The sequence below is a fragment of the Streptomyces sp. NPDC088197 genome (assembly GCF_044741185.1).
GTDB lineage: Bacteria > Actinomycetota > Actinomycetes > Streptomycetales > Streptomycetaceae > Actinacidiphila.
In genome coordinates this window covers 1-56,574 of the sequence record NZ_JBIUSD010000022.1, presented here as the reverse complement: position 1 = coordinate 56,574, position 56,574 = coordinate 1, and the positions used below count along the sequence as shown (strand labels likewise).

Genomic DNA, 56,574 nt, shown 5'->3' with positions numbered 1-56,574 from the left:
GTACCGCCCAACCGCCGTCCCTGACCAAGGGAACGGCCGCTATCCGGCAGGTGTCGTGCGCCGCGGTGACGGCCAGCAGCCAGCGGCTCGCGTCGCCTGCCGAGCGCGACCTGCTCCCGTAGAGCACATCGGCGAGCTGCCGCCACTTCGGCGCCTCGTGGGTGTCCGCGTCGACCACGAAGTGCTCGTCCAGGACGCGGTGTTCACCCGGCAGGGCCGCGCCGGGCGCGGCCGACAGGACGGCCTGCCGCCCCGGCGTCCGTACGGCCAGCGAGAGCGCGGGCGCCGGTCGGTCGGCCACCGAGGCCGTGGGCATGTCCCTTTGCGTGACGGCGAGTTCGACGCCGAGGTCCATACCGAGTTCGACACTGACCAGACATCGGCCGCTCGGCGGTTGAGGTCCGTCCGCCCATGCCGCCGACCCGCTGTCCATCGCCATCCGGGCCGTCCTCCCCCCGCTCACCCGCTGGACCCGTCGGAACCGCTGGGTCCGCCGAGCCCCCGAGCCCTGAGCGCCTCCGGTACGGCTCTCACGAAGAGGCCGGGGACCGGGCCGTTCTGTGACTCGACAGGACATCAAACCGGCATTTCGCCCGCGTTACGATCAGCGAACAAGCGATGACGGATTCCCGTACCGGTCTGGCGCGTTGGGGATCGTCGCAGGCGCGCGCTCAGCGCTCCGCGCGGTCGAAGCGGCGGATGAAGCGGCGCTGCCACGGCGTCTCCACGGCGCGGTGGTGATAGTGCCGGCGGATGAAGGCGACGGCCTCGTCCGCCGGGACCCCGTCCAGAACGGCCATGCAGGCGAGGGCCGTTCCGGTCCGCCCGATGCCGCCGCCGCACGCGACCTCCACCCGCTCGTCCGCCGCCCGGGCCAGCGCCTCCTCGAAGGCCGCCCGCGCCTGCCGTCGATCGGCGGGCAGCCGGAAATCCGGCCAGCGCACCCACCGCGCCTCCCACCGCGTCAACGGCGGCTCGCCGCCCAGCAGATAGACGCCGAAGGACGGCGTCGGGCCCGCCGGAAGCGGTCGGCGCAGACCGCGCCCGCGCACCAGCGCACCGGACGGAAACCGTACGATCCCGTCGCCCGACGGGTCCCAGCTCTCGGTCATCCCGGCACCCTACCGAGACCCGCCGGTCGCGACCCGTGCGCGGAGCCCGCCGCCACACCGGGCGCGGCGAACGCGCGCGGACAGGCGATCATGGCCGGTCTGTCCAGCCGCTCGGTCGACGCCCTGCTGATAGCGGGCGACCGCGACCTCATCGACCACCTCCCGCTGCTGGCGGACGCGCTTCCCCGTCGTGCTCTGCGCCTGGGAGAACGCGGCCCCCGAGCTGTTCCCCGTCGTCACCATCGACTACGAGGGCGCCGGTCACCTCGCGGGACGGCACCCGCGCGGCCTCGGCCACGAGCGGGTCGCCGTCGTCGCCACCCCCGCGCACACCGTCCGGATCGCGGGCTTCCGCCGCGCCTTCGCCGCCGCCGGCCTCGCCGTACCCGACACCGCCGTCCTCCTCGCCCCGGAACCGACCCCCGAGGGCGGCTTCGCCGCCGCGCCCACGGCTCAGGAGTCGTCGCCGCCTCGGCCCCGGTGCTGACCGCCGTCGTCCGCGCCGTGCCCGCTCCCATGACCGTCGCCCGACCGGTCACCTCCGTGGTCGTCACCTCCGTGGTCGTCGGCTCCGGGGGAGCGGGTCGGGCTCGGGGTGCCCGCGCCGTGGTCGTCACCTCCGGGCGAACGCGTCGGGCTCGGGGTGCCCGCGCCGTGGTCGTCGGCCCCGGGCGAACGCGTCGGGCGGGGAGTCGCCGCGCCCCGGCCGCCGCCACGGTGACCGTCCAGGCTGACGGTGCCGGAGGTCCCGTTCACCCTCAACTCGCGTAGCACGCCGTCCTTTCCGAGCGCCCTGACCTCCCAGAAGTCCGCGCGGGAACGCTCGACGGAGACGACCGTCCCCGGATACAGCGTGAGCGCGGCGGTCACGGCTTCGGCCGCCGTGAGGCCGGTGCTGCTGGGAGTCGGGGCGCCGGTGCGCGGGACGCCCGTCGGGGCACCGGTCGACGGCGTACGGCGGTCGCCGCCGTGGTCGTCGCCCGCGTCGTGCGGGGACGTGGCGCTCGGGACTGCCGTCGCACGGCCGCCGTGGTCGTCACCCGCGGCGATGGCGGTGTAGCCGCCACCGGCGAGCAGGGCCGCCGCGGCGACGGCGGCGACGGTGATGTTGCGCTTCATGAGGAGCCTCCCCGGCCGGGCTGTACCCGGCCTGTGTCGTTGCTGTGTCCGTGCCAACACGATGGCCGGAGCAAGCTGAAGGCAGCCTGAAGCGACCTGAAGATCGCTTCAGGTTCGATTTGGGAGGGTGGGCCCATGCGCTTGCTGATCGTGGAGGACGAGAAGAGACTCGCCGTCTCCCTGGCCAAGGGACTGACGGCCGAGGGCTTCGCCGTGGACGTCGTCCACGACGGGCTCTCGGGACTGCACCTGGCCGGAGACCGCGCCTACGACCTCGTCGTCCTCGACATCATGCTGCCCGGCATGAACGGCTACCGCGTGTGCGCCGCGCTGCGCGCCGCGGGCAACGACGTACCGATCCTGATGCTCACGGCCAAGGACGGCGAGTACGACGAGGCCGAGGGCCTGGACACCGGCGCGGACGACTATCTGACCAAGCCGTTCTCCTACGTCGTGCTCGTCGCACGGGTGAAGGCACTGCTGCGCCGCCGGGCCTCTCCCGGTGCCTCGCCGGTCCTGCGGGTCGGCGGCCTCGCCGTCGACACCTCCGCCCGGCGCGTGCTCCGCGGCGAGGACGAAGTGGCGCTCACCGCCAAGGAGTTCGCGGTCCTCGAACAACTCGCCGTCCGGGCGGGCCAGGTGGTCGGCAAGCCGGAGATCCTGGAGCACGTCTGGGACTTCGCCTACGACGGCGACCCCAACATCATCGAGGTCTACATCAGCGCGCTGCGCCGCAAGCTGGGCGCGGCCACCATCCAGACGGTACGCGGCGCGGGTTACCGCCTGGTCACGTCATGAGGCGCCGCCCGCTCGGCTCCGTGCAGGCCAAGACGGTGCTGGGCGCGACCGCCGTCGTGACCGTGGCGATGGTGGCCGCCGGGATCGCGGTCCTCCTCTCGCTCGGCGCCAACCTCACCGAGCAGGCCCAGAGCCAGGCCAACGACACCGCACGCCGCGTCGCCGTGACCGTCGCGACCCGCAAGGCGGACGCCGCGCTCTACTCAGGGCTCGCCCTCCCCGACGACGCGCCCGTCCAAGTGACCACCACCGACGGGCGGTTGCTCGCCGTGAGCAGGACCCTGGAGAAGATCAGCGGCACGGGCGTGCCGGACGTCAGGCCGCGTGGGTCTGCGCCCGAGCCGACACCCACCGTCAGTCCGACCTCGGCACCGACGCCGCCACCGACCGTGTCGCCGAGCGGGACCGCCGACGACCACGGCGGCGCAGGCGGCGGCCGTGGCCGGGGCAAGGGCGGGCGCGACGGCGACGCGCAGGAGACGACCCCCAGCGGCCGGGGGAGCGACGACCACGCCACGCCCACCGGCACCGCCGACCCCGTCGTCGGCGAGATCAGCGGCACCGTCCAAGAGGGCGCGGGACACGCCACGTTGGACGGCCGCGGCGCCGCCTACCGCTTCGCGACGGTCAAGGCCACCGACCTCGCGGGGCAGACGGTCCTGGTCCACGCGGGCGCCTCACTCGCGGCGCGCGAGAGCGCCGTGCGCACCACCACCGTGGTCATGCTGGCGGGACTGCCCGTCCTGCTGGCGGTCGTCGGCGGCGTGACCTGGCTGGTCACCCGCCGCGCACTGGCCCCGGTCGCGGGCATCCGCCGCGAGATGGCCGCCATCACGGCCTCGGAGGACCTCTCCCGGCGCGTGCCGGAGCCCGCGGCGCACGACGAGGTGGCCCGGCTGGCCCGGACCACCAACGAAACGCTCACCGCCCTCGAAGCGTCCGTCGAACGGCAGCGCCGCTTCGTCGCCGACGCCTCGCACGAACTGCGCAGCCCGATCGCCTCCCTGCGCACGCAGCTCGAAGTGGGCTCCGCGCACCCGCAGTTGCTCGACGTCCCCGGCGCCGTCAAGGACACCGTGCGACTCCAGCAACTCGCGGCCGACCTGCTGCTGCTCGCCCGCCTCGACGCGGGGGAGACCCCGACGCAACGGCCGGTCGATCTGGCCGCGTTGGTGCGCGAGGAGGCCGAGGGGCGGGCCGCCGACCGTACGCCGGTCGCCGTCGACATCGGTCAGGACGCCGCCTTGAGAGCGGAAGTCAACGGGTCACGGGGCCAGTTGGCCCGGCTCGTGCGCAATCTGCTCGACAACGCCCAACGGCACGCCCGCACCGAGGTCACCGTGTCCGTACGCCGCGGGGACGGCCGGATCGTGCTCGCGGTCGCAGACGACGGCGCAGGCGTACCGGAGGCCGAGCGCGAGCGGATATTCGAGCGGTTCGTACGGCTCGACGAGGCCCGCAGCCGGGACGACGGCGGGGCCGGACTCGGCCTGGCCATCGCCCGCGACGTGGCGCACCGGCACGGCGGCACGCTCACCGTCGGCGCAGCGCCGAGCGGCGGCGCCCGCTTCGAACTCCGGCTGCCGAAAGCCGATGTGTGACCCCGTCAGTTCCGGGTCAGTTCCACGGCATGCGCGAGCGGTGATCCCAGTACGCGGCCGGTGTCTGCGCCAACTCGGTGACGAGACGGCCGAGTTGCGCGTCGTCGAGACGGACGTCGGTCGCGCGCAGATTCGAGGCCAGTTGGTCCTCGGTCGCCGCTCCCGACAGCACCACGTCGACCCACGGCTGACGCAGCGCGGCGGCCAGCGCCAGAGCGTCGTAGGAGGCTCCCGTCGCCTCGGCGACCGGAGCCAGCACCGCGTCCAGTCGCGGGTCGCGTTCGGCGAGACGCCCGTTGGCGAGACCTTCCTTGATGATGACGGTACGACCCGCCTCGTGCGCCTCCGCCAAGGCGGGGCCCGCCGACGGCTCCAGGACATTCCAGGTGGACTGGACGCTGCCGAACACCGGACGCCCGTCGACGCCGACATCGAGAGCGGCGCGGATCGCGTCACCCTGCCGGGGCCCGCTGGTCGAGATGCCCACGGCCACCCCCTGATCGGCGAGCGCGACCAGCCGCCGGTGCAGGACGGGATCGGTGAGAGCCGGGCTGTCCGGTGTCACCGAATGCACCTGGTAGAGGTCGAGCCGGTCGCCGAACAGGCCGCGCGTCTCGGCGAGTTGACGGTCGTAGACCCCGACGCTGTGGTCCTTGACCTCATGGGTCTCCGCGTCGACCCGCCAGTCCGCCGTATAGGTGTAACCCCACTTGCTGCCGACCATGACCTCCGGCCGGTCACCGCCCGCGTCCAGCCACTCGGCCAGGAACTCCTCGGCCCGGCCGTACGAGCGCGCCGCGTCGAAGTAGCGCACGCCGTGCGCGTACGCGAAGTCCAGCACCTCGTGCGTACGGCGTCGCATCGCCGCCACGTCCCGGCCCGGCGGCAGATCCCGCTCCCGGCCGAGATTGATGTATCCGGGCCGCCCGAGAGCGGCCAGGCCGAGGCCGATTCGGTGGGGTACGTCGGCGAGCGACGGCGGCGGCTGCGTGACCATGCGACGGCTCCTGACCGTGGGGCGACTGCGACTGCGACTGCGACTGCGACTGCGACTGCGACGACGAGGACGGCTGCGGCCGTGCGGCGCGGGCGTATGCCCGCGACATCCCGCCCACCCGCATGATCACCGTACGTCGCCCGCCGCCGCGCCCGTCACCCGCCGCACCGACCGGGCCCGTACGGGCCCGCACCGTCCTTGACCGGCCCGGACCGTACCGTCCCGGCGTACCGCCCTACGGCTTCGCCCCGTCCGACCAGCGGTAACACAGCTCCGGGCGGCCGACCTGCCCGTACTGCGGGCTGCGGACCGCGAGCCCGGTGTCGACCAGGTGCTCCAGATAGCGGCGGGCCGTGATGCGCGAGACCCCCGCCGCCTGGGCCGCCGAAGCCGCCGACAAGCCGCCGTCCGCCGCCGCCCGCAAGGCCGAGGTCACCGCTTCGAGGGTCGGACCGCTCAGCCCCTTCGGCAGCACGGTGGCCTGCGGACTGCGCAGCGCCCCCAGCACCCGGTCCACCTCGTCCTGCCCGGACGCCTCACCGCCCGCCGCGTCACTGCGGTAGCGCGCCCAGCGCTCCAGCCGGTCCCGCAGCGAGGGGAAGGTGAACGGCTTGAGCAGATACTGCACGACCCCGAGCGAGACGGCCTGCCGTACGACCGCGAGATCCCGCGCCGAGGTCACCGCCACCACATCGGCGCTCTGCCCCGCGCTGCGCATCCGTCGTACCAGGTCGAGACCGTGGCCGTCCGGCAGATGGAGGTCGAGCAGCACCAGGTCCACAGGCTGCCGGTCCAGCAGGCGCAGGGCGGCGCCGCCGGTGTGGACGACGGCCGCCACCGCGAAGCCGGGCAGCCGCTCGACGTACATCCGGTGCGCGTCGGCCGCCACGGGATCGTCCTCGACGACCAGGACCCTGATCACGCGCGTGCCTCCTGCCCCAGCGGCAGCCGTACGGTGAACTCCGCGCCGCCGCCCTCGGCGCGGTCGAGGCCGACCGTGCCGCCCGCGCGGCGCGCGGCCTGCTCGACCAGGGCGAGGCCGAGACCGTGGCCCTCGCTCTTGGTGGTCCAGCCGCGCCGGAACACCTCGCGGATGGTGGCGGGGTCGACGCCGCGCCCGGAGTCGGTGACCTTCAGCAGCAGCTCGTCGTCCTCGACCTTGGCCCGTACGGTGACCGACGGCCGGCCGCCGCCGCGGGCGGCGCCCTCGACGGCCGCGTCGATCGCGTTGTCTATCAGGTTTCCCAGCACGGTGACCAGGTCGCGGGCGGTGAGCGCGGGCGGCAGGACCCCGTCGTCGATCCGGCTGTCCTCGGTGACGGTCAACTCAACCCCGCGCTCGTGGCTCTCGGCGGCCTTGCCGAGCAGCAGCGCCGCGAGCACCGGTTCGCCGACCGCCGCCACCACCCGGTCGGTGAGCGCCTGGGCGAGTTCCAGCTCGGAGGTGGCGAAGTCCACCGCCTCCTGCGCGCGGCCCAGTTCGATCAGCGACACGACGGTGTGCAGCCGGTTGGACGACTCGTGGGCCTGGGAGCGCAGCGCCTCGGCGAAGCCGCGCACCGAGTCCAACTCCCCGGTCAGCGCCTGGAGATCGGTGTGGTCGCGCAGGGTGACCACGGTGCCGCGGCGCTCGCCGCCGCGTACCGGCGAGGTGTTCACGACCACGACCCGCTCGGACGTCAGGTGCACCTCGTCGACCCGCGACTCGGCGGCCAGCAACGCGCCGGTCAGCGACACCGGCAGGCCGAGCGTGTCCACGTACCGGCCGACGACCTCCTGCTCGCCGAGGCTCAGCAGCTCGCGCGCCGCGTCGTTGCACAGCGCGACCCTGCGGTCGGCGTCGAGCAGGATCAGGCCCTCGCGCAGCGCGTGCAGCGTCGCCTGGTGATAGTCGTACATCCGGCTCAGCTCCGTCGCGGCCATCCCGTGGGTGTGCGTGCGCAGCCGTCGGTTGGCCACATACGTGCCGAGGCCGCCGACGACGAGCGCGGCCAGCGCCACCGCGACCAGGGCGGTGAGCTGCTTGCGGACCTGCTGGCTGATGGTGTCGACCTTGATGCCGACGCTCACCAGCGCGACGATCCGGTCGCCGGAGCGGACCGGCGTCACGACGCGTACCGAGGCGCCGAGCGAACCGGTGTACGTCTCGGTGAACGTCTGCCCGCGCAGGGCGGGGCCGATGTGGCCGAGGAAGTGCTTTCCGATCAGCGACCTGTCGGGATGGGTCCAGCGGATGCCGTGGGTGTCCATGATCGTCACGAAGTCCACGCCCGCGTCCGCGGTGACGCGGTCGGCGTACGGCTGGAGGGCCGCGGTGGGATCGGCGGAGCGCGCCGCCCGCACCACGGTGTCGGAGTCCGCGACGGCGGTGGCCGCGGCGGAGACCCGGTCACGGGCCGCGTCCTCGGCCCGGCTGCCCGCGTTGACGTACGCCAGCACGGCGCAGCCGCCGACCACCAGGGCCACGATCACCACCTGCACGGCGAAGAGCTGACCGGCCAGGCTGCGCGGCCGGGTCCGAGTGCGGCGGAAGCCGCTCAGTCCGGGCACGGTGAACCGGCCGGCCGGGCTCGCCGCGCCGGACTGGTGCGTCGGTCCGGCCGCCGTGCTCGACGTGGGGGGTATGGCGGGCATGCACAACAGTCTGCACGCCAACCCGCGAACTCAATGAACGCAAACGTGACCTGGCTCACGCCCCGAGCGCATAGTCACCGGGACCTGTCCGATCGCGGGCGCTCGGGACGGCGCCCGCGGACCGAGGGAGACGAAGGTGTCAGCCCAGGCCCCCAGCGACGTCACGAGCCGTCGAGACCATACCCACTACCTCTACACCGCCGTCATCCTGGCGACGATCGCGGGCGCCGTGCTGGGCCTCCTCGCGCCCGGTGTGGCCGTCGAGCTGAAGCCGATCGGCACCGGCTTCGTCAATCTCATCAAGATGATGATCTCGCCCATCATCTTCTGCACACTCGTGCTCGGCATCGGATCCGTCCGCAACGCCGCCAAGGTCGGCAAGGTCGGCGGCCTCGCGCTCGGCTACTTCGTCACCATGTCGTTCGCCGCGCTTGCCATCGGCCTGCTGGTCGGCAACATCCTGCACCCCGGCAGCGGGCTGCATCTGACCGAGGCGCTGAAGAACGCGGGCCAGGCCCAGGCCACCGACGCCCCCACCGAAGGCGTGGACTTCGTCCTCGGCATCATCCCGACCACCCTGGTCTCCGCCTTCACGCAAGGCCAGGTGCTGCAAACGCTGCTGGTGGCGCTGCTCGTCGGCTTCGCCCTCCAGGCCATGGGACCGGTCGGGGCGCCCGTGCTGCGCGGCGTCGGGCACATCCAGAAACTGGTCTTCCGCGTCCTGTCGATGATCATGTGGGCGGCCCCCGTCGGCGCGTTCGGCGCGATCGCCGCCGTCGTTGGCTCCGCGGGCGTGGACGCGCTCAAGGCGCTGGCCACGATCATGATCGGCTTCTACGTGACCTGTCTGATCTTCGTCGTGGCCGTCCTCGGCGCGGTGCTGTGGCTGTTCGCCAAGGTCAACCTCTTCCACCTGCTGCGCTACCTCGCCAGGGAGTTCCTGCTGATCGTCTCCACGTCGTCGTCGGAGTCGGCGCTGCCGCGGCTGATCGCCAAGATGGAACACCTCGGGGTGAGCCGGCCCGTCGTCGGCATCACGGTCCCGACCGGCTACTCCTTCAACCTCGACGGCACGATGATCTATCTGACGATGGCGTCGCTGTTCATCGCCGACGCGATGGACCAGCCGCTCTCCCTCGGCCAGCAGATCTCGCTGCTGCTGTTCATGATGATCGCCTCCAAGGGCGCCGCCGGTGTCTCGGGCTCCGGCATGGCCGTGCTCGCCAGCGGACTCCAGTCGCACCGTCCCGCGCTGGTCGACGGCATCGGTCTGATCGTCGGCATCGACCGCTTCATGAGCGAGGCCCGCGCCGTGACCAACTTCGCGGGCAACGCCGTCGCCACCGTCCTGATCGGCACCTGGACGAAGGAGTTCGACCGCGACCGCGCGCGGCGGGTCTTCGCGGGAGAGCTGCCCTTCGACGAGTCGACCCTGTCCGACGAGGACGACGCCTCCGCGCCGTCGGCCACGCCCGGCCAGCCCGCTCCCGGCCGGCCCGCGCCTGATCAGTCCGCGCCCGATCGGTCCGCGCCCGAGGGAGCTCTGGTCAAGAAGGAGACCGCCGCCCTCTGACCTCCCGCGCCCTCCCGAACGGCCCCGTCGGAACTCCCCCTTCCGGCGGGGCCCGCGTGTGTGCCCGGCACCGCGATGGAGACGCTGATCCAGTCCAAGCCCGACGTCATCGTGGTGCTGCCCTTCGACGGCGCCCAACTCACGGCCACCGGACGCAAGGCCATGCAGGCCGGTATCCCGGTGGTCAACCTCGACCGGCAGTTCTCCGACGAACAGGCGTTCCGGGTCCTGATCAAAGGCGACAACTACGGTATGGGCGTGGCCGCGGGTCACTTCATCGGCAGCCGCCTCAAGGCGGACGGGAAGACCAACGCGACGATCGCCGAGATCGCCGGGATCGACAATTTGCCGCTGACCCAGGACCGCAGCCGCGGCTTCAAGGAGGCCCTGGCCACGTACGGCATGAGCGTCAAGCACCGCGTCTCGGCGCAGTTCACCATCGACTCGGGCCACCAGGTCACCTCCGACCTGCTCCAGGCGGCGCCGAAGCTGGACGCGGTGTGGAACCACGACGACGACCAGGGCGTCGGCGTGCTCGCCGCGGTCAAGCAGGCCGGGCGGGACGAGTTCTTCATGGTCGGCGGGGCGGGCTCGCGCAAGGTCATGGAGCAGATCCGCGACGACAACACGGTGCTCAAGGCCACCGTCACCTACAGCCCGACGATGGCGGGCTCGGCTGTCTCGCTCGCCCGGCTGCTGGCCAACAACCGCGGCATGGCCGACCTGACGGAGCTGGGCGTGCCCAAGGAACTGCGGCTCGCCTCGGAGACCATCACCCAGTCCAACGTGGCGGACTACCTGCCGCTGGGCTTCTGACCCCGGCGGCTCCCCTTCCTTTCACCGCGCGCTTGCGCGCGCCGAACCCCGATGAGCAGGGAGACCACATGACCACTCAGCGGCTACGCGTCGGCATGGTCGGGCACGCCTTCATGGGCGCCGCGCACTCACAGGCCTGGCGTACCGTCGACCATGTCTTCGACCTGCCCGCCCGCGTCCATATGGCGGCGCTGTGCGGTCGCGACCCCAAGCGGGCCGCGACCGCCGCCGAGCGGCTCGGCTGGGCCGAAAGCACCGCCGACTGGCGGGAGTTGATCGCCCGCGACGACATCGACCTGATCGACATCTGCACACCGGGCGACAGCCACGCCGAGATCGCCGTCGCCGCGCTCGCGGCGGGCAAGCACGTCCTGTGCGAGAAGCCGCTCGCCAACTCGGTGGCCGAGGCCCGCGCGATGTGCCGGGCCGCCGACCGGGCGCGGGAGTCGGGCGTCCGCGCCATGTGCGGCTTCACCTACCGGCGGGTCCCGGCGCTCGCGCTGCTGCGCCGCCTCGTCGCCGACGGCCGACTCGGCCGGATCCGGCACGTACGCGCCGCGTATCTCCAGGACTGGATCGTGGACCCGCGGTTCCCGCTGGTGTGGCGGCTGCGGCGCGAGCACGCCGGATCGGGCGCGCTGGGCGACATCGGCTCGCACATCGTCGACCTCGCCCTGCACCTGACGGGCGACCGGCTGTCGGGCGTCGCCGCGCTCAGCGAGACCTTCGTGCCGACACGACCGCTGCCCGGCGCCGTGCCCGCCGCGCGGGGCGAGGTGACCGTGGACGACGCCACGGTGTTCCTCGGCCGCTTCCACGGCGGCGCGCTGGCCACCTTCGAGGCGACCCGTTTCGCCACCGGCCGCAAGAACGCCCTGCGGATCGAGATCAACGGCTCCCTCGGCTCCGCCGCCTTCGACCTGGAACGCCTCAACGAACTGGAGTTCCTCGACGCCGCCCAGCCACCGGCGGAACAGGGCTTCCGCCGCATCCTGGTCACCGAACCCGACCACCCCTACCTGTCGGCCTGGTGGCCGCCGGGCCACGGACTCGGCTACGAGCACGCCTTCACCCACCAGGCCCGCGACCTGGTCACCGCCATCGCGGAGGGGCGCGACCCCGAGCCGTCCTTCGCGGACGCCCTGGAGGTCCAGCTCGTCCTGGACGCGGTCCAGCGCAGCGCCGAGCACGACGCCGCCTGGACCCCGCTCCCTGCCCGTACCGCCGAGAACACCGACCCCGGACCGGGACCGAAGCCCACCGACCGGGGGCAGTGACCGAAGGAACGACCCCTCGCGGCTACGCGGGCGCGGCGGCGCTCAGCCCGCCGCGCCGAAGCGGTCCGCGCCCTCCACCGTCAGGCTGTCGGGAGCGTCGGCCCCCGCCCGGCCGTCCGCGTCGAGCCGCACGGCCAGCGGCTGTTCGCCGACCCGCAGACCGCTCATGGTCAGCGGGCCGAGACGGCCCGCCGCCAGCGGGGACATCCGCAGCGACCCGCCGGGCACATCGGCCTCGAGCCCGAGCGCGGCCTGGACGAGCAGGACGGCGGAGGCCGCCGACCACGCCTGCGGACGGCAGGCCGCCGGATACGGGGCGGGCGCGCTGTCCAGCTCGGAGCCGTGCCCGGCGAAGAGCTCCGGCAGCCGTCCGTCGAAACCGGCGGACGCGGCGATCAGGCCCTCGGCCAGCTTGGCGGCCTCGCGGGGGAATCCGGCGCGGACCAGGCCGTGCACCGCGATGGCGGTGTCGTGCGGCCAGACCGAGCCGATGTGGTAGCCGAACGGGTTGAAACCGGTGGAGTCCGTGCTCAGCGTGCGCAGCCCGAAACCGCAGTCCAGCTCGGGTCCCGCGATCCGGGCGGCCAGCAGGGCGCTCTCCCGCGGGTCCAGCAGCCCGGTGCCCAGCAGGTGGCCGAAGCCGGAGGTCACGGCGTCCACCGGACGCTTGTCGGCGTCGAGGGCGACGGCCGGGTAGCGGCCCTGCTCGTCCTCGACCCAGAAGCTCTCCCGGAAGCGGCTGCGCAGCCGGTCCGCCCACTGCTCCCAGCGCTCGGCGCCCGGCCGGTCGAAGGCCCGCAGCAGCTCCGCGCCCGCCATCGCCGCCTCGTAGCCGTACGCCTGGACCTCGCACAGCGCGATCGGCGCCTTGGCGAGACGGCCGTCGCGCCAGCGGATCGAGTCGCCGGAGTCCTTCCAGCCCTGGTTGGCGAGCCCGTGGCCGGTGGTGTCGATGTACTCCAGCAGCCCGTCGCCGTCCGCGTCGCCATACGTGGCCAGCCACTCCAGGGCGGCCTCGGCGTGCGGCAGCAGCTCGCGCACCTGCTGCGGGTCGAGACCCCAGCGCCACGCGTCGTGCAGCAGGATCACCCACAGCGGGGTGGCGTCCACGGTGCCGAAGTACACCGGCGGGAGCTTCGCGCCCTCGGCCAGGTGCAGGGTCTCGCGGCGCACCTCGTGCAGGATCTTGCCGGGCTGCTCCTCGGTACGGGGATCGGTGACGGTGCCCTGGCGGCGGGCCAGCGTGCGCAGCGTCCCCGCGGCCAGGTCCGTGCCCAGCGGCAGCAGCATCCGCGCCGCCCACAGCGAGTCCCGGCCGAACAGCGTCAGGAACCACGGCGACCCGGCGGCCAGGAAACGGTCCTCGGGGTGCAGCGGGTCCGACAGGAGCAGCCGCTCCAGGTCGCCCACCGACCGGGCCAGCAGCCGGTCCAGACGGCCGTCGGCGCTGCGCAGCTCGGTGGGCGACCACGGTACGGCGTCCCGCGCGACGGCCGGGAACTGGTCCGGCTCCGCGTCGCTGACACCGCACTCGACCGTCGCCCGCCAGGTGCCGCCCGACGGCAGCTCCACGGTGTAACGCAGCTCACCGCTGTCGGCGTCGACCAGCGGCTCGCGCGGTCCTGAACCGTTGCCGGAGTCCTGTTCCGGCATCGGCGGGCGGCCGGACGCCGGACCCGACACCGTACCGGCACCGGCACCGGCACCGGGAGCGGTCACGGCCACCGACACCGGCCGCAGCCGTACGGTCAGCTCGTCGTCGCCCCAGGTCAGCCCGGTGTCCTCGGCCCTCGCGGGGAGCGCGGCGACCGTGCGCCCGGACTTGACGTCGGTCATCCGCGCCAGGTCCGTGGCCGCGGCGACCACCACGTCGAGACGGATCCGCCGCAGCCCCGCGTTGACGATCTCCAGCTCCTCGCGGAGCGTGCCCGGCGCCACCGAGCGGACCCGGCGCAGCGTGACCGCGGGGTCGGCGGTGTGTTCCCCGACCCCGCGCAGGATCGCGCGGAAGGCGGTCCTGTCGGCGGGGCCGAGGGTGTGGCCGACCGGGATCAGGGGGACGCCCTCGACCCGGACCGCCAGGCTCGACAGCACCCGGCGGTCGCCGTGGAAGAAGCCGTCCGCACCGGCGGAGATGTCCCCGCCTGGTCGGGACAGCACCAGGCTGGGCGCGTAGAGCGTGGTGCAGGCGTCGTGCAGGAAGGGCTGCAAGCCCTCGGTGACGACGTCCGTGGGAGACGGGTTCGCGGTGCTGTGCCCTTGGACGGCCGTGTTCACAGGGTGGTGCCTCTCGTCGGTGGACCGAGATGGTGCCTCAGAATTTGGATCGATCAAAATTCACTCTAACCCTTGCCAACCAGCAGTGAAAGGGAGTTTTATCGATCCATCGAAGATGCAGCGCCGCATTTCGAGTGGTGCGGCGCATGGACAACGGAGGCCGTGGTGCCGCGTACGACCAGCTCAGGCGGGCGCAACAACAAGCCGGTGACACTGGCTCTGGTCGCCCAGCGCGCCGGCGTGTCCGTACAGACCGTGTCCAACGCGCTGAACTCGCCCGACCTGCTCGCGCCCCGCACGCTGGAGCGGGTCCGTGAGGCGATCAGCGAGCTGGACTACCGGCCGCATCAGGCCGCCCGCTCGCTGCGCACCCGGTCCAGCCGGCTGATCGGCTACGCCATCCAGCCGACGTTCGCGGGGGAGTCCACCCCCGTGCTCGACGACTTCCTGCACGCGCTGTCGGACTCCGCGGACAAGGCGGGGTACCGTGTGCTGCTGTTCGCGGCGCGGTCCGGCGCGGACGACGAGGTCGACCGCTACGACGCGCTGCTGCGCGACCACTCGGTCGACGCGTTCGTGCTGAGCAACACCCACCGCGGCGACCGGCGCCCGGCCTGGCTGCAGAAACGTGGCGTACCCTTCGTGGCGTTCGGCCGGTCCTGGTCGGCCCGTGACACCGGCGACTGGGTCGACGTGGACGGCGCGTACGGTACGTCGGCGGCCGTCGACCAGCTCGTGGCCGCCGGACACACCCGGATCGCCTTCCTCGGCTGGCCGCGTGGCTCGGGCGTCGGCGACGACCGGGCCGCGGGCTGGCGAGAGGCGATGCGGCGCCACGACCTGCCGGTGCGTGACCTGCGGGTCTCCTCGGTGGGTGACGTGAACGCGGCGCGGGACGCGGTGGCGCGGGTCCTGCCCCGCGTGACCGCGGTCGTCACGGCCAGCGACACCCTGGCACTGGGCTGCTACCGGGCGCTGCGGGACAGCGGCCGGACCCCCGGCCGGGACGTGGCGGTGGTCGGCTTCGACGACTCCCCGGCGGCCGGTCTGCTCAGTCCTGGCCTCAGCAGCGTCCGTCAGCCGCTGGAGGAGGTCGGCCGGGTCTGCACCCGGCTGCTCATGGCGCGCATCGGCGACCCGCAGGCCGATCCCGAGCATGTGCTGCTGACGCCGGAGCTGATCGTCCGGGAGAGCTCCGCGGCGGGACCGTCCGCCGCGACGTCGCCCGACGACCGGCAGTCGGCCCCCTAGTTCCCGACGGACCGCCTGGTCCGAAGGGTTGAAGGACCGTGGGGTGACATGGACCGCGCCCCACGGTCCTGACCTGGCAGACCGGACACGTCTGTCACGCCATAAAGCTACAAAGCGATAAAGCGGCACGGCCACGCTGGCCCACCGCATCGGGCGCCCTCATCGCCCGGCTCGCGGAGTTCCGTAGGTTCCGGATGATCCGGACAGTCCTGGAGAGAAACGATGACAGTACGCAGAGCCGCGACCGCCACCGCCGTGTGCGGGGTGTTCTTGGTCGCCGGGTGTTCGTCCAACTTCGGCAGCGACAGCAGCGGCAAGCAGGACTCGGGCGGCAAGCAGAGCCTCACGGTGATGATCGGCTCCTCGGGCGACAACGAGACCAACGCCGTGAAGCAGGCCGCGACCGCGTGGGCGAAGAAGACCGGCAACACCGTCTCGGTGATCGCCGCCCAGAACCTCGACCAGCAGCTCGGCCAGGCCCTGGCGGGCGGCAAGCCGCCGGACGTCTTCTACGTCGGCTCCAGCGTCTTCGCCAACTACGCCAAGGGCAACTCGCTGTACGCCTACGGTGACCAGCTCTCCGACAAGGACGACTTCAACAGCGCGCTACGCGCGTCCTTCACCTACGACAACAAGTTCGTCTGCGCGCCCAAGGACAGCTCCACGCTGGCGCTCGCGGTCAACACGGCCATGTGGAAGGACGCCGGGCTCACCGACGCGGACTACCCCAAGACGTGGGACGACCTGGAGAAGGTCGCCAAGAAGCTCACGACGAAGAAGACCACCGGTCTGGTCGTGAACGCCTCGTACAACCAGCTCGGCCCCTTCATGAAGCAGGCCGGCGGCTGGGTCACCAACGCCGACCAGAGCAAGGTCACCGCGGACAGCCCCGCGAACGTCGAGGCGCTGACGTATGTGAAGAAGCTGCTCAACGAGGGCGTGATGAAGTTCCCCAAGCAGGTCGACACGGGCTGGGGCGGTGAGGCACTGGGCACCCAGAAGGCCGCGATGACCATCGAGGGCAACTGGCTGACCGGCGCGATGACCGCGGACTACCCGAAGGTCGGCTACAAGGTCGTCCCGCTGCCCGAGGGTCCCAAGGGCAAGGGCACGCTGTCCTTCAGCAACTGCTGGGGCGTGGCCAACAAGAGCGCTCACCACGACGCGGCCGTCGATCTGGTGAAGGCGTTCACCACCGTCGACCAGCAGTTGTCCTTCGCCGACGCCATCGGTGTGCTGCCCTCGCGCGACAGCGCGCTGGCGACGTTCAAGGAGAAGCACCCGGCGAGCGTGGCGTTCGCCGACGGCACCGCCTTCGCGCAGGGTCCGGTGACCGTCCCCGGCTTCACCAAGGTCCTGGCCCAGTTCGACACCGACCTGTCCGGGCTGGCCACCGGCGATCCCAAGAAGATCCTGTCCAGCCTCCAGACCAACGGCGACCAGGTACTCAAGAGCGACAACTGACCGTACCGGCCGGGCAGCACCGCGGGGGCAGGAGCAGGAGGAGAAAGAGATGAGCCAGCACGGCAGCGGCGCCGTCGCCGCACCGGCGGGGCCGGGAGCCCCGCCGGGAGGCACGGGCACACGGGGCGCCCGCGGCGGCGGGACGGCGGGCGCCGGTACGCGCCGCGGTCCCCGCTTCGGCGGCGGGCGCCGCGACCGGGCGATCAAGGGGCATCAGGGCCTGTGGGGCTGGCTGTTCGTCAGCCCGATGGTGGTCGTGCTCGGCCTCTTCCTGCTCCTGCCCATCGGCATGGCGCTGTGGGTCAGCCTGCTGCACTGGAACGGGCAGTCGAACCCCTTCAGCGGCGCCGCCGACTTCGTCGGGGTGCGCAACTACTCCGATCTGCTGACCCGGCCGGGTCAGGACCGACAGCTCTTCATGACGTCGATCCGCAACAATCTGTACTACGTCCTGCTGGTCGTCCCCGTCCAGACGGCCCTGGCCCTGGCTCTGGCCGTGGCGGTCAACAGCCGCCGAGTCAAAGGCAAGAGCCTGTTCCGCACGGTCTTCTACTTCCCGTCCGTGACCAGCTCGATCGCCATATCCACGGTGTTCCTGTTCCTCTTCCAGGGCAGCGGCGCGGTCAACGCGCTGCTGAAGTGGGTGGGCATCACCGGACCGAAGTGGTTCACCGACGCGCACGGCCTGGTGTGGACCGTGCTCGGCGGCCTCGGCATCGTCGACCCGGACAAGCCCGTGCCCGCGCTCGCCGCGCACGGCTTCCTCGGACTGTCCTGGTGGGACTGGCTGGCCGGACCCTCCATCGCGATGTGCACCATCATCATCCTCGCGATCTGGACCAGCTCGGGCACGTACATGCTGATCTTCCTCGCCGCGCTCCAGGACGTACCCGCGGAGCTGGAGGAGGCCGCGCTGCTCGACGGCGCAAACCGCTGGCAGTCGTTCCGCAACGTGACGCTGCCCGCGCTGCGCCCGGTGCTCTTCCTGGTCGTCACCCTCGGACTGATCGGCACCTGGCAGGTCTTCGACGCGGTGTACGTCATGAGCCAGGGCGCACCCGCCAACACGACCCTCACCCCCGCCTACCTGTCGTACACCGCGGGATTCCAGGACGCCGACTACGGGCGCGCGGCGGCCATCGCCTTCCTGCTGCTGGCGATCATCCTGGTGATGACGCTGGTGCAGCGCGTCCTGCTGCGCGACCGCGACGCGGTCACACGATTCAGCCGACTGCGGGCGCGGCTGGTGCGAGGGAGGACGTCATGAGCGCCGGGACGATGGAACGACGCTCATCCGGCCGGTCGGCGAAAGGCCGTCCCGGCGGCCGGTCGTCCGGCAGCCGGGTGCTGCGGATCGTGGTGTACGGGCTGCTGATCGGCATGGGACTGCTGTACGCCCTGCCGTTCTTCGTCCAGATCGCGACCTCGCTCAAGACGGACCCGGACGCGGCGGCCCATCCCCTGTCGCTGCTGCCGAACCCGTTCTCGCTGGACTCCTACCGGCGCCTGTTCGGCCTCGGCGGCACCGGCGACGCGGTGCCGTTCACCCGCTGGCTGGCCAATTCGATCGTGGTCACGGTCTTCATCACCGCCGGACGCGTCTTCTTCGACTCGCTCGCCGGATACGCCCTGGCCCGGCTGGACTTCCGGGGCCGCAACCTGCTGTTCAACGGGCTGCTGACGATCATGTCGGTGCCCGGCGTGGTCCTGCTCATCCCGAAGTTCCTGGTGCTCAACCAGCTCGGGATGTTCGACAGCTACGCCGGAATGATCGTGCCGCTGCTGGTCGACGCGGCCGGGGTGTTCATCATGCGGCAGTTCTTCGTGTCGGTGCCCAAGGAAGTGGAGGAAGCGGCGCGGATCGACGGCGCGGGCGTCTTCCGCACCTTCTGGTCGGTCGTCCTGCCGATGGCCAAGCCCGCGCTGATCACGCTGACCATCCTGTCGTTCCAGGGCTCCTGGAACGAGTTCACCCACTTCCTCGTCGCCACCCAGTCCCCGCAGTACGAGACCCTCACCACGGGCCTGGCCCACCTGGTCTCCGGCGGCCTCAGCGCGGGTACGCAGTATCCGCTGAAGCTCACCGCGGCCCTGCTGTCGACGATCCCGGTCGCGCTGCTGTTCTTCGTCTTCCAACGGCACTTCGTCCGCAGCGCGAACTCGGGCGCGGTCAAGGAGTAGCTTCCCGACCCGCACTCCGCACTCCGCACCCCGCCCACGGCCTTCGGGCCCCTCAGTCCCCCCGGCGGGCGCCCACCTGACAGGGCGCCCGCCGGGTGTGGTGTGCCGGCGTCCGCGTCGGGCCGCCGAGGGTGCCGCGGCGCGGCGGGGACGCTTCGGCCGGCGCCGAAACGATCCGGTCGTAGCGTCGGGGCCATGAGGCATCAGACGCATGAGTTCGACCGCTGGGCGGACGTGCGGGCGGCGCTCGCCGATCCGGCGCTCGTACCGGAACCGCCGGCCGGGGACGTCGGGTCCGCCGGGGCGAGCGTGGCGTGGCTGCGGTCCGCCGCCGCCCGCTTCAGCTCCGGGCGGACGCACCGCCGACGGCGCGCTCTGGTCGAGGCGGAACTCGCGCGGCTGGAACCCGTGACGCTACGGGACGCGGCAGCCGCCGAGGGCTCGGAAGGTTCGGAGGACTCGAAAGGTTCGGAAAGCGAGACCCGAGTGCGGGTGGTGCGTGTCCTGGCCGAAGCCCTGGGGATGCCGGAGCCCGGCGCGGTGGCGGAGGAGTCATCGCGACACGCGCTCGCCCTGGCAGAAGGGCTGCTCCGGCGCCCGCTCACCCCCTTCGCCCGCCTGCACCACCAGGCCGCCCCGCTGCTGCTGCCCAACGCCTGGGACTACGCCAGCGCCGCCGCCCTGGCGGCGGGCGGCTTTCCCGCCATCGGCACCACCAGCCTGGGCGTGGCCGCGGCCCTCGGCCTGCCGGACGGCGCCGCCGCCACCGCGGACGCGACCGTGGCCCTGGCCCGCCGACTCGGCCGCGGCTCCTTCCTGTTCACCGTCGACGCCGAAGGCGGCTTCAGCGACGACGTGGTCGAAGTCGTCGCACTGGCCGAGCGGTTGTACGCGGCGGGCGCGGCCGGGATCAATCTCGAGGACGGCCGCGCCGACGGCACGCTCGCCCCCGTCGCCCTGCACGCCGCGAAGATCGCCGCCGTCAAATCCGCCGTACCGGCGCTGTTCGTGAACGCACGCACCGACACCCACTGGCTCGGCCGCGAGCAGGACACGGCCCCGTCCCGCCTCGCGGTCTACGAACAGGCCGGTGCGGACGGGGTGTTCGTCCCCGGACTGTCGGACCCGGACGAGATCACCGCCCTGACGTCGTCCCTCGTCGTACCGCTGAACATCCTGTACGCGCCGAGCGGACCGCCCCTCGCCGAACTGGCCGCGATGGGCGTACGCAGGGTCAGCCTCGGCTCCCTCCTCTACCGAGGAGCCCTGGCCTCGGCGGTCTCCACCGCGACGGCCATTCGGGACGGGCGGCCGACGGATCTCACCGCCCCCTCGTACGCCGAGGTCCAGGGGCTAAGTGACCCGGGCGAGTAGCGCGTAGAGGTTGACCTGCTCGGCCGGTACGAGGGCGTCGCCGGGGCCGGGGCGCCAGTTGGCAGGATTGACGACACCGGGGGAGACGACGTCGAGTCCGCCGACGAGCGCTTCGATCTCGGCGCGCGAGCGGGCGCCGCCGTCCGTGACGTCCTCGCGGTACAGCCGGACGAGGGCGTCCATGACCTCCGGCGCCCAGTCGCGCGTGATGTGCGTGAGGGTGAGATGCGAGCCCGCCGCCAACGGCCCGGTGAAGGCTTCGACCAGCCCGCGCGCCTGGGCGTCGTCCGCGAAGAAGTGCAGCAGCGCGTTCATGCCGAGCGCCACGGGCCGAGTGAGATCGAGGACGCCGGCGATCTCCGGACGCTCGTACAGCGCCGCGCCGTCGGTGACATCGGCTTCCACGTACACGGCCCGGCCCCGCGGTGTGCTGGTCAGCAGCTCGGCCGCGTACGCGCGGACGGCCGGGTCGTTGTCGACGTACACGACACGGCAGGCCGGGTCGACGGCCTGCGCGCTCTCGTGCAGATTCGGGTATTCGGGCGTACGGGTCGGGATGCCCGACCCCAGATCGAGGAACTGCGTGATCCCGCGGGAGCCGACCAGATACCGCACCGACCGGTCGATGAACCGCCGGTTCACGCGCGCGCTGGTGATCAGATGCGGATTGACCTCCAGCATTCGCCGCGCGGCGGCGCGGTCGGCGGCGGTGTGCAGGGTGCCGCCGAGGTAGAAGTCGAGCATGCGTCCCGCGTGCGGCCTCGCGCTGTCGGCGTCCATGGACGGCGATTCTCCCGGAGTCCTCAACTCGCGCCGCCGGGCGCCCAGCCCTGGCGGCGCAGCACCGCTGACACGTCCGGGGCTTCGTAGTGCTCCCCCTTGAGCACCTTGCCGTCGGCCCGGCGCGAGACCAGTCCGTCGGGGCCCAGCTTGGTCATGTTGGACCGGTGGATCTCGGCGATGACCGCGTCGAGGTCGATCCCGTGCACCAGGGCCGTGCCGTACGCGATGTAGACGACGTCGGCCAGTTCGTGCGCCAGACGGTCCAGCGGACCGGTCACCGAGACCTCGGCGACCTCCGTCGCCTCCTCGGCGAGCAACTCCCCGCGATGCGCGGCGAGAGCGGGCGACACCTCCGTCGGCGTATCGCGGACGTCGAGTCCGAAGGCGCGGTGGAACGCGCGGACCAGGTCGGCGGGTGAGGAAGCGCTCATGCGCCGACTCTAGCCAACCGCGTTGCCGCCACGGGCTGTTGGGTATTCGCCACCGCCACCGCCACCGCCACCGCCGGCCGCCCGTCCGGGGCCGGTCCTCGCGCCCCGGAGCGCGCGGACGGTCCGCCGGTCGGCGCCCGCGACGCGCTACGTGACCTCGCCCGACTGTCCGGTGGCGTGCGCGCGCCGATGGGCCGCGACGCGTTCGCGGGTCGCGCATCGGCGGGAGCAGTAGCGGCGTTCGGGACCGCTGCCCTGCGCGAGGAAGACGTTCCGGCAACTGGGGGAGGAGCAGATCCCACCGGGCGGGCGCTGGCGGTCCCAGACGAGAACGGTCAGGGCCATGCACGACGACGCGAGGAGCCATTCGTCCCAGGGGGCTTCGTCGTCGTGGTCGAGGTGCGGATGCCACGGCGTGCCGCCGCCGTGCGAGGACAGGCGCAGCGGTCCCGTGTGGTCCTTGAGCAGGCGGTTGAGGACGGCCGCGGCGGCGTCGGCGTCCTCGGCGGCGAAGGCGGGTCGCAGCAGGGCGGCGGCCGCGCGCATGGCCGCGACGTCGCCGGTGGTCAGGTCGATCGGCTCCGCCTCGCCGTACGCGCGGAGCGTGTCGGCGACCCCGGCCGGGTCGGGGCGCTCGTCGGCGAGGACGTTGAGCAGGGCGGCCGTCCGCCGCGCGGTGGCCAGCACCGAGTGCCGGGTGGACCAGTCGTCGCTGTGGGAGGACATCTGTCGAATGTAACGCATCTTGCCGATATTTGAGTTACCTGCGTAACGTCCTGGAGATGAGTTACCGTTACACGCTCCGCCGCTATCTCACCGGAGCGGTCGCCGCCCGTACCGGCGACGAGATGTCGGGACCGGCCCTGATGCTGGCGGGCTTCGCCCTCGCCGGTTCGACCACCACCGCGTCCTCGCTGCTCGCGGGCATCACGGTCTCCGCCGCGGTCGGCGGGCCGCTGCTCGGCGCATTCCTCGACCGAGCCGTACGACCGGGGCGCCTGCTCGCCTGGGCCCTCGCCTTCTACGCGACCGGGCTCGGCGTGATCCTCGCGGGGCTCGCCCGCCTGCCGTTCCCCGTCACCATCGTGATCGCCGTGGCGACCGGACTGCTGGGACCTGCCCTGTCCGGCGGATGGACGGCCCAACTCCCGCGCGTGGCAACGGGCGACCGCCTGCACCGCGCGAACGCCCTCGACGCGATGACCTTCAGCGCCGCGAGCCTGGCCGGTCCGGCTCTCGCGGGCGGTGTGGCGGTGGCGCTCGGCGCCTCGACAGCCGTGGTCGTCTCCCTCACGCTCATCGCCCTGGCGCTGCCCGCCGCGTGGACGCTGCCCGGCCGCCCGGGTCCGGCACGTGGTGTCCGGGCCACGTCGGTGCTCCACGACCTCGCCGCCGCAACCCGGGTCATCCTCGGCCGACCCGCGCTGGCCCGGGCGACCCTCACCTCGGTGATCTCCTGCGTCGCCCAAGGCATGGTGACCGCCTGCCTCCCGCTCCTGGGCGAGCGGGGCCTGGGCGGCGCCGGCCGCGGCGCTCTCCTGCTCTCCTGCGCGGCGGTCTCCGCCCTGCTGGCCACCACCGCGCTCGCCCGCTTTCCCCGTGCGGCGGCCCCCGACGCGATCATCTGGGCCGGGGCCCTCGTCCAGTCCGCCGCCTGGGCCCTGGCCGTAGGGGGCCACCCGGCCGCGCTCGTCGCGGCCTTCCTCCTGGCGGGAATCGGCGAAGGCCCCCAACTCGCCGCCCTGTTCGCCGTCCGCCACCGCGAGGCCCCCGCGCACCTGCGAGGCCAGATCTTCACCACGGGCGCCAGTCTGAAGATCACCGCTTTCGCCCTGGGGGCGGCCACCGCCGGACCCCTGGCGAGCCGGTCCCTCTCCTGCTCGCTGGCCCTCGCCGCGATCACGGCGCTGCTGGCCGCCCTGGCATTCTCCGTCATCCCCGCGTCGGGCCGCGCGTCCGGTGGCCTGCGCGTATCGCCCTGAGCCACGTCTATCAATGACGCGTGACATGTGACATGCTACTGAAATGCGGAGTGCGGACGTCGTCATCGTGGGGGCCGGGATCATCGGGGCCGCCGTGGCCAGGAAGTTGGCCATGGGCGGATTCCGGGTGACCGTCCTGGACCGCGGCGCGTCCGCCGGAGGGACGTCGTCCAGCGGGGAGGGCAACATCCTGGTCTCTGACAAGGGCCCCGGCGCCGAACTCGACCTCGCGGTGCTGTCCGGCCGCCTGTGGACCGAATTCGCCGCCGAACTGGGGGAGGAGTTGGGGCCCGGCTTCCCCGACCTCGAGTTCGAGGCGAAGGGCGGCCTGGTGGTCGCGACGATGGGGGAGGGGGCGGACGCGCTCCTGGCATTCGCGTCCACCCAGCGGAAGGCGGGCGTGGACGCCCGTGCGGTGACGGCGGCGGAGGCCGCCGAGTTGGAACCCGACCTGACGCCGCGCGTCGAAGCGGCCGTCTTCTATCCCGGCGACGCCCAGGTCCAACCGGCCGTCGCGACGGAGGCGCTGCTCGCCTCTGCTCGTCGGCACGGCGCACGGGTACGACAGGGCGTCACCGTTCTCGGCGGCGTCGTGGACCGCGGACGGCTCGTCGGTGTGGAGACCACGGCCGGGCGCTTCGCCGCCGAGCACACGGTCGTGGCCGCCGGACCCTGGTCCGCCGAGGTCGCGGCCGGACTCGGCGTCCGCCTCCCGGTGCTGCCCCGACGCGGGACCGTCCTGGTCACCGCGCGCATGCCGCACCGCGTCCGGCACAAGGTGTACGACGCGGATTATGTCGGAGCCGTCGAGTCGGGGGACGCGGCCCTCCAGACGTCCAGCGTCGTCGAGTCGACGGCGGCCGGGACCGTACTCATCGGCTCCTCGCGCGAGCGCCGGGGATTCGACGAGCGGATCGAGGCCGCGGTGGTCGGCGAACTCGCCGCCAAAGCCATGCTGCTCTTCCCCTTTCTGGCCGACGTTCCGGTCATGCGCGCGTACGGCGGCTTCCGGCCGTTCGTACCCGACCACCTCCCGGTCATCGGGCCCGACCCCCGGCTGCCCGGACTGTGGCACGCGACCGGACACGAGGGCGCGGGCATCGGGCTCGCGCCCGGCACAGCGGAACTGATCGGCGCGCTGATGACCGGCGCGGAGCCCGAGATCCCGGCCGCCCCGTACGCCGTGACCCGACCGTCGCTGGGACTGAAGGAGGAGACCACCGGATGAAGATCTCCGTGACGCTGGACGGCGAACGGCTGTCCGCCCCGCAGGGACAGACCATCGCGGGACTGCTGATGACGCGGGGCCGGGTCTCCTGGCGCACCACCGCCGGCACCGGTCGGCCCCGCGGCCTGTTCTGCGGCATCGGCGTCTGCTTCGACTGCCTGGTGACGGTGAACGGCCTCGGTGACGTGCGGGCCTGCCAACGGCTGGTGGCCGACGGCGACATCGTCGAGACGGGGGCGAGCGATGTCGAGCGTTGACGTGCTGGTGATCGGAGCGGGACCGGCAGGGCTCGCCGCGGCTCGGGCGGCCCGGCTCAGCGGGGCGCGGGTCGTCCTGCTCGACGCGTCGGCCGTCCTGGGCGGCCAGTTCTGGCGACACGCGGCGACCGGGATTTCCGCGCCGGAAGGCCATGCGCCGACCGGGAATTCCGACGAAGACAGCCACGCGGCGGCCGGGACTTCCGCCCCGGACAGCCACGCGCCGCAGCACAAGTGGTCCCGGTTCACCGCGCTGCGCGCCGCGCTGACGCGGGACGCCGACTGCGAGATCGTCACCGGCGCCCAGGTCTGGGCGGTGGACCGCCGCGACGCGGGGCCGCCGGTCGTCCACACGCTGGTCGGCCCGGCCGACGGCGCTGACCGGCGCCGCCGGGTCTTCGAACCCCGCGCCCTGGTGATCGCCACCGGAGCGCACGAGCGCACGCTGCCGTTCCCGGGCTGGGACCTGCCGGGCGTCTACACGGCGGGCGCCGCGCAGGCGATGGCCAAGGGCGACGGCGTCGCCGTGGGCAGGCGGGTCCTGGTCGCGGGCACCGGTCCGTTCCTGCTTCCCGTGGCCACCGGCCTCCTCCACGTGGGCGCGAGCGTGGTCGGCGTCGTCGAGGCGAGCAGTTGGCGGCGGATCGCCCGCGGCTGGCTGCCCCGCCCGTACGAGATGCGCCCGAAGGACGTGCTGTCCAAGTCCGCCGAACTCGGCGGATACGTCGGCGCGTTGGCCGTACGGCGCGTCCCGTACCGCACCGGCGCGGCCGTCGTGGCCGCGCACGGCGACGACCGGGTGACAGCCGTCACCGTCGCCCGGATCACCGACGACTGGACACCGCGCGAGGGCACCGAGCGGCGTATCGAGGTCGACGCGGTGTGCGTCGGCCACGGGTTCGTCCCGCGCACCGAGATCGCCATCTCGGCGGGCTGCGCGCTCACCGCCGACGGAAGCGTGCGCGTGGACGACGAACAGCGCACCTCCGTACCCGGTGTCTACGCGGCCGGTGAGATCACCGGTATCGGCGGCGCGGACCTGGCCCTCGCCGAGGGCGAGGCGGCGGGACGAGCCGCGGCCGGTCGGGCTGCCGCCGGTCGGCCCGCTGCGGGCCGGGCCGGTGGCACCGCTGAGGTGACCCGCCACCGCGCCTTCGCCGACCGCATGCACCGCGCACACGGCATCCGGCCCGGCTGGCGGTCATGGGTCGACGACAGCACCGTCGTGTGCCGCTGCGAGGACGTGACCGCGGAGCGGTTGCGCGCCGCGGCCACCGCCACCGGGAGCTGCGGGCTGCGTTCCCTCAAGCTCAGCTCCCGCGCGGGTCTTGGCATGTGCCAGGGCCGCACCTGCGGCCGGAACGTCGAGGACCTCCTGCCGACCGCGCCGCTGGACCAGGGACGTATGGCCCAGCGCCCGATCGTCGTACCGGTCCGGCTCGGCGACATCGCCACGGTCCAGCCGGCGGCGGCCCCATCGACCACCACCCCCCTTCCCGCCGACCCCCTCAGAACACCCCACCGATGAAAGGCAGACCATGACCAGTGAGCACTTCGACCTCGGCGGCGTCATCGTCGCGACGGCGCTGCCCTACAAGCCGGACAGCTCCGCCCCCGCAGGGCTCGCCGTCGACTACGAGCGATACGCGGAGCACTGCGACTGGCTGATCAGCAACGGCTGCCGCGGCGTCGGGCCGAACGGCTCGCTCGGCGAGTACTCGTCGCTCACCGACGAGGAGCGCCGCCGCGTGGTGCAGGTGGCCGTCGAGGCCGTCGGCGGGCGCGGACTGGTACTGGCCGGTGTGCACGGCGCGGGCTGGCACCAGGCCGAGCACTGGGCCGAACTGGCCAAGGCAGACGGCGCGGACGCCGTACTCGCCCTGCCGCCCACCCTCTACCGGGCCAGCGACGAGCAGGTGGTCGAGCACTACCGGCACATCGCCGGGGTCGGCCTGCCGACGATGATCTACAACAACCCGGTCGACACCAAGGTCGACCTCCTGCCGCCCCTGATCGCGGAACTCGCCGAGATCGACGGGGTGGTCGCGGTCAAGGAGTTCAGCGGCGACGTCCGGCGGGCCTTCGAGATCAGCGAACTCTGCGACATCGACATCATCGCGGGCGCCGACGACGTCCTCCTGGAGCTGATGCTCGACGGCGCCGTCGGCTGGTTCGCGGGCTTCCCCAACACCTTCCCCGCCGAGTCCGTCGCGATCTACGAGCACATGGTCGCCGGGCGGTACGACCAGGCCCGGGAGCTCTACAAGCAACTGGTCACCGTCTTCCGCTGGGATTCGCGGACGGAATTCGTGCAGGCCATCAAGGTGGGAATGGACATGGTCGGCCGATACGGCGGCCCGTGCCGCCCGCCGCGCGGACCGCTCACCCCTGACCACGAGAAGCAGGTGCGCGCCGCGATGGACCGCGCGATCTCCGGCATCGAAGCGCTGTCCGCGGAAGCGGCCTGACATGCGGGCGCGACGACGACTGCGCCCGGCAGCCGGCCCGTGTCCAGCAGCTCTCGCGCCGTCCGAGGAGGCGGCATGGATCTGACCGAGACCTCCCCGGCCGAGCGCGCGGCGCTGCTCAACGCGATCGCGGACGCGCTGTCGTCCGCGGCCGACGAGCTGATCCCGCTCGCCATGGCGGAGACCGGACTGGCCGAGGCACGCCTGACCGGAGAGCTGAAGCGCACGGTCGTACAACTGCGGATGTTCGCCGACGTGTGCGCCGAGGGGGAGTTCCTCGACGTGCGGCTCGACGCGGCCGACCCGGACTTCGTCCTGGGCCCCCGTCCCGACCTGCGGCGGTTCAATCTGCCGGTGGGTCCGGTGCTGGTGTTCGCCGCGAGCAACTTCCCCTTCGCGTTCTCCGTCGCCGGAGGCGACACGGCTTCCGCGCTGGCGGCCGGCTGTCCGGTGATCCTGAAGGCGCACCCCGGCCACCCGCGGCTGTCGGCGCTGACCGCCGAGAAGGTGCGGGCCGCGGTGGCCACGGCCGGCCTGCCCGCGGAGACCTTCGACGTGGTCCACGACCAGGACGCCGCCGTGCGGCTGCTACGCGACGACGACCGGATCGCCGCGGCGGCGTTCACCGGCTCCTACAAGGTCGGCCGACTGCTCGCCGCGATCGCCGCCGGACGTGAGCGCCCGATCCCCTTCTACGGCGAACTGGGCAGCGTGAACCCGGTCGTCGTGACACCGGGCGCGCTGGCCGAGCGGGCCGACACCCTCGCGACCGGCTTCGTGGCCAGCGTGTCCGGCTCGGCGGGACAGCTCTGCACCAAACCCGGCTTCCTCTTCCTTCCGGACGGCCACGGCCTCGCCGACACGCTCGGCTCGGCGGCGGGCGCGGTGCCCGGCCACCCGCTGCTGCACGAGGGCATGGCCGCCGCCTACACCGCGCGCCGCGCCGCCGTGCTCGCGACCCCGGGCGTGTCCGTACTGGCCGAGGGATCGGTGGAGGTCGAGGCATCCGGCCGGAGCCTGGCCGCACCGACCCTGGTCGAGGTCGGACTCGGCGATCTGCTGAAGCACCGCGCCACACTGCTCGACGAGGCGTTCGGCCCCCTGTCGGTCGTCGTGCGCTACGACCCCGACCGCCTCGACCTCCTGGTGGCGGCGGTCGGGGAGCTGTTCCCCGGCGCGCTCACCGCCACGGTGCACCGCGCCGCGGGGGAGAGCGACGCGTGGCTGCGCGGCCTTGTCGCGGTGCTGAGGGAACGAGTGGGCCGCCTGCTGTTCGACGGCTGGCCGACCGGCGTCGCGGTGACCCCCGCGATGCAGCACGGGGGGCCATTTCCCGCCACCACCGCCCCGGCGACGACGTCCGTCGGCACGGCCGCGATCCAGCGCTTCCTGCGCCCCGTGGTCTTCCAGGACTGCCCGCCGGAGCTGCTGCCTGCGCCGTTGCGCGACGACAACCCCTGGCGGGTTCCCCAGCGGCGCGCGGCAGCGGGTGCGTCGCAGAACTGGGGACACCGCTCCGCCTGACAGCGGCTGGCGGCGGTCACCGGGCGGCACCGGAATCCGGACACGGCGATCGCCGCCATGGCGCCGGGCAAGCAGATCCGGCGCACCGCCCAGGTGGCACTCGACGGGACCCGTCCGTTCCACGACCGGGACACCTACCGCCGGTTCGCCGAGGACGCGGCAGCGGCCGGATTGGACGGACTCACCGTGCGCGGGCCACGCCCCGACGGCCGGGGCGTTCCGGCCGCCGCATTCGACACGGTCGTCCCGACACACGCCGCGTGCGGGACCTGACCGATCGGTAAGATGTGCCATTGCACTGACAGGGAATGGCTGTTGACTGGTGATGGGGACGATCATGGCGATTGAGGACAGCACATCTCTGGGGCTGCTCACCCCCTCGACCAGCCTGCGCGAGCGGGTCGAGGAGGCGATCGCCGCGGCCATCGTCTCCGGTCAGATGCCCGCGGGCGAGGTGTTCTCCGCGCCGACCCTCGCCGCCCGCTTCGGCGTCTCGGCCACCCCGGTCCGCGAGGCCATGCTCAACCTCGCCAAGCGCGGCATGGTCGAGATCCTGCGCAACAAGGGCTTCCGCGTCACCGCCGTGAGCGAGGACGATCTGCGCGCGATCGTCGACGTCCGCCAACTGCTCGAAGCCCCGGCGGTCCGCCGCCTGTCGGGCCGGCTCACCCCCACCGACCTGGCCCATCTGCGCGGCCTCGCCGAGGAGATCGTGCGCGGCGCCCGTGACGGCGACCTCGCCCGCTACCTCCAGGCCGACACGACCTTCCACCTCACCCTGCTCAAGCTCGTCGGCAACACGCGCCTGCACGACATCGTCGCCGACCTCCGCGCCCAGACCCGCCTCACCGGCCTCGCCGACCTGGTCGCCACCGAAGAACTCCAGGCATCCGCCCGCGAGCACCTGGAGATGCTCGACCTCCTCGAAGCGGGCTCCGCCGACGCGTGCGAAGACCTCATGGTCCGCCACATCGGCCACGTCCTCGGCTGGTGGTCCGGCCACACCGAAGCCTGACCCCTTCCCCCTAGCCGAGCAGGGCGGCGAGGGTCGCCGACAGCGAAGCCGCGCTCAGGGGCTCGTCGCGGGTGAGGGCGTGGAGGAGAGCGCCGTCGAGGTACGTGACGGCCGCTCGCGCGGCTCGCGGGGTGGCGTACGCGGTGAGGATGTCGGTGAGGCCGTCGGCCCAGACACGGGCGGCGGGGCGGAGTTCGGGGCGGTAGGCGGCGGCGAGGTAGAGCTGCATCTCGGTCAGGGCGCGGGGACGGTCGGCGAGATACGCGGCGGTCAGCTCGGCCAGCGCGGCCGGAACGTCGGCGCTGTCGTGGAGAGCCGTCTCCCAGGCGCGCAGTTCCTGCGCCGAGAGATCGGCGGCGTAGCGGAGCGCGGCGGCGGTGAGGTCGTCCAGGCTCGCGAAGTAGTACGTGGTCGCGCCGAGCGGCACCCCGGCGCGCGCGGCGACGAGGCGGTGCGTGACGGCGCCCACCCCGGACTCGGCGATGACCTGGCACGCGGCCTCGGTGATCCGCCGCCGACGCCCCTCGGGATCGCGCCGCCCGGTCAATGCGCACCGCTGAGGTTCAGCACCGCTACCCCGGCGACCACCAGGGCCACCCCGAGGACCTTCACCGCCGTGACCGGCTCGCCCAGGAAGAGCGCCCCGATGATGACGATCAGCGTCGTCCCCAGCCCCGACCACACGGCGTACCCCACACTGACCTGCAATCCCTTCTGCACGGCCACCGCCAGGGCGACGAACGCGCCCGCGTACGCGACCAGGCACACCACCGTCGGCCACAGCCGGGTGAACCCCTCGGTGCTCTTGAGCAGGCTGGTGCCCAGCACCTCCGCCACGATGGCCAGACCGAGCAATACGTACGGCACGCCGGACGCCTCCCGAGTAGTACGGATGTACAAGTACAAACGTACTACTCGGTGGTCTCACGTCGTGGCCCGGGCGCCGGCGAGAAGACGCGCGAACGGCGGGACAGAGGTAGGCGAGCGCCCTCCTGGGGGCCGCTCACGGCGAGGACCGCTCCGGGTCCGGACGGGCGGTGACGGGAGGTCAGGGCCGGGGGGCGCGGTCCAGGCGTACGCGGAGGGTCGCGGCGAAGTCCTCGGCGCGCGCCAACTGGACGCGCAGATCGTGGATCTTCTGGACGGCGGCCTGCTCGTAGGCCCTGACGCGCTCCAGCAGCGCGTCGCGCTCGGCGCCCGGAGCGAGGTCCGCCGCGTCGAGCCGGTCCGTGGCGTCGAGGAGGTCGCGCATCTCCTCCAGGGTGAAGCCGAGCGGCTTCATCCGGCGGATGACCATGAGGCGGGCGACGTCGGTCTCGGTGTAGAGCCGGAAACCGCCCTGGGACCGGGCGGAGGGGGTGACCAGTCCGGCCTCCTCGTAGTGCCGGATCGTCCGCAGGGACAGCTCGGTTCGTTCGGCGACCTCGCCGATCTGCATGTGTGTGCTGCCCACGACCGTCTTCTCGGCCCCTTCTCGTCGCGGGACGCCGCCCCGGTGGTGAACCGCCGCGTCCCGTGCGGCCCTGAACCCATCTCTACCCTAACGTTAGGGTAGAGTCGCTGCTGTTGAGGACGACGTGCGTCGTTCCCCAACGGTGCGCGGCTCCGTCGTGTCCGCCCACCGCCGTGTCGGGGCCGACGACGCCCCCGCTCATTTCGCGAGCAGGAGAGACGAAGCGTGCGCATGCCACAGCCGTACGCCGCCTGCTGCCCGCCGTGACATCACCAGCGTACTGAGTCGCCTCCGCCAACTGCCGTGCGGCTCGGCCGCGCTCCCGGACGTCCGCCCGCGCCGACGGGCGATCCGCGCACCGCCGTCCCGGCCCTGCGCCCCACGACCGCGCTGCCCCGACCGGCCGCGCCCGAGCACGACAGGTCACCCCGGTGTTGCCGACCTCCTTCCCGTTCCCGTCCGCGCGCCTGCGCGCTCTGCCCCCGCCCCCGTGGCTGTCCCCGAAGGTCTTCCGCGTCGAGGTCCTGGCCGGTCTGGTCGTCGGACTCGCGCTGATCCCGGAGGCGATCTCGTTCTCCGTCATCGCGGGCGTCGATCCCAAGGTCGGCCTGTTCGCCGCCTGCACGATGGCGATGGTCATCGCGTTCGTCGGCGGCCGGCCCGCGATGATCTCCGCCTCCACCGGCGCGGTCGCGCTCGTCGTCGCTCCCGTGGCCCGCCAGCACGGCCTTGGCTACCTCATCGCCACGGTGATCCTCGCCGGGATCATCCAGATCGCGCTGGGCGCGCTCGGCGTGGCCACGCTCATGCGGTTCGTACCGCGCGCGGTGATGGTCGGCTTCGTCAACGCGCTCGGCATCCTGCTGTTCGCCGCGCAGATCCCCAACCTCCACGACGTGCCCTGGCAGGTCTATCCGCTGGTCGCGGCCGGTCTGGCGATGATGGTGTTCTTCCCCCGGCTGACCAGGGCGGTGCCCGCGCCGCTGGTCTCGATCGTGATCCTCACCGTGGTCACCGTCGCCGCCGGTATCGCGGTGCCCACCGTCGGGGACAAGGGCAAACTGCCCTCCTCGCTGCCGGTGCCAGGACTGCCGGACGTGCCCTTCACCGTCCACACCCTGACCGTCATCGCCCCCTACGCGCTGGCGATGGCGCTGGTGGGGCTGATGGAGTCGCTGATGACCGCCAAGCTCGTGGACGAGATGACCGACACCCACTCCAACAAGACCCGTGAGTCCATCGGGCAAGGCGTCGCCAACATCGTCACCGGCTTCTTCGGCGGCATGGGCGGCTGCGCGATGATCGGCCAGACGATGATCAACGTCAAGAACGGCGCGCGGACCCGCCTGTCCACCTTCCTGGCCGGGTTCTTCCTGCTCATCTTGTGCATCGTGCTCGGCCCGGTCGTCTCCCACATCCCCATGGCCGCCCTCGTGGCCGTCATGGTCCTGGTCTCGGTCGGCACGTTCGACTGGCACTCGATCAAGCCCGCCACCCTCAAACGGATGCCGGTCGGGGAGACCGTGGTGATGGCCGTGACCGTCGCGGTCGTCGTCGCGACCAGCAATCTGTCCATCGGCGTCGTCGTCGGCACGATCACCGCCATGGTGATCTTCGCCCGCGGCGTCGCCCGCTTCACCGAGGTCACCGCCGTCACCGACCCGGACGGCGACAGCGTCGTCTACGCCGTGACCGGCGAGCTCTTCTTCGCCTCCGCCAACGACCTGGTGACCCGCTTCGACTACGCCGCCGACCCCCGTACCGTCGTCATCGACCTGACCGACGCGCACATCTGGGACGCCTCCTCCGTCGCGGCCCTGGACACGGTCACCGCCAAGTACGCCGCCCGCGGCAAGAGCGTGGAGATCGTCGGCCTCAACCGGGCCAGCGCCCAGATGCACGGCAATCTCACCGGTGAACTCACCAGCACGTGACACGCGTGTCCGGGGCGGCCCACCTCAGCGGCGGTCGCCCCGGACGGGTCACCACCCGCCGGCGAAGAAGTCGGCCAGCGCCTGCGGCGAGTGCGCGGCGCTGCTGGCGTTCGCGAAGGCGATGACGAGCACGTTGAGCGTCATCGCCGCGCCGGCGGCGACGCCGAACGTCATCGTGCGCTTCGACCGGGCGTCGGCCGCCGCCCTGGACCGCCTCCACAGCAGGACGCATCCGACCGCCGCCGCGAGCGCGACGAGCGCGGCCATGGCGGCCAGGACGGCGTGGTAGACGGCGAAGTCGTTGACCATGACGGTGAGCGCGGGGGAGTGCTGACCGGCGGGATAGTCGGCGAGCTGCCTGCGTACGTCGGTCAGGGTTCCGTCGAGTGCGCGGTCCGTGCCGCCCCCGGTCAGCATGGGAAGCAGCGAGGCGAACGGCGCCGTCGCGCCCTGCACGTTGGCCACCAGCGCCACCAGGGCGAAGAGCCCGAGGAGCGTGACGACGGCCCCGGGCGCCACGACGGACAGGCGTCCCACACGCCCGCCGGTCCGCTGCCTGGCCTGGCGCCACAGGACGACGCCCAGCGCCACGACGGTGGCGAGGAGCAGCGCCGAGACACCGGCTTTCACCACGTGAAAGCGGAACCAGAAGCTCACCGTCGCGTCCAGTTGGCCCGGAAAGCCCTCCCTGCCCGAGCCCCAGTAGGCGACCATCCCGCGGCGGAACATGTCGCTGACGTTCCCCGTGTTGACCGAACTGCGGGCGAGCGCGTTCGGCGCGATGAAGAAGGCGACCAGAAGCGCCCCGGTCAAGGCGGTCAGCGCCCCGGCCTGCCGTCGGGGCGTGGCGGTCAAGCGGGGCAGAAGTCCCAAGCTGTTCATGTAGATCTTCCCGAGTAGGAGCGAGCGCCGTTCCGCGCGAGGTCCGGGAGCCGCGTCTCCTCCGCGATCCCCGCAACCGGAAGCTATCGAGACCGCGCCCCGCCGGTCTGTGGGGCCAGCCTCCAACTCGGGGTGGGGTTAACCCCCTTCCGCGGGCGGCGCGGACGTCTCCCCGGTGCGCGTGCGTACATGGCGACGCCGACCTGCGGTGCGCCAGGCCCGCGTTGGCTCCACGCGTCAGACACCCCGCGCTCCCCGACGCGCTTCCGCCCGGCCGTCAACTCCCCCCGAACAACTGCGCGCTCCGGCCCCGGTCCCATCACGCACCCCGCACGCCTCCGCGGCACCGCCGCATCTCGGAGCCGTCACCATCCGTGACCACTCGTGCTTTACCGGAATGTGATCCGCATGTCTGGATCTGTTCGCCGATTGGTCGCTACAGTAAGCGCATCGAATTAATCTCAGCCTGAGAGGAATTGTGGCAACTACCTCGCTACCCCGAGCGTCCAACCGCAGCGCGGTCCTGGCGGCGCTGCTCTCGGGTGCCCAGATGGACCGTCAGCAGTTGATCGCGACCACCGGCCTGAGCCGGGCGACCGTGTTCCGGATCGTCGACGACCTGATGGAGGACCGGCTCGTCCACGAGGGCGAAAGACTGGTGCGCGAAGGCCCCGGCAGACAGTCCACCGCAGTCGGGTTCAACGCCGACTCGGCTCTGGTCTGCGGAATCGACCTCGGCGGCACCAACTGCCGGGTCGTGGTCGCCGACGCGCTGGGCCGCGCGGTGATCAGGAGCCGGGACGCGACTCCGCGCGGCGCGACCGACGAGGAGCTGGCCCGGTGGGTGGCCGACCGGGTCACCGGCCTGGTCACCCGGTACCGGGAGGACGCGCCTTTGCGGGCGGTCACGATCGGCCTGCCCGGTGTGGTCAGCGGCGACGGCACGACCGTCCTCGCGTCGCACAATCTCGGCCAGATCAAGGGCACCGCTTTCATCGACGCGGTCTCCGACTTCGTCGGAGTTCCGCTTACTGTCGGTAACGACTCCAACGTCGCCATGCTCGGTGAGCTCCAGTACGGATCGCTCCCCGACCGGGAGACCGCGGTCCTGCTGGCGATGGGCACCGGCCTCGGCTCCGCGGTCTCGATCGACGGGCGCGTCCTGCTCGGCGAGCAGGGGCTGCTGGGCGAGTTCGGACGGCTCCCGCTGCCCGGCCGCGCCGAGCGGCTGCGCGATCTGCTGTCCGGCGCGGACCTGGTCGCGTACGCCGCCACCCGCGGCGTACAGGTCCGCGGCGCCCAGGAACTGTTCGCGGACCCGGTGACGTACGCCGATCTCCTCGCCGAGGTGCACGCCTCGCTCGCCCACCTCGTGTCGATCGTCGCGCTCGCCTACGAGCCGAAGACCGTGGTGCTGACCGGCGGATTCTCCGAGTCGTTCGGCGCCGACGCGCTCACGGCCATCAGCGACCAGGTCGCGGAGACCGTCGGGGTGCGCAGCGCGGTCAGGCACTCCGACCTGGGGGACTCCGCGGGGCTCCTCGGCGCCATGGCGTCCTCCCTCGACCGGCACTACACGTCGCTCGGCATCAGCGCCGAGCACATCGCGGGCATCGACGTCGACCGGCACCTGGTGCTCGAACGGCTCGGCGCATGCCCCACAACCAGCACCACGCAGGGCGACCAGCCCACCCCAGCAGCAGAAAGGTGAGAAGGATGAACCGTGCACGGTGGCGGTACGCGGTCACGTCGGTCCCGGTCATGGCGCTCGCGCTGACGGCCTGTGGCGGCAGCGGCGGCGCGGACGCCGCTTCCGACGGCAAGCTGACGGTCTGGATGATGACCGGCGGCCCCGGTGACAACGCGCTCATCAAGGACGTCAACGCCGCGTTCGCCAAGCAGCACCCCGACATGAAGGTCGATGTCCAGATCCAGCAGTGGGACGGCATCGCCACGAAGATCACCACGGCGCTGGCCAGCGGGAATCCGCCGGACATCGTGGAGATGGGCAATACGCAGACCCCGCTTCAGACGTACTCCGGGGGCCTCGCCGACCTCACCGCCGAGAAGGCCGGCTTCGAGAACTCGGCGAAGTGGCTGGCGGGGCTGTCCGGCCCGTCGCAGTACGACGGCAAGCTCTACGCCACACCGCTCTACGGCGGCACGAAGGTCGTCATGTACAACAAGAAGCTCTTCGCCGACGCGGGCATCCAGCAGCCGCCGACGACGGTCGCCGAGCTCCAGGAGAACTGCGGGAAGCTGGCGGCGGCCAACAAGAAGACGGCGAATTTCTCCGGCTTCTACCTGCCGGGCCAGTACTGGTTCAACGGCATGCCGTTCCTGTTCGGCAAGGGCGGCACCATCGCCACGCAGAAGGACGGCACCTGGAAGGCCGAGATGTCCTCACCGGCCAACCAGGCGGGCCTCGCCGCGTGGCGCACCTTCCAGAACACCTGCTCCACCAAGTCCTCGGTCGGCGTCAACACCGACAGCCCCGACCAGGACCAGCTCTTCGCCGACGGCAAGGCCGCGATGGTCTACGTCAAGGCGTGGGAGCCCGCGGCGGTCCTGGAGAAGAACCCCGCGCTCAAGGACGACATCGGCTTCTTCGCGATGCCGGGCTACACCGCGGAAAAGACCATGCCGGTGATCGTGTCCGGCTCGACCATCGGCATCGCGGCCAACAGCCCCGACAAGAAGGCCGCGCAGGACTGGCTGCGGATCATCACCGGCAAGCAGTTCCAGCAGAAGATGGCGCTCACCCTCAATCTGCTGCCGATCTCGCCGGACTTCACCCCGACCGGTGTTCCCGAGCAGTTGACCGTCGCGTCGAAGGCGGCGGAGATCAGCCAGCCGCTGCCGGGCAGTCCGGGCGAGGCGACGCTGGAGACCGAGCGGTACAACGAGCAGTTCTTCTCGAAGATCGCGGGCGGCGCCGATATCGCCAAGGCGTCCGCCGACTACGACAAGCACGCCACCGACGCATTCAACTCGCTCCACTAGGACCTCGGGGAACCCGATGGCAATGACCGAAAAGCGGAGCGCCCGGCGCGCTCCGACCGGTGTCCGCCCCCGGCCGCAGGCCCGGGGCGGCGCCGCCCGGCGGCGTCTGCTGCCGTGGGCGATGATCGCCCCCGCGGCTGTCGCGCTGCTGTTGATCCAGGGGTATCCCCTGCTCCGCCTGCTGGTGCTGTCCACGCAGGATTTCGGCCCCCGGTCGCTGTTCACCGGGCACGCCGATTTCGTGGGCGTCGACAATTTCACCCACCTGTTCTCCGACGCGGACTTCCGCTCGGTCCTGCTGCGCACGGTGGTCTTCACCGTGGTGTGCGTGGCACTGCTGATGGTGCTCGGATTCCTGATCGCGCATCTGCTGACCGGCGTCTCGGCGTGGGCCCGCGTGGTCACGACCGTGTCGCTGGTCCTGGTGTGGGCGATGCCGATGGTCGCGGCGACGCTGGTGTGGCAGTGGATGTACCAGCCGCAGTACGGGGTCGCGAACTGGCTGCTGACCAAGGTGCGGGTCTTCGGAGACCTCACCGCGTACGACTGGTTCTCCCACCCCCACCAGGCGCTCGGGCTCGTCATCCTGCTCACGGTCTGGAAGGGCCTGCCGTTCGTCGCGCTGACGCTCTTCGCGGCGCGCGGCCAGATATCCGAGTCGCTGTACGAGGCGGCGCGCCTGGACGGTGCGGGGACGCTACAGACATTCCGGCACATCACGATTCCGGTGCTGCGGCCGGTGCTGGCGATCCTGACCCTGCTGGAGGTCATCTGGTCGGTGAATTCGTTCACCCCGATCTGGGTGCTGACGCAGGGCGGGCCCGACGGGCAGACCACGACGCTCGGGGTGTACGCGTACATCACCGCCTTCAGCCGCAACGACTACGGCAGCGGCGCGACGATCGCGGTGGTGACCGTACTGATCCTCGCCGTGTTCTCCGTCGCCTACGTCCGCAGGACGGCGAAGCAGGGAGACGACCAGGGAGAGACGGCATGAGTATGCGCATGACCCCCGCGCGGCGCCGCCGCAGCGTCAACAACACGATCGCCGTGGTGATCTCCGCGGTGATGCTCTTCCCCGTCTACTGGATGGTGGCCACCGCGCTGAAGCCGCGCGGGAAGATCCTCAGCGCGGTGCCGCAGTTCATTCCCTGGCCGATCAGCCTGGGCAACTTCCAACGCGCCCTGGCCAAACCGCACTTCTGGGTGTTCGTGCGCAATTCGCTGACGGTGACCCTGTCGTCGGTGGTGCTGTCGCTGGTCATCGCGCTGTTCGCGGCGATCGCCATCGCCCGTTTCCGTTTCGCGGGGCGGAAGGTGCTGCTGGCGATCCTCGTTCTGGTGCAGATGATTCCGGCGGCGGCCATGGTCATCCCGGTGTATCTGATGCTGCGCTCGATCAACGCGCTGGATTACGTACCCGGCCTGGTGCTGACGTACATGACGTTCGTGCTGCCGTTCACGATCTGGACGCTGCGCGGCTTCGTGGACGGGGTCCCGGTGGAACTGGAGGAGGCGGCGCTGGTCGACGGGTGCGGCCGGTTCCAGATGTACGTACGGGTGCTGCTGCCGCTGCTGATGCCGGGCATCGTCGCCACATCCATCTTCGCGTTCGTCAACGCGTGGGACGACTATCTGTTCGCCTACGTGATCATGAAATCGCAGGGCAATTACACGCTCCCGGTGTGGCTGGTGTCGTTCAAGACGTCGGAGAGCGTCGACTACGGCGCGATGATCGCCGCCTCCACCATTTTCTCGCTGCCGGTCCTGGTCTTCTTCCTGCTGGTGCAGCGCCGTCTTGTCGGCGGGATGACCAGCGGCGCGGTCAAGGGATGACCCGCGTGCCGTGTACCGGACCGGCTTTCGCTGTAGGGCTTACCGATCGAAGGAGTGAGGATTCCATGACCGAGCTGTCACGCCTTGCCCATGGCGTGCTGTTCCCCGCGCTGGGGCGCAAGACCGTGCCCCGGTGGGCCCGCGCCCGTGTCGAGGAGGGACTCGGCGGCTTCGTCCTGTTCGGCAAGGACATCGCCTCCGCCGAGCAGATCCGGCAGTTGACGTCCGACCTGCACGGTCTGCGTGAGCATGTGCTGCTGTCCGTCGACGAGGAGGGCGGTGACGTCAACCGGCTGGAGTCGTACGGGGGTACGTCGGTGCCCGGCAATCACGCGCTGGGGCGGCTGGACGATCCGGAGTCGACGCGAGAGGCGGCGTACCAGATCGGGCTGTCGCTGGTGGCGGCCGGCATCGACTGGGACCTGGGGCCCGCCGTCGACACCGCGGTCAATCCCCTGAGCCCGAACGGCATCCGCTGTTTCGGCGCGGACCGGACCCTGGTGGCCCGGCACGCCGCCGCGTGGGTGGAGGGTCTCCAGGCGGCGGGGGTGAGCGCGTGCGCCAAGCACTTCCCCGGCCACGGGCTGAGCTCCACCGACGCCCACCTGGGCACGCCCACCGTCGACCTCTCCCGCCAGGAGCTGGTCGACCACTATCTGGACCCGTTCCGAGCGGCGATCGCGGCGGGCGTCGACAGCATCATGGTCTCCCACGTGCTGCTGACGCAGCTCGACACGGTGCCCGCCACGATCAGCCCGGCGGTTCTGACGGGTCTGCTGCGCGGTGAGCTCGGGTACGACGGGGTCGTGATCACCGACGCGCTGGAGATGCGCGGCATCAGCGATGTGGCGGGGCTGCCGGAGGCGTCGGTCCGGGCGATCGCGGCGGGCGCGGACGCGCTGTGCCTGGGCGCGTGGGCGTTCGGCGACGACGTGGACGCGGCAGCCGCGGCCCTGGTCGCGGCGGTCGAGGACGGCAGGCTCCCGGAGGAGCGGCTGCGCGAGGCCAACGCCCGTATCGGCAAGCTCGGCACGCGCCCCAGGGCGACCGGCGCCGTGCACGACGACGCGGTGGGCGCGCGGCTGGCGCGCGAGGTGGTCGAGGTCCACGGCGACCCGGCGCTGCGCGGCCGGAAGGTGATGGTGGTCCGGCTGGACCCGACGCATTCGCCCGCTCAGGGCGGTGCGTCGTGGGGGATCGCGGAGCCGTTGCGGGCGGCGGGTCTTGAGGTGGAGTCGGTGGCGGTGGCCGGTGACACGTACAACGCGGAGGGAGTGATCAGGGCCGAGATCGGCCTGTACCTGGACGAGTTCGGGCCGGACGCCGACGTCGTGCTGCTGGTCCGCAGCCCGCACCGCTTCCCCTGGCAGCGGCCGGTCCTGGACGAGGTCCTGGCCCGGTGGCCGGAGTGCGTCGTGGTCGACATGGGCGTGCCGGGCGACGACTTCGGCGGATTCCGCGGCTGGGTGCGGACGTTCGGCGCCTCCGGGGTGTGTGCGCGGGCAGCGGTGGACGTGCTGCTGGCGGCCGGGTGACCGGCGGCGGGCAGGTGCTGACCGGCGGGCGCTTCGTGCGGGCCGACGGCGCTGTGACACCGGGGTGGCTGCTGGTCCGCGGCGGTCTGATCCATGCCATGGGCGAGGGCGGTCCGCCCCCGGTGCCGGAGCCGGTGGTGGATCTGCGGGGGCGGCTGGTCGTGCCGGGGTTCGTCGATCCGCACTGTCACGGCGGGGCGGGCCGTTCGGTCTATACCGGCAACGCCGACGACGTACGGATCGCCGCGGCCGGGCACCTCGCCCGCGGCACCACGTCGATGCTCGCGTCGGTGGCCAGCCTCGCCCTGCCCGCGATGGAGGCGGCGGCGCGCGCGGTCGCCTCGGTCATCGACGACGGATCCGCGCCCAACGTGGTGGGCATCCATTTCGAGGGCCCGTTCCTGTCGCCGGGCCGCCGCGGCGCGCAGAGCCCGGACGCGCTGCGGGCGCCGGACCGTGCGGTGGTCGAGCGGCTGCTGACCGCGGCCGGGGGCCATGCGGTGTCGATGACGGTGGCTCCGGAACTGCCCGGTGCGCTGGAGCTGATCAGGGAGTACGCCGATCGTCTCGTGATCAGCCTCGGCCACACCGAAGCGTCCGCGGCGGTCTTCGCGCGGGCGGTCGGTGCGGGCGCCCGCTCGGTGACCCACCTGTTCAACGCGATGCCCCCGCTGGACCACCGGGAACCGGGCCCCGTCGCGGCGGCGCTCCTGGACCCCCGGCTGTCCTGCGAGCTGATCGTCGACGGCCACCACCTGGCCGACGACACGGTGCGCCTGGCCCACCGCACGGCAGGCGCCGACCGCCTGCTCCTGGTCAGCGACGCGATGCCGGCGGCGGGCATGGGCGACGGCACGTACCGTTTCGCGGACCGTGAGGTGACGGTGTCGGGAGGCGCGGCCCGGCTGTGCGGCACGGACACTCTCGCGGGTTCGACGCTCTTCGTGTCCCGTGCGTTCTGCCGCTCGGTCACTACGGTGGGTGTGCCGCTCGCGGACGCCGTCCGCATGTCGTCCACCACCCCGGCCCGGCTGCTGGGCCTGTCCGACCGCGGCGTCCTGCGGCCGGGCCTGCGGGCGGACTTGGTGGAGCTGGACGCGTCCCTGTCCCCGTCCCGTGTCTGGCTGGGGGGCCGCCCGGTCCTGCCCGGCGGCGGCGCGGGGCGGTAGGGGAATCCGGTGGGCGGGCGCCCGGCGCCGGTCCGGGCGCCCGCGTGCTGGGTCCGATGAGTTCGCCGTCGCCGAACGGTCTACCCAGCGACACGACCGTTCTCGACAGGAGTGCCATGTCCACCATCCAGCCCGTGATCGTGACCGCGAACCAGGACGTTCTGCTCGGCTTCTATACGCAGTTGTTCGGCGCTGAGAAGATCTTCCGGGAGCCGGCGGAAGGCCCGGCCTTCTACCTCGGCTTGCGCATCGGCGACACCGACCTCGGGCTGGTGGCCAAGGCGGACCCGGGTACACCTGCGGCGCCGCGGATCCTGCTCAGCATCGGGGTCGCCGACGTCGAGGAGACGCTCGGGCGGGTGGAGGCGCTGGGCGGCTCGGTCCGCGGCGGCCCCACCGACATGCCGTGGGGACAACGTGTCGCCCATATCTCAGATCCTGACGGTAATCCGGTGAATCTCACCCAGCCGGTCCCGTCCTGCTGAGGCTGCTGTGGGGTGTGTTGTTGTTGTGGTGGTGGTTGTCGTATTTGATTCGCGGTGGGTGGTGCTGTGTGCGGCGTCCCGTGGCTTCGTGATGTGGGGCGGTATCTGTGCGGGTCAGGGGGTGGGGCGGCCGGTGAGTGTGTCAGAAAGCCGGGCGGTGCGGTCCGCCCTGCGCCGCCACGACCCCGGGGCAGCATTCTCCTGATGGAGAAAAGGGGCATGACAGCACTGATGTTCAAGGCCGCGTCGGCGTCGATCGGCGCGCTCGCTCCGGTGTGCGGGGCGTTCATCGTGGGCCCCGCACGGAGCGCTTCCGCCGCGGGCTGCGGGAGTTGGGGCTGGGGCACCGGCGGCACGGCCGGGGACATCGCGGGGGCTTACACGCACGGGGAGGGATGCGCCCCGGGGCAGCGGCATGGTCCAGATCGGCGTCACCGTCGAGGACGCCGAGGGCGAGGGCAAGGGGGCCTGCGCGCAGTTCCACGCCACGTACGCCGACGGTGGGACCGGGATGAGTGGGTGTACGTCGCGGGGGCCGGCCACACCCTGGGCAAGTCTTTCAGCTAGGCCTCCAGCGTGCGCAAGATCTGGGTCCGGTAGGGCCTGGGCAACAACGGTAAGTGCACCCGGATGGCCGGGGGCGTACACACGGTCCGGCCCATGTAACAGGGCCCCGTTTCCCCGGTGGGCGCGGCAGCGCTACACCCGCCCGGATCTCGCCGAGTGCCAGGGGCCGGACTCCGGGGCCTGGTCCCTGCCGCCGTCTCCCCGTACGCCGACCGTGGCGTTCGTTGCCCGGCAGGTCGCCTGCGAGGAGGAGAGGCTCGGCCGCGACGGGTCGGGCCAGGGTCCCGGACCGGCACGAGCGCTCCCACGGCACCGCCTGCTTCGTGGCTTTCCGGTTCCGGCAGGATGGGGGCATGCTCATTGTCATCGGCGGACTCCCCGGCACCGGCAAGACCACCCTGGCCCGGCTGGCTGCGGCGCGCATCGGCGCGGTCCACCTGCGTATCGACACCATCGAACAGGCCATCGTCCGCTCGGGGCTGGCACAGCACCCCGTCGGACCGGCGGGCTACGTCATCGGATACGCCCTGGCCGAGGAACATCTCGGGCAAGGACTGACCGTGATCGCGGAATCCGTGAACCCCATGGCGGTCACCCGCGACAGCTGGCAGAGCGCGGGGACCCGGGCGGCCGTCCCCGTCGTCGAAGTGGAAGTCATCTGCTCGGACCCTGCCGAGCACCGCGAGCGCGTGACCACACGATCGATCGACATCCCCGACCTGCCCCTGCCCGACTGGCAGCAGGTCCTCAACCGCGACTACGAGCCGTGGAACCGGGAACACCTCGTCATCGACACCGCCGGACAGGACCCGCAGCAGTCACTCGCCCTGCTCCTTCACCATCTTGATCGCTCCGGCGGGATGCCAACCGAGGCCACCGAAGCCTGACGCACCGCGTTATGTCATGACTGGCTCTGGAGCAGGCTCTTACCTTGTTTTTAACCAGTTCGCCGGGGTTTGGTGCCGACCTTGTGGTGGGCCGGTCGTTGGTATGCCTCGCTGCCGGTGAGGACTCGTCCCACGTCGTGGCGCGGCGAGCCATGCGGCCCACTGGGTCAGCCTGGGGTGCAGCCGGTCCCACGTCTGGGCGGCTGCCGTGCCGTGGAGCCGGGTGTCGGTGACGGCCTACTTCTGGCCCCAGGTGGCGGGGTCGCCGAAGATGAACTCCCGGCCGTGCTTGGGCAGCCGGTCGCCCTTCGGGTGTGCTCGGTGGAACTCCTCCCACGAGGGTGCCGGCCGACGCATCACCCGGTCCGAACGGGGTCGGCCCAGGGTCTCGACCGGCAGGCCGGACAGCGGGTAGGCGATGCGCGGCGCGTCTAGCCGGCGTCCGGAACGATCAGGATGTCCGGATCCCCTTCACCCCACTGAACTGCGGCGATGGGGCTCTCGATGACGTCACGGACCTGGGCGGCGGTAGTGGCGGCAAGGTCGACGCCGGGGGGTGGGACGGACCGCGTCCAGGAGGGCGGACCAGGAGGTGCGGCCGGTCTCCAGCGTGACGATGACCGAGTACGGCCAACCGGGCATCGTCTGATGCTTCGCGCCGCCGCGGCCGTAGGTGTGGCAGAACGAGCGGTCCGGCACGGTGCCGGCGTCCGGCCGCAGCCACGGTGAAACGTCGACGGCCAGGACCAGCCGCCCGCCGGCCGCTCGCGGCAACGGCGCCCCGGCCAGAGCCCGCAGCCGGGTGACATCGAGCCCGCCGCGGTTCAGCCCGGCGTAGAGGGAAGCATGTTCCCGGCGATGCTCCGGCGCCAGGGCGAGATCGATAAGCGACCGCACCGGCCCGTCGGTGCACAGCACCGCGTCGGCCAGGTCGAACAGCGCGTCGGCACGGGCGGTCAGGCAGTCCTAGCAGTCCGTCCGGAACCGGGACAACCCAGCCAGGGACTCGACGCGGACAGCGTCGTGCAGCAGCCTCACCTCGCGGCCTTGGCATGATCGACAACGCACATGATCACACCAAGGCTGCGCCGCTTTCCGGAAAAGGTGGAAACGCTCCTGGCGCTGGCAGGAGACCGTCAGGCACAGACCAGTGATGCGCGGATTCGAGCGATGCCGCGCAGGATCTCGTCCCGATTCTTCGCGCGCTTGATCCACACTGGCAGACGGGCGACCAACGTCATCTTCTTCCCGGTGTCGTACCAGGGCGCTCGTTCGCGCAGCGACGCTTGGACGAAGCGCCGCAGCAAGTCGAGGTGTTCCAGGTCGTAGGCCCACAACCACCCGTGTCGAGTCTCAATTTGGAGCCACAACGGCACGCCGAAGTATGGATCCGTCGCTGGCGCGGCGGTGCCCCGGGAGAGGGCGACAGCACGGCCGCTCCACAGCCGTGACAAGCCGCAGCTATGGCAGACCAGACGCCTCGGCCTGAACAGGGTCCGACCTCCGCAGCCAGAGCTGTCGGCCGCTGGAATGACAAGGGCGGCTTTCGCGCAGCCAGGGCATCGCACCATGATCGAGCCAAGGAAGTCGTACTTGGTGCTGCGCGGATCTCGGAACCGACCGGAGGACGAGGCCATGCAGTGAGTATGCAACTGCCCACGGAGCTAGCGCACCCCGATTCGACGCCTCGTGTGCGACCCCCTGCCATCCCCGCCGAGAGCCACGCGAAGGTTGAACAACAAGCGTACGGCGAGTGTGGGCCGCCGCAGGTCGGGCTTCCTGGCTGTGGATTCACCGGGATCAAGGCACGGCGAGCCCGGAAGCGACAGTTCACGACACGCTAATTTTGCGGCACCCCAACAGCAGAGGAGAGCCCCGTGGGCAAGGTGGTCATGTACAGCTCGGTGTCGGTGGACGGCTTCGTCGCCGACGACAAAGACCAGCCCGGACCGCTGTTCGACTGGCTGTCCAGCGGTGACGTCCCGCTGGACGAGAGCGGCGTGCTGACGGTGTCGCAGGCGTCCTACGACTACATCCGGCCGTACTGGGACCAGATCGGAGTCACCGTCGTCGGCCGCCACGTCTTCGACCTGACGGACGGCTGGGACGGGAAGCCGCCGAGCGGGATCGACCACGTGGTCGTCGTGACCCACAGGCCGATGCCCGAGGGCTGGGACCCCGAGGCGCCCTTCCACTTCGTCGGCGGCGTCGAGGCAGCCGTGGCCAAGGCACAGGAGCTCGCGGGTGACCGCCTGGTCGAGGTCGCCGCCGGCGACGTCGGTGGCCAGGTGCTCGCCGCCGGCCTGGTCGACGAAATCCGCATGGACGTCGTGCCCGTCGTGTTCGGCTCCGGCAAGCGCTACTTCGGGTCGGCCCCCGCGCAGCACCTGTTGGAAGACCCTGACGTGGTGATCCAGGGCAACCGCGTCCTTCACCTGCGCTACCAGGTGCGCCGCTGACCGACCTAACCGGACTCCGCGAAGAAGTCCGCCGCGATCGAACACACACAGGGCGCCCCCCTCGTGGCCGGACACAATGCGGTCCCCAATGCCGGGAGTTGACCTGCGGCGGTTCGAACCCCGCTGACGCGAAGGACTCCCGGTCCGACTGTGTTGGCACGCGCCCGAGCTTCGGTGTCACAGGACAGCGGGGGCTACCAGCCTGGCCCGGCCCGCTCGGCGCCTCCAGGCACGGGCTCGTCTGGCCGGTCGCGGAGCTGGGCTTCCCTGGCGCCGGATTTGGGCTTCCCGGGCCCGAGCTCGGGCCCGGCTCGGTGTCGGGCCGGGGTGGTGGGGACTGGAAGCCTCTCGGCGGTAGCGTGCGGTCTGGTGTCCTTGGGTGTCCTTGTGTGTCCTTGGGCGCGTTGGGGGAGGGCCAGGCCGTTCAGAGCAACCGAGAACTTTATGCCGGGCTCAGTGCGGCTGTCCGGGCGTGTCGCGCTGGGGGCAGGGACGTGGTGGTTGCTGTCAGGGGTGAGGAGTCCGTGGTCGCGGACGCCGTCGGTGCCGCGCGGCAGGTGTGTTACGACCGGTACGTCCGGGCCCGGATGGTCCTCGGTGCGGCGGTTCTTGAGATGGGCTATGAGGTCAGCCGGTGCGTGGGTGCCGGCTGTGGCCTCGTCCGGCGCCTGCGGCTGATTCTCCCGGTAGGGGGGCCTTTCCACCGTGCGGAGGCGCGGTTTGTGCGGGGGAAGGGGTGGTTCGCGGGGTCCTCGTCCGGCGTGGTGTATCTGCTCCGGGAGGCGTTGCGTGCCGAACTGGGTGTGCACGGTGCGCTGTCCGTCGAACGACTCGGGGGCAAGGCGGCGGTGCTGTCCGGTGCCCGCGTGGCCCTCCGGCAGGAACGACGGCGCCTGCAGGCCCGACAGTCCGAACTGGCGGGCCGGGGCCGGTATCCGCGCCCGGCCACTGTCCGCTGTGTGGCCGCTACGCGTTCCTTGTCGGGTTCCGCAGTACGGGGCGGGTGCCCTTTGCCGGCGGATTGTCTGGGGCTGTGCGGGGAGTTGTTGGCCGGCGGGCTTGGGTGCCAGGGCGTGCTGGGCGTGGGTGCCGGTGTCGGACCGGCCCCAGGGCCTCGTCGCGGGTCCTGAGGGTGTGGACGTCCTGCCCGGCGGCGTCGGCCGCGCTGGCGATCTCCCCGCGGGGCGCGGCGGGCAGCGTGGTGGGTAGACCGTTTCGATGGTGCCGGAGCGGATCTTGCCGTCCACCGGGTTGACGCCGCCGCCGTGCAGGGGGACGGAGTCCTGCGGTGCGTCCTTCCAGGTGGTTTCCCGGGGGTTCGCCAGCGGTTTGGGGGTCAGGCGCGGGGGCATCCGGCCGCTATGGCCGATGAGACGACTGGAACACCCGCCGAAGACCACCTCCTCCTCAGCGTCGACACCAACGGTGACGGAAAACCCGACGTATGGATGACCGACACCACCGGTGACGGCAAGCCCGACCTCTACCAGTTCGACACGACCGGTGACGGCGCGGTGGACGTGACCATCGTTGAAGAGCCCGGTGCGGGGGAAGCGGGACGCACCGTCATCGAAGGCGACGGAGGCCACCCCGTCTCTTCCTGACTGTCGTGCCTGCCCCGCCCCCTGTGTTCCCGGGGGCGGGGCAGGCGGGTGTGATGCGGGGTGCGGGATCTGCCTCGTGCTGCGCGCGTGGTCGCTCTGGCCGCCCGGAGGCGGCAGACCGGTCACCCGTGCGGCCGGCCTGATAGGCCGCGACCCCAGCGGTCTGCGCCGCGCCCTTGCCGAACGCTGTCGAGTTCTGCTGCCGCGCCGCCGTCACCGACGCGCGGGGGTGCGGGCGCGGACGGCCTGCCGTGCCCTGCTTGTTCGGGCCATGTCCGGTACGCGGCTCGCGGTGGGCTGCTGTCCTGCTCCGGGCTGTGTCCGGTATGCGGCTGCCCCGGTGTCGTGGGCGCCCCGCGGCAAGGATGTCGCCGTGCGCCGGGTGTGCGAGGTGCGCCGGGACGGGGTGACAGCGCGGGGTGAAGATAGCCGCGTTGTCGGGCGGCGTCGTGACCGAGGCCCGCGCCCGGTAACGGGTGCGCCGCCGCCCGCCGCCCGCCGCCCGCCCGCACGGACAGGCGGGCGCGCGGGTGGCGGGTGGATCCGCCGGATCGCCGGGTGCCTGCCCCCCCCCGGCACTTGCCCCCCCGGGGCCTGGGCCGCCCGGTGACGCGCAGGCCTGCGGGGTGCCACGGGGCGGTGGCTCCGGCGCATCGCCTCTGGGGGCTTCTGGGAGGTCTGCTTCAGGGGCCCGCGGTCCGCCGCGCGGCGGACCCTGAGGCACAGTCCACAGGCATCGGTTCCGTCGGGCTCGGCTTCCAGTAGCCGGCCCGTGTGGGCCATCGGCTGCCGGGCCCGCACGGGCGCGGCGTGTTGTCTCCGGGGCGGGCGGGGCGGGACGTACCTGTCGGGGTATGACACGACGCACACGAACAGTCACAACGGTGGGCCTGGCCGCGGCCGTCTGCGCGATGACGGCCGGGGCTGGCCTCGCACGGGCGCACGCCGGGACAGCGCCGGGGACGGCCGGGGACCGGGGTCTCGTGGTCTCGATGGGTGACAGCTTCATCTCGGGTGAAGCGGGGCGCTGGCAGGGCAACAGCACCGCGGTGACCGGCAGCCGGAACGGCACCGACCGGGCCTACCGGAACGGGGCCTACCTGCCCGCGCTGGTGTACGGGGCAAGCTACGCCGACCACTGCAACCGTTCCGACTCGGCGGAGATCGACAATGCGCCGTTCACCGACGGCGCCCCCGAACGCGTCAACCTCGCCTGCTCCGGCGCCCTGGCCAGGGCCGTGTACGCGAAGGCGGACGGCGGAGAGTGGTTCAAGGGCGAGGAGCCGCAGGCGGACCAGTTGCGCGCGGTGGCCGCCGGGCACCGGGTGAGGCTGATCGCGTTGTCCGTCGGCGGCAACGACATCGGCTTCTCGGACGTCATCCTCGCGTGCGCCAAGGAGTTCCTGAAGCCGGGCAGCAGCCACACCTGCGCCGCCGCCCAGCAGAAGGCGGTGGAAGGCCGCTTCGCCCGGATGCGCGAGGAGGCCGGCAGAGCCGTGGACAGCATCCGTGCGGTGATGCGCCAGGCGGGACAGCAGGACGGCTCCTACCGGCTCGTCCTGCAGTCCTACCCCTCCCCGCTGCCCGACGCCGCCCGGAACCGGTACCCGGCCAGGGGCTACAAGCGCTTCACCACGGGCGGCTGCCCGTTCTCCGACACCGACCTCGACTGGGCGCACGACACCCTGGTGCCCGAGATGACCGCGGAACTCGCACAGGTGGCCACCGCGCGGCACACCGAATTCCTCGACCTGTCAGCGGCCTTCCAGGGCAGGGAGGTCTGTGCCGACCAGGCCCGCCAGGCGACCGCGGGCGAACCGCCCGCCCCCGCCGCCAGTGAGTGGGTCCGCTTCCTGGTCACCGGGCTCGCACAGGGCGAGCGCCAGGAGAGCCTGCACCCGGACTTCTACGGCCAGCTCGCCCTGGGCCGCTGCCTGGCCCTGGCCGCCGGCGAACAGCAGAGCGAAGGACACTTCCGCTGCGCCGACACCTCCGGCAAGGGCCCCGAAGCGATGACGCTCGCACAGGAGTAGCACCGCGCCCGGGCGGCAGCTGCCAGCCGGCCGGTGACGAGCGGGGGCCGCACGTCCGGCAGGACCCCGCCACCGCCGACGCCGCCGGCCAGGTCCGCCCCGCGGCCGGCGGCCCCTGGAGTTCCTGCGGCCGGCCTCCGCACCGGGCGGCCGCGGCGGCCCGGCCCTTCCCCAGGGCCGGCGTCAGCGCCGACGCCGGCCTCCTTGACGCCGGGCTCCTGCCGGACGTCAAGAGCGCTGCGGCACCGCACCCGACGGCAGACTCTTCCGCGCAGTACGCGGCGGACGCGTCCGCTCCACCGAATACTGCGGCATCTGGCAAGACGCCTGACAGGACACACTGCACGCACAGGATGTAGAAAGCCTTTTTGCCGAGGTCCATTACTGCCTACGCCACGCGGGCATCTCTTCGTGGATCACCGCCGGGATCCCACCCGCCGAAGCCGCCCGGCGTGCCGGGCACAGCCACACCGTTCTCTACCGCGTCTACGCCAAACCGCTCCAGGGCTACCAGCAAGAGGCCAACCAGCTCATCGCAGCCGCTATGCATGAGATTCAACGGTGAATCGTGGATACGCGGATGTACTAGCGCCCGCGCACACGGCCGCAATCATGATGACGAACCGCGAGCACATCCGCCCGTTGCCCATCCGCCTGGTCGGGTGTGGCGACGGCAATGGTGAGCGCTGTGGGCAGTGAAGATCTCCAGTACGTAGCTGAGGGACTGCGCAACGCTGCCGACGGTCTCGGCATGAGGCCATCGGCGTGAGGCGCGATGAATGAACGTGGCGCGTGCCATGCTGACCGACGAGGGCCTTCTTGCGGGGCGGGAGCCCAAGCAAAGATCCGGTCGGCAGGTTCCTCTTGGCGTCCTTGTCAGGACGCCAAGAGGAACCCACGGGTACGAGGTCCGGTTCGACGACGCGGTCAGAGCAGGACGGAGTACATGTTCCAGCCGGTGCCGACCTGGACCCGGCGCGCATAGGGCGCCTTGGGGTCGCCGGTGCCGCGGTAGTACCAGAGTTTCCCTGCGGAATCGGCGGCCAGCAGATCGGGGTGTCCGTCGCCGGTCATGTCGCCGACGCCGACGATGCGGCTGTAGGTGTTCCAGCCGGGACCGACCTGCGTGCGGCGCGTGTACGGATCCGTGGTCCTGCCGGTGCCGCCGTAGTACCAGAGGGTTCCGTTGTGGTCGCGGGCGATGAGGTCGGGGTGTCCGTCGCCGTTGACGTCACCTGCGCCGACGATGGTGGTGTAGGTGTTCCAGCCGGGTCCGACCAGGGTCCGGCGTGCGAAGGGCGCCTTGGCATCGCCCGTGCTGCGGTAGTACCAGAGGGTTCCGTTGTGGTCGCGGGCGATGAGGTCGGGGTGTCCGTCGCCGTTGACGTCTCCCGCGCCGACGATGGTGGTGTAGGTGTTCCAGCCGGAGCCGACGCGCGTGCGTGCCGAGAACGGGCCGCCGGACTTGCCGGTGCCCCGGTAGTACCAGAGCACGCCGTCGTGGTCGCGTGCCACCAGGTCTCCGGTACCGGCCGCGGTCAGCGAGCCAAGCGGGGCGATCGTGGTGTAGGTGTTCCAGCCGGGGCCGACCCGCGTCCTGGGCCCGAGCTTGCCGGGAGCGGCCGGGTCGGGAGTGGCCTGGTACTGCCACAGGGTCCCGGCGCTGTCACGGCCGTAGAAGGCGGCGCGGTGGCCGGCGGGGACCGTGTCGGCCGTCAGCGTCAGGCGGGTGGCCGCACTGTCGTAGGGGCGGCCGTCGGCGCCGATGGTCTCAAGGCGGCCGTCGAGCGTACCGGCGGGCAGCCCCCAGTCGCTGGTGACTTCCAGGCGCTCCAGAAGCTCGCCGTCCGCCGTGGCGTCCCACTGATGGGCCGGCAGTTGCAGCGTGAGGGATCCGTCGTCGGTGATGCTCCAGGAGGCGGTGCGGAAGGCTGTGCCGTCGGTGGCGTAGGCGACGTGCAGTCCGGCCGCGAGTTGCCGGGCGGTGTATTTGGCGGCGGTGATCGCGTCGGCAGGCAGTGTCCATCGCGTCGAGGAGGCGGCCGGAGCCGTACCTACCCGTCGTGTCCGTACGGTTGCCGTCGTCGCCCGGGTGTCGCCGGTCGCGATCGGGACGGCGGCTCCCCACGGCACCTGCGTGCCGCTCGCGGACGTCCAGGAGGCCGAGAGGTGGGGTTGGGCGATGAAGATGCCGCCGTTGGTGGCGATCGTGCTGTGTGCGACGACCTTGCCGTCGGAGCCGGCGATGATGGAGCCGGTCACCGGGATCGCCTCCGCGATCGGGTATCCGGCCGACACGTGGAGATGCACCGTACCCGCTTGGAGCGGTGCGCCGGGAATGCCGTTGTGATCGCTGTCGGTGTCGCCGATCGTGACGGTCGCCGCGAGGCCGGGCCGCCGCACCACGGGTACGGGGTTGCCCGTGTCGTCGGTGACGCGGAGCTGATCGAGCCCGGAGTCCTGCAGGTCCAGGCGTATGTAGGCATCCGCGGCCGGAGGTGCGGTCACGGTGACGTCCAGATCGCCCGGCTCTCCGTACATGGCGATGTGCGCGTCACCGACGGCGATCGCCGGTCCGGAAGGCGGTGCGTCCGCCGCGGCGACGGGCGGAAGGCTCACGGCGGTGCCCGCAGCCAGAGCCACGGCGGCCGCAGCCGCTACGCGGCGGTGAGAGACGTGCTTCACGTGCGATTCCTTGAGGTGGAGGGGCGGGCCGCGGTGCGGCCCGCCGCGAAAGGAGTGCGGACTTCGGGTCAGGCGATTTGCTGGAAGCCGTTCCAGCCGGCGGTGCCGACCGCGGTGCCGGAGCCCTGGATGCCGGAGTAGAAGTAGAGCTTGCCGTCTCCTCCGGAGGACCAGACGTCGGGCTTGCCGTCCCCGTCGGCGTCCGGGGCCGCGGTGAGCAGCGGGCGGTTGGCCGGCGTCCAGTTGGTGCCGATCACGGTCGGAGCCGAACCGAGCCCGTCGCCGTTCGTTCCGGTGCCGTTGTAGAACCGCAGGTCACCGTTGGCCTTGCTGCGGGCGACGAGGTCGACGTGGCCGTCGCCGACACGGTCGCCGGGCGCGGTCAGGTCGAAGCCGGACCAGCTGCCGTTGCCGACCAGGACGGGCGGAGTGGTCTCGTCGAGGTAGAAGGAGTCGGACCCGAAGTAGAGCCAGAGCAGGTCGCCTTCCTTCACGAGCAGGTCGGGGTGCGGAGGCACGTCGATGGTGCCGTCGCCGTCGGTGTCCAGCCCGCCGTCGACGTCGCCGATCGCGAGGATCTGGTCGGCGTCGGAAAAATGGTCGTTGGCCGGGTCGTAGACGCTGAGCTGCTGTTCGTCGTAGAGGCAGGACTGGGACTGTCCGTCGGCCTGTTCGTCCCTGGCGGTGCAGGCGTAGCCGAATCCGTTGTTGGGGAAGACCTCCAGCGACTTTCCGTCGGTGCCGGGAAGGAGAGCGACGAGGTCCTCGTAGCCGTCGGCGGTCCAGTCACCGCGGTGGGTGATGGAGGCGCCGTTGAAGTCGGTGGCGCCGCCGGCGGTGTACGGGGCGAGGAAGCCGCTGCCCTGGCCCGCGTAGAAGCGCAGATCGCCGTCGGTGGTGACGCCGTACATGTCGGAGGTGCCGTCGCCGTTGAGGTCGCCTGCCTTGTCCGGGGTGGCCGGGCCGTTGGCGTAGAAGCGGTAGGAGAAGGTGTCCGACCTGTTGCCGCCCTTGTCCAGGCTGCGCACGGCCAGCGTGTGGGCGCCGGCGGCGGGCGGTGTCAGCTTGATGTCGACCGAGCCGCCCGCGGTCTTGGGTGCGGCGTTGCGGACCGTCGGGTCCCAGTCGGTCCAGTACTCGTAACTGGCGACGTCCGCGATCCCACCGCTGCTGAGGGTGAAGGTGCCTTCGGTGCGGGACCGGCCGGTGGTGGCAGGCCAGCCGTCCACGGCTTCGGGAAATTGCTGGGAGTCCGCACTGGGCGGGTTGCTGGGCCGGGCGGCGTCGAACGTGAAGTGGCAGTTGGTGCTCCACGGTCCGCTCAGCGAACTGTCCTCGGCGCTGGCGCGCCAGCTGAAGTTGCCCGCCCCGGTGATGCCGTCGTCCTTGAGCAGCTTGGTCAGGGTGGCCTTGGGGATGACGAGCCTGGCGCTCTTGCCCGAGGTCACGCTGACCGTTGTGTTGACCTCGTTGGTGGCGCCGCCGTGACCGGTGGGCCACAGGTTGAAGTGCGCCTTGATGGTGCCTCCGTCAGGGTCGGAGAAGGTGCCGCCGAGCGTCACATCGGTGTTGCCGATGGTCGTGTACGTGCTGTTGGCCCCGCAGTCGTTGCCGGAGGACGGGTTGGTGTAGAGGCCGGACGGCTTGCCGGGGTAGGTGTTGTAGTCGGTGGAGAGCACCGCGGTGCTCGCCGTGAACTTCTTCCACGCGTACATGTCGGTCTCACTCGTGGCCCGCATGCCGAGCGTGATGTTCGGCCAGTGCTTGGTGGCGGCTTCCTTGGCCGCGGCGGTGACGTCGTAGGCGAGATTGCCAGCGGGGCAGGAGGAGTTGTAGCCGTGGGAGTCCGTGCTGGTGGACAGCTTGGTGGCCCACGACGGCTGGTTGTTCCAGCTGGTCGACGAGGAGATCGATCCCGTCAGCCACGTCTCCGCCTTCGCGTCGTTGCACGACCATGACCACGAGTTCTTGATCCGGAAGGTGGACTTGGTGATCGCCTTGTTGGTGTTCCAGAGGTTGTTGGAGTCCATCCGGAAGAACGAGCGGGCCAGGCCGTTGGTCTCGTTCTCGTAGCCGACCCGGGCGTCGCCGGTGGAGGAACCGCTGCCGCCCCAGCCGGCACCGTTGTAGAACGTGCCCGTCGGGTACTTCTTGTACGCGATCGTCCACGCCTCTTTGGAGCCGCCGATCGTGGGGTCGATGTAGACGGGGTACGTGACGTCGTCGCCGGTCAGCAGGGACTGGTCGGGCGTCAACGTCACCGTGGAGGACGTGACGTCGATCGGGACGGCCGCCTGCTGCGAGCCGTGGCCGGGCTCGAACTCGTCGGTGGGGACGGCGGGTCCGGGCGTGTCCTGCGCAGACGCGGCGAGCCGGGACCGCTGTCCGGCCGAGGGTGCGGCCGCCGGTGCGGTGGAGCTGTCCCACATGCGCGGGACGGGCGCGGTGAAGACCTCCTGCCCTGCAGGGTTGATCGCCCGCAGATTGCCGGTGGCGTCGGTGCTGATGTCGACGCCGTCGGAGGCCAGCTTGAGTTTGAGCGTCTTCAGCGTCGGATCGGCCGCCGCTTCCGCCGACTTGACCACCAGCAGCTCGCCGAAGCCCGATGTCCCGGCACGCACCTTCAGGTCCACGCCCGGCAGCACCTCCGGGTACGTGGCGCTGTCGCCGTTGACCGTTGGCGCGGGCAGGGCCGTGGGCCAGGACAGCGACATGCTGCGGCCGTCCCGGGTGATGGTGGCCAGCGGAGCGGTGCCGCCGCCGGAGAACTCCAGACCGACTGCGGTCGCCGCGGGCGCGATCCGGCCGTCCGTACCGCGGTGCAGTGTCGTGTCGATGTCGACCAGCTTGTTGCCCTGACGGACGCGCTGCTCGGTCGCGTACTGGTCGCGCGTGAACGTCCCGTCCGGATTGGCGAACAGCTGTGCCGTCTCGGTGCGTTCCGAGAGCACCTCGGCCCGCTGCCCGGTCTCGGCGGCACGGGCGACGGCCTCGGACACCTCATCGGTCGTCCCGGTCCCCCCGGTGGCCGTGGATGACATGCTGTCAATTGCCTGAGCGGGTAGGGCAGTTGCCGCCGGAGACAGCACGGCGGCCACCACGAGAGCAGCGAGTGGAATTCGCCACCTTCCTGTGCGCATCGCTCCCCTTCGATACTTCAAACCAGGATCCTTTCAGTTGCCACGTGAAGCACGGATCGTCGTGTGGCATCGGAGAAAACCGCGCGGTCACCCGCGTTCGGAGGCGGGTCTGCGCGTGCATTGAGTATGCACATGGATCAAGCCAGTCTGGACCGCCCGTGGAGTCCTTCTGGTCATCTGTGCAGCTCACGATGGCGGAGCAAGTTGGGCATAGGCGTCCATTAGCACCGGTAAGCGGTGAAGCCTGTCAAATATTCAAATTCTTGTGCTATGGGAATCGAAGCGAAGAATTCGCGGTCGGCCTGATTCTTTGACGGCTCTTTGCGGGTGCTAATGTCAGCCGAATCGTCAACACTGCGTGAGCCCTTGGGGGGGTAAAGTGTCCGTTTTGCGGACCCATTTTCAGCGGAGTCCCGCACGGGCCAGGACACGTCGGCAAAGAGCGGCCTATGCCGTGAGTCTTTCGCTCGTCGTGTATCTGCTGCTCGGATTGCTGGCCGGTCCTGTGGCGGCCGCTGCCGAACTGAGCCTGCTCAAGTTGTCCAAGCCGCACCCGGTTCCGGCCACACCGGTCGGGGCGAAGCCGAAGGCGCGTACGGACGAGGCCGCGCAGCACGCCTGGAAGGGTGCGCCGAAGGTGACCTGGCCCGCGGCCGGGACCGTGGCGGCGGCGATACCCGCGGCGGGCACGGCCCGTAAGGCGGCCGGTTCGCTCCCGGTACGCCTCCGGCAGAGCGCGG

Annotated in this window: 50 protein-coding genes (1 of these 50 only partly in view); 32 read left to right on the top strand and 18 right to left on the bottom strand. The window is 71.7% G+C overall.

Going from position 1 to position 56,574, the window contains the following annotated elements:
* Window positions 1-439, bottom strand: the 5' portion of a protein-coding gene (locus tag ACIOC1_RS33035) for a hypothetical protein (protein WP_401720802.1). 179 nt of this gene lie to the left of the window's left edge; 439 of the gene's 618 nt are visible here — the first part of the coding sequence; its start codon is at window positions 437-439; the stop codon falls past the left edge of the window.
* A gap of 232 nt (window positions 440-671) precedes the next feature.
* The gene (locus tag ACIOC1_RS33030) at window positions 672-1,112 is read right to left on the bottom strand and encodes a protein-tyrosine phosphatase family protein (protein WP_355343584.1); all 441 of its coding nucleotides are present in this window, start codon (window positions 1,110-1,112) and stop codon (window positions 672-674) included.
* A 190-nt stretch (window positions 1,113-1,302) separates the two neighbouring features.
* Between ACIOC1_RS33030 and ACIOC1_RS33025 the strand changes: the two genes are divergently transcribed.
* Window positions 1,303-1,599 carry a hypothetical protein gene (locus ACIOC1_RS33025; protein WP_401857916.1) on the top strand — a complete coding sequence of 99 codons (297 nt, stop codon included), beginning with the start codon at window positions 1,303-1,305 and terminating at the stop codon, window positions 1,597-1,599.
* On the opposite strand, the gene ACIOC1_RS33020 is transcribed toward ACIOC1_RS33025, so the two are convergent.
* The gene (locus ACIOC1_RS33020) at window positions 1,566-2,231 is read right to left on the bottom strand and encodes a PepSY domain-containing protein (protein ID WP_401857913.1); all 666 of its coding nucleotides are present in this window, start codon (window positions 2,229-2,231) and stop codon (window positions 1,566-1,568) included. The two genes, ACIOC1_RS33025 and ACIOC1_RS33020, sit on opposite strands and share 34 nt — an antisense overlap.
* A gap of 135 nt (window positions 2,232-2,366) precedes the next feature.
* On the opposite strand from ACIOC1_RS33020, the gene ACIOC1_RS33015 reads away from it, so the two are divergent.
* Both ACIOC1_RS33015 and ACIOC1_RS33010 read left to right on the top strand, forming a co-directional pair.
* Complete coding sequence (locus ACIOC1_RS33015) at window positions 2,367-3,029, top strand: response regulator transcription factor (protein ID WP_401857910.1); 663 nt, start codon at window positions 2,367-2,369, stop codon at window positions 3,027-3,029.
* Window positions 3,026-4,630 carry a sensor histidine kinase gene (locus tag ACIOC1_RS33010; protein WP_401857907.1) on the top strand — a complete coding sequence of 535 codons (1,605 nt, stop codon included), beginning with the start codon at window positions 3,026-3,028 and terminating at the stop codon, window positions 4,628-4,630. The genes ACIOC1_RS33015 and ACIOC1_RS33010 overlap by 4 nt, the downstream gene beginning before the upstream one ends.
* A gap of 16 nt (window positions 4,631-4,646) precedes the next feature.
* Here the strand turns inward: ACIOC1_RS33010 and ACIOC1_RS33005 are convergent, their stop codons facing one another.
* The 3 genes from ACIOC1_RS33005 to ACIOC1_RS32995 all read right to left on the bottom strand — a co-directional run bounded on the left by ACIOC1_RS33005 (window position 4,647) and on the right by ACIOC1_RS32995 (window position 8,261).
* Entirely contained in the window at window positions 4,647-5,627 is a 981-nt protein-coding gene (locus ACIOC1_RS33005; RefSeq protein WP_401857904.1) for an aldo/keto reductase, read from the bottom strand.
* A gap of 235 nt (window positions 5,628-5,862) precedes the next feature.
* Window positions 5,863-6,549, bottom strand: coding sequence for a response regulator (locus ACIOC1_RS33000; RefSeq protein WP_391051816.1), 687 nt, complete (start codon window positions 6,547-6,549; stop codon window positions 5,863-5,865).
* Complete coding sequence (locus tag ACIOC1_RS32995) at window positions 6,546-8,261, bottom strand: ATP-binding protein (protein WP_401857901.1); 1,716 nt, start codon at window positions 8,259-8,261, stop codon at window positions 6,546-6,548. Before ACIOC1_RS32995 ends, ACIOC1_RS33000 begins: the two co-directional genes overlap by 4 nt.
* Before the next feature lie 136 nt (window positions 8,262-8,397).
* Here ACIOC1_RS32995 and ACIOC1_RS32990 point away from each other — a divergent pair, with 136 nt between their 5' ends.
* The 3 genes from ACIOC1_RS32990 to ACIOC1_RS32980 all read left to right on the top strand — a co-directional run bounded on the left by ACIOC1_RS32990 (window position 8,398) and on the right by ACIOC1_RS32980 (window position 11,927).
* Window positions 8,398-9,834: a cation:dicarboxylate symporter family transporter gene (locus tag ACIOC1_RS32990; RefSeq protein ID WP_401857898.1), complete on the top strand. Its 1,437-nt coding sequence runs from the start codon at window positions 8,398-8,400 to the stop codon at window positions 9,832-9,834.
* Window positions 9,835-9,894: 60 nt separating this feature from the next.
* Window positions 9,895-10,650, top strand: a complete 756-nt coding sequence (locus tag ACIOC1_RS32985; protein ID WP_401857895.1) for a substrate-binding domain-containing protein — start codon at window positions 9,895-9,897, stop codon at window positions 10,648-10,650.
* Window positions 10,651-10,718: 68 nt separating this feature from the next.
* The gene (locus ACIOC1_RS32980; RefSeq protein ID WP_401857892.1) at window positions 10,719-11,927 is read left to right on the top strand and encodes a Gfo/Idh/MocA family protein; all 1,209 of its coding nucleotides are present in this window, start codon (window positions 10,719-10,721) and stop codon (window positions 11,925-11,927) included.
* A gap of 42 nt (window positions 11,928-11,969) precedes the next feature.
* Here the strand turns inward: ACIOC1_RS32980 and ACIOC1_RS32975 are convergent, their stop codons facing one another.
* Window positions 11,970-14,204, bottom strand: coding sequence for a glycogen debranching N-terminal domain-containing protein (locus tag ACIOC1_RS32975; protein ID WP_401857889.1), 2,235 nt, complete (start codon window positions 14,202-14,204; stop codon window positions 11,970-11,972).
* Between the two features lie 165 nt (window positions 14,205-14,369).
* Here ACIOC1_RS32975 and ACIOC1_RS32970 point away from each other — a divergent pair, with 165 nt between their 5' ends.
* The 5 genes from ACIOC1_RS32970 to ACIOC1_RS32950 all read left to right on the top strand — a co-directional run bounded on the left by ACIOC1_RS32970 (window position 14,370) and on the right by ACIOC1_RS32950 (window position 20,474).
* Window positions 14,370-15,455 carry a LacI family DNA-binding transcriptional regulator gene (locus ACIOC1_RS32970; RefSeq protein WP_401857886.1) on the top strand — a complete coding sequence of 362 codons (1,086 nt, stop codon included), beginning with the start codon at window positions 14,370-14,372 and terminating at the stop codon, window positions 15,453-15,455.
* A gap of 222 nt (window positions 15,456-15,677) precedes the next feature.
* Window positions 15,678-16,919 (top strand): extracellular solute-binding protein, encoded by a 1,242-nt coding sequence (locus ACIOC1_RS32965; protein ID WP_391051784.1) that lies wholly within the window; start codon window positions 15,678-15,680, stop codon window positions 16,917-16,919.
* A 49-nt stretch (window positions 16,920-16,968) separates the two neighbouring features.
* Entirely contained in the window at window positions 16,969-18,186 is a 1,218-nt protein-coding gene (locus ACIOC1_RS32960) for an ABC transporter permease subunit (protein ID WP_391164310.1), read from the top strand.
* Window positions 18,183-19,100 (top strand): carbohydrate ABC transporter permease, encoded by a 918-nt coding sequence (locus ACIOC1_RS32955; protein WP_355343530.1) that lies wholly within the window; start codon window positions 18,183-18,185, stop codon window positions 19,098-19,100. Before ACIOC1_RS32960 ends, ACIOC1_RS32955 begins: the two co-directional genes overlap by 4 nt.
* A 195-nt stretch (window positions 19,101-19,295) precedes the next feature.
* Window positions 19,296-20,474, top strand: a complete 1,179-nt coding sequence (locus ACIOC1_RS32950) for an isocitrate lyase/phosphoenolpyruvate mutase family protein (RefSeq protein ID WP_401857882.1) — start codon at window positions 19,296-19,298, stop codon at window positions 20,472-20,474.
* Here the strand turns inward: ACIOC1_RS32950 and ACIOC1_RS32945 are convergent.
* The 3 genes from ACIOC1_RS32945 to ACIOC1_RS32935 form a co-directional block, all read right to left on the bottom strand.
* Complete coding sequence (locus tag ACIOC1_RS32945) at window positions 20,454-21,254, bottom strand: SAM-dependent methyltransferase (protein WP_391051774.1); 801 nt, start codon at window positions 21,252-21,254, stop codon at window positions 20,454-20,456. The two genes, ACIOC1_RS32950 and ACIOC1_RS32945, sit on opposite strands and share 21 nt — an antisense overlap.
* 23 nt (window positions 21,255-21,277) lie before the next feature.
* Window positions 21,278-21,688: a MazG nucleotide pyrophosphohydrolase domain-containing protein gene (locus ACIOC1_RS32940; protein ID WP_401857879.1), complete on the bottom strand. Its 411-nt coding sequence runs from the start codon at window positions 21,686-21,688 to the stop codon at window positions 21,278-21,280.
* Between the two features lie 147 nt (window positions 21,689-21,835).
* Entirely contained in the window at window positions 21,836-22,414 is a 579-nt protein-coding gene (locus ACIOC1_RS32935) for a CGNR zinc finger domain-containing protein (protein WP_391051769.1), read from the bottom strand.
* Between the two features lie 56 nt (window positions 22,415-22,470).
* On the opposite strand from ACIOC1_RS32935, the gene ACIOC1_RS32930 reads away from it, so the two are divergent.
* The 8 genes from ACIOC1_RS32930 to ACIOC1_RS32895 all read left to right on the top strand — a co-directional run bounded on the left by ACIOC1_RS32930 (window position 22,471) and on the right by ACIOC1_RS32895 (window position 30,162).
* On the top strand, window positions 22,471-23,670 hold the full coding sequence (locus ACIOC1_RS32930; RefSeq protein ID WP_401857876.1) for an MFS transporter: 1,200 nt from the start codon (window positions 22,471-22,473) through the stop codon (window positions 23,668-23,670).
* Between the two features lie 43 nt (window positions 23,671-23,713).
* Entirely contained in the window at window positions 23,714-24,898 is a 1,185-nt protein-coding gene (locus tag ACIOC1_RS32925; RefSeq protein ID WP_401857873.1) for an NAD(P)/FAD-dependent oxidoreductase, read from the top strand.
* Window positions 24,895-25,155, top strand: coding sequence for a (2Fe-2S)-binding protein (locus ACIOC1_RS32920; protein ID WP_401314159.1), 261 nt, complete (start codon window positions 24,895-24,897; stop codon window positions 25,153-25,155). The genes ACIOC1_RS32925 and ACIOC1_RS32920 overlap by 4 nt, the downstream gene beginning before the upstream one ends.
* A complete protein-coding gene (locus ACIOC1_RS32915; protein ID WP_401857870.1) occupies window positions 25,142-26,683 on the top strand; it encodes an FAD-dependent oxidoreductase in 1,542 nt (513 codons plus the stop codon). Before ACIOC1_RS32920 ends, ACIOC1_RS32915 begins: the two co-directional genes overlap by 14 nt.
* Before the next feature lie 10 nt (window positions 26,684-26,693).
* Complete coding sequence (locus tag ACIOC1_RS32910) at window positions 26,694-27,623, top strand: dihydrodipicolinate synthase family protein (RefSeq protein ID WP_355343503.1); 930 nt, start codon at window positions 26,694-26,696, stop codon at window positions 27,621-27,623.
* Between the two features lie 75 nt (window positions 27,624-27,698).
* Entirely contained in the window at window positions 27,699-29,147 is a 1,449-nt protein-coding gene (locus tag ACIOC1_RS32905; protein WP_401857867.1) for an aldehyde dehydrogenase (NADP(+)), read from the top strand.
* Between the two features lie 57 nt (window positions 29,148-29,204).
* Entirely contained in the window at window positions 29,205-29,420 is a 216-nt protein-coding gene (locus ACIOC1_RS32900) for a hypothetical protein (protein ID WP_401857864.1), read from the top strand.
* A gap of 64 nt (window positions 29,421-29,484) precedes the next feature.
* Window positions 29,485-30,162, top strand: a complete 678-nt coding sequence (locus ACIOC1_RS32895) for a GntR family transcriptional regulator (protein ID WP_355343494.1) — start codon at window positions 29,485-29,487, stop codon at window positions 30,160-30,162.
* Window positions 30,163-30,172: 10 nt separating this feature from the next.
* On the opposite strand, the gene ACIOC1_RS32890 is transcribed toward ACIOC1_RS32895, so the two are convergent.
* From ACIOC1_RS32890 to ACIOC1_RS32880, 3 genes are all read right to left on the bottom strand, one after another.
* Window positions 30,173-30,709, bottom strand: coding sequence for a TetR/AcrR family transcriptional regulator (locus ACIOC1_RS32890; protein ID WP_401857861.1), 537 nt, complete (start codon window positions 30,707-30,709; stop codon window positions 30,173-30,175).
* Complete coding sequence (locus tag ACIOC1_RS32885; RefSeq protein WP_188282846.1) at window positions 30,706-31,029, bottom strand: multidrug efflux SMR transporter; 324 nt, start codon at window positions 31,027-31,029, stop codon at window positions 30,706-30,708. The genes ACIOC1_RS32890 and ACIOC1_RS32885 overlap by 4 nt, the downstream gene beginning before the upstream one ends.
* A 181-nt stretch (window positions 31,030-31,210) precedes the next feature.
* Complete coding sequence (locus ACIOC1_RS32880) at window positions 31,211-31,615, bottom strand: MerR family transcriptional regulator (RefSeq protein WP_355343487.1); 405 nt, start codon at window positions 31,613-31,615, stop codon at window positions 31,211-31,213.
* Between the two features lie 431 nt (window positions 31,616-32,046).
* Here ACIOC1_RS32880 and ACIOC1_RS32875 point away from each other — a divergent pair, with 431 nt between their 5' ends.
* A complete protein-coding gene (locus ACIOC1_RS32875; RefSeq protein ID WP_401857858.1) occupies window positions 32,047-33,549 on the top strand; it encodes a SulP family inorganic anion transporter in 1,503 nt (500 codons plus the stop codon).
* Between the two features lie 48 nt (window positions 33,550-33,597).
* Here ACIOC1_RS32875 and ACIOC1_RS32870 read toward each other — a convergent pair whose 3' ends face one another.
* Window positions 33,598-34,404: a tat (twin-arginine translocation) pathway signal sequence gene (locus tag ACIOC1_RS32870; protein ID WP_401857855.1), complete on the bottom strand. Its 807-nt coding sequence runs from the start codon at window positions 34,402-34,404 to the stop codon at window positions 33,598-33,600.
* A 505-nt stretch (window positions 34,405-34,909) separates the two neighbouring features.
* Here ACIOC1_RS32870 and ACIOC1_RS32865 point away from each other — a divergent pair.
* The 8 genes from ACIOC1_RS32865 to ACIOC1_RS32830 all read left to right on the top strand — a co-directional run bounded on the left by ACIOC1_RS32865 (window position 34,910) and on the right by ACIOC1_RS32830 (window position 43,913).
* Complete coding sequence (locus tag ACIOC1_RS32865; protein WP_355343478.1) at window positions 34,910-36,142, top strand: ROK family protein; 1,233 nt, start codon at window positions 34,910-34,912, stop codon at window positions 36,140-36,142.
* A gap of 5 nt (window positions 36,143-36,147) precedes the next feature.
* On the top strand, window positions 36,148-37,434 hold the full coding sequence (locus ACIOC1_RS32860) for an extracellular solute-binding protein (RefSeq protein WP_401857851.1): 1,287 nt from the start codon (window positions 36,148-36,150) through the stop codon (window positions 37,432-37,434).
* Between the two features lie 22 nt (window positions 37,435-37,456).
* Window positions 37,457-38,431 carry an ABC transporter permease subunit gene (locus ACIOC1_RS32855; protein ID WP_391051734.1) on the top strand — a complete coding sequence of 325 codons (975 nt, stop codon included), beginning with the start codon at window positions 37,457-37,459 and terminating at the stop codon, window positions 38,429-38,431.
* A complete protein-coding gene (locus tag ACIOC1_RS32850) occupies window positions 38,428-39,270 on the top strand; it encodes a carbohydrate ABC transporter permease (protein ID WP_355343469.1) in 843 nt (280 codons plus the stop codon). Before ACIOC1_RS32855 ends, ACIOC1_RS32850 begins: the two co-directional genes overlap by 4 nt.
* Window positions 39,271-39,335: 65 nt before the next feature.
* Window positions 39,336-40,805, top strand: a complete 1,470-nt coding sequence (locus ACIOC1_RS32845) for a glycoside hydrolase family 3 protein (RefSeq protein ID WP_401857848.1) — start codon at window positions 39,336-39,338, stop codon at window positions 40,803-40,805.
* Window positions 40,802-41,974 (top strand): N-acetylglucosamine-6-phosphate deacetylase, encoded by a 1,173-nt coding sequence (gene nagA, locus ACIOC1_RS32840; protein ID WP_401857845.1) that lies wholly within the window; start codon window positions 40,802-40,804, stop codon window positions 41,972-41,974. Before ACIOC1_RS32845 ends, nagA begins: the two co-directional genes overlap by 4 nt.
* Before the next feature lie 116 nt (window positions 41,975-42,090).
* Window positions 42,091-42,459 carry a VOC family protein gene (locus tag ACIOC1_RS32835; RefSeq protein WP_401857842.1) on the top strand — a complete coding sequence of 123 codons (369 nt, stop codon included), beginning with the start codon at window positions 42,091-42,093 and terminating at the stop codon, window positions 42,457-42,459.
* A 920-nt stretch (window positions 42,460-43,379) separates the two neighbouring features.
* Window positions 43,380-43,913, top strand: coding sequence for an AAA family ATPase (locus tag ACIOC1_RS32830; protein WP_401857840.1), 534 nt, complete (start codon window positions 43,380-43,382; stop codon window positions 43,911-43,913).
* 510 nt (window positions 43,914-44,423) lie between these two features.
* Here ACIOC1_RS32830 and ACIOC1_RS32825 read toward each other — a convergent pair.
* Together ACIOC1_RS32825 and ACIOC1_RS32820 are read right to left on the bottom strand one after the other, a co-directional pair.
* Window positions 44,424-44,873, bottom strand: coding sequence for a transposase (locus tag ACIOC1_RS32825; protein WP_401857982.1), 450 nt, complete (start codon window positions 44,871-44,873; stop codon window positions 44,424-44,426).
* 176 nt (window positions 44,874-45,049) lie between these two features.
* Entirely contained in the window at window positions 45,050-45,550 is a 501-nt protein-coding gene (locus ACIOC1_RS32820) for a hypothetical protein (protein WP_401857837.1), read from the bottom strand.
* Between the two features lie 240 nt (window positions 45,551-45,790).
* Here ACIOC1_RS32820 and ACIOC1_RS32815 point away from each other — a divergent pair, with 240 nt between their 5' ends.
* From ACIOC1_RS32815 to ACIOC1_RS32805, 3 genes are all read left to right on the top strand, one after another.
* Window positions 45,791-46,372, top strand: coding sequence for a dihydrofolate reductase family protein (locus tag ACIOC1_RS32815; RefSeq protein ID WP_401857834.1), 582 nt, complete (start codon window positions 45,791-45,793; stop codon window positions 46,370-46,372).
* Between the two features lie 1,361 nt (window positions 46,373-47,733).
* Window positions 47,734-47,976 carry a hypothetical protein gene (locus ACIOC1_RS32810; RefSeq protein ID WP_355343450.1) on the top strand — a complete coding sequence of 81 codons (243 nt, stop codon included), beginning with the start codon at window positions 47,734-47,736 and terminating at the stop codon, window positions 47,974-47,976.
* A 992-nt stretch (window positions 47,977-48,968) separates the two neighbouring features.
* Window positions 48,969-50,009 carry a hypothetical protein gene (locus tag ACIOC1_RS32805; protein ID WP_401857831.1) on the top strand — a complete coding sequence of 347 codons (1,041 nt, stop codon included), beginning with the start codon at window positions 48,969-48,971 and terminating at the stop codon, window positions 50,007-50,009.
* Window positions 50,010-50,936: 927 nt separating this feature from the next.
* Here ACIOC1_RS32805 and ACIOC1_RS32800 read toward each other — a convergent pair.
* Both ACIOC1_RS32800 and ACIOC1_RS32795 read right to left on the bottom strand, forming a co-directional pair.
* Window positions 50,937-52,694, bottom strand: a complete 1,758-nt coding sequence (locus ACIOC1_RS32800) for an FG-GAP repeat domain-containing protein (RefSeq protein WP_401857828.1) — start codon at window positions 52,692-52,694, stop codon at window positions 50,937-50,939.
* A 68-nt stretch (window positions 52,695-52,762) separates the two neighbouring features.
* Complete coding sequence (locus ACIOC1_RS32795) at window positions 52,763-55,735, bottom strand: VCBS repeat-containing protein (protein ID WP_401857825.1); 2,973 nt, start codon at window positions 55,733-55,735, stop codon at window positions 52,763-52,765.
* Window positions 55,736-56,288: 553 nt separating this feature from the next.
* Here ACIOC1_RS32795 and ACIOC1_RS32790 point away from each other — a divergent pair.
* The coding region (locus ACIOC1_RS32790; RefSeq protein ID WP_401857822.1) for a hypothetical protein at window positions 56,289-56,574 on the top strand (286 nt) is incomplete at its 3' end.

What these genes read in the sequence shown, in the direction of transcription:
- ACIOC1_RS33030 (WP_355343584.1), bottom strand. Translation starts at nt 1,112, where the DNA reads ATGACCGAGAGCTGGGACCCGTCGGGCGACGGGATCGTACGGTTTCCG.
- ACIOC1_RS33020 (WP_401857913.1), bottom strand. Translation starts at nt 2,231, where the DNA reads ATGAAGCGCAACATCACCGTCGCCGCCGTCGCCGCGGCGGCCCTGCTC.
- ACIOC1_RS33015 (WP_401857910.1), top strand. Translation starts at nt 2,367, where the DNA reads ATGCGCTTGCTGATCGTGGAGGACGAGAAGAGACTCGCCGTCTCCCTG.
- ACIOC1_RS33010 (WP_401857907.1), top strand. Translation starts at nt 3,026, where the DNA reads ATGAGGCGCCGCCCGCTCGGCTCCGTGCAGGCCAAGACGGTGCTGGGC.
- ACIOC1_RS33005 (WP_401857904.1), bottom strand. Translation starts at nt 5,627, where the DNA reads ATGGTCACGCAGCCGCCGCCGTCGCTCGCCGACGTACCCCACCGAATC.
- ACIOC1_RS32995 (WP_401857901.1), bottom strand. Translation starts at nt 8,261, where the DNA reads ATGCCCGCCATACCCCCCACGTCGAGCACGGCGGCCGGACCGACGCAC.
- ACIOC1_RS32980 (WP_401857892.1), top strand. Translation starts at nt 10,719, where the DNA reads ATGACCACTCAGCGGCTACGCGTCGGCATGGTCGGGCACGCCTTCATG.
- ACIOC1_RS32965 (WP_391051784.1), top strand. Translation starts at nt 15,678, where the DNA reads ATGACAGTACGCAGAGCCGCGACCGCCACCGCCGTGTGCGGGGTGTTC.
- ACIOC1_RS32960 (WP_391164310.1), top strand. Translation starts at nt 16,969, where the DNA reads ATGAGCCAGCACGGCAGCGGCGCCGTCGCCGCACCGGCGGGGCCGGGA.
- ACIOC1_RS32955 (WP_355343530.1), top strand. Translation starts at nt 18,183, where the DNA reads ATGAGCGCCGGGACGATGGAACGACGCTCATCCGGCCGGTCGGCGAAA.
- ACIOC1_RS32950 (WP_401857882.1), top strand. Translation starts at nt 19,296, where the DNA reads ATGAGGCATCAGACGCATGAGTTCGACCGCTGGGCGGACGTGCGGGCG.
- ACIOC1_RS32945 (WP_391051774.1), bottom strand. Translation starts at nt 21,254, where the DNA reads ATGGACGCCGACAGCGCGAGGCCGCACGCGGGACGCATGCTCGACTTC.
- ACIOC1_RS32940 (WP_401857879.1), bottom strand. Translation starts at nt 21,688, where the DNA reads ATGAGCGCTTCCTCACCCGCCGACCTGGTCCGCGCGTTCCACCGCGCC.
- ACIOC1_RS32935 (WP_391051769.1), bottom strand. Translation starts at nt 22,414, where the DNA reads ATGTCCTCCCACAGCGACGACTGGTCCACCCGGCACTCGGTGCTGGCC.
- ACIOC1_RS32930 (WP_401857876.1), top strand. Translation starts at nt 22,471, where the DNA reads ATGAGTTACCGTTACACGCTCCGCCGCTATCTCACCGGAGCGGTCGCC.
- ACIOC1_RS32925 (WP_401857873.1), top strand. Translation starts at nt 23,714, where the DNA reads ATGCGGAGTGCGGACGTCGTCATCGTGGGGGCCGGGATCATCGGGGCC.
- ACIOC1_RS32920 (WP_401314159.1), top strand. Translation starts at nt 24,895, where the DNA reads ATGAAGATCTCCGTGACGCTGGACGGCGAACGGCTGTCCGCCCCGCAG.
- ACIOC1_RS32915 (WP_401857870.1), top strand. Translation starts at nt 25,142, where the DNA reads ATGTCGAGCGTTGACGTGCTGGTGATCGGAGCGGGACCGGCAGGGCTC.
- ACIOC1_RS32910 (WP_355343503.1), top strand. Translation starts at nt 26,694, where the DNA reads ATGACCAGTGAGCACTTCGACCTCGGCGGCGTCATCGTCGCGACGGCG.
- ACIOC1_RS32905 (WP_401857867.1), top strand. Translation starts at nt 27,699, where the DNA reads ATGGATCTGACCGAGACCTCCCCGGCCGAGCGCGCGGCGCTGCTCAAC.
- ACIOC1_RS32900 (WP_401857864.1), top strand. Translation starts at nt 29,205, where the DNA reads ATGGCGCCGGGCAAGCAGATCCGGCGCACCGCCCAGGTGGCACTCGAC.
- ACIOC1_RS32895 (WP_355343494.1), top strand. Translation starts at nt 29,485, where the DNA reads ATGGCGATTGAGGACAGCACATCTCTGGGGCTGCTCACCCCCTCGACC.
- ACIOC1_RS32860 (WP_401857851.1), top strand. Translation starts at nt 36,148, where the DNA reads ATGAACCGTGCACGGTGGCGGTACGCGGTCACGTCGGTCCCGGTCATG.
- ACIOC1_RS32855 (WP_391051734.1), top strand. Translation starts at nt 37,457, where the DNA reads ATGACCGAAAAGCGGAGCGCCCGGCGCGCTCCGACCGGTGTCCGCCCC.
- ACIOC1_RS32850 (WP_355343469.1), top strand. Translation starts at nt 38,428, where the DNA reads ATGAGTATGCGCATGACCCCCGCGCGGCGCCGCCGCAGCGTCAACAAC.
- ACIOC1_RS32845 (WP_401857848.1), top strand. Translation starts at nt 39,336, where the DNA reads ATGACCGAGCTGTCACGCCTTGCCCATGGCGTGCTGTTCCCCGCGCTG.
- ACIOC1_RS32835 (WP_401857842.1), top strand. Translation starts at nt 42,091, where the DNA reads ATGTCCACCATCCAGCCCGTGATCGTGACCGCGAACCAGGACGTTCTG.
- ACIOC1_RS32830 (WP_401857840.1), top strand. Translation starts at nt 43,380, where the DNA reads ATGCTCATTGTCATCGGCGGACTCCCCGGCACCGGCAAGACCACCCTG.
- ACIOC1_RS32820 (WP_401857837.1), bottom strand. Translation starts at nt 45,550, where the DNA reads ATGGCCTCGTCCTCCGGTCGGTTCCGAGATCCGCGCAGCACCAAGTAC.
- ACIOC1_RS32810 (WP_355343450.1), top strand. Translation starts at nt 47,734, where the DNA reads ATGGCCGATGAGACGACTGGAACACCCGCCGAAGACCACCTCCTCCTC.
- ACIOC1_RS32805 (WP_401857831.1), top strand. Translation starts at nt 48,969, where the DNA reads ATGGGTGACAGCTTCATCTCGGGTGAAGCGGGGCGCTGGCAGGGCAAC.
- ACIOC1_RS32795 (WP_401857825.1), bottom strand. Translation starts at nt 55,735, where the DNA reads ATGTCATCCACGGCCACCGGGGGGACCGGGACGACCGATGAGGTGTCC.